Source organism: Mucilaginibacter sp. GW821-FHT07G05 (assembly GCF_059418565.1).
Window position 1 is genome coordinate 57,672 of sequence record NZ_JBWKQC010000004.1, and the last position, 56,563, is coordinate 114,234.

Consider the following 56,563-nt stretch of genomic DNA (forward strand, 5'->3'; position numbering starts at 1 on the left):
TTCAGAAATACCTTACCAAAACCACCGTATGGAAAGGCAGGCGGATATGAACGGGCAACGCCTGGTAAGCAACAAGATATTGATCATCATAGTGGCATTGTTCCACTTTGTGGGCTTGATCGGCTTTGCCATGCCTGCTTTGGTACCCTTGTTTTTGCAGCTGGTGCCCTTTCATTTGCTGTTGATGCTGGTTGTGCTGCTCTACAGTCATGAGAGTTTTAGCGGGAAGTTTTTGTTATTCGCCCTGCTCATTTTCATAGCCGGTTTTACTGCGGAATGGATAGGCGTACATACCGGCCTGCTGTTTGGCAGTTACGCCTACGGTAAAACGCTGGGCACAAAATTGTTTAATATCCCGCTGATGATAGGCGTAAACTGGTTCTTGCTGGTTTTTGCTGCCGGCACTGCATTGCAACATTCGGGCATCAAACAACCTGTAATTCGTATTGCCCTTGGCGCGGTTGTATTGGTGTTGCTGGATTATTTGATTGAACCCGTAGCTATCCGATTTGATTACTGGCACTGGCAATCGGCCAATATTCCGCTCAAAAATTATATCTGCTGGTTTTTAGTAAGCGCGCTGATGTTGGCTGTATTTGAGCTGTTCCGCTTTAAAAAACAAGGACTTATTGGTTTAGCCTTATTGATCGCGCAGTTTGTGTTTTTTATTGTTTTGCGTTGGGTGTAGTTAATTTAGCAAACCATCATTGCATCACCTCATCAAGCTTTTTTTCCACCATATCTTCGTTTCCCGTGGCAAGCAATACCTTTCCGGTTTTATCAAGCAATATGTAAAATGGGATATAGTCAACATTATATAAAGTGCTTACTTTTCCCGGAGTGCCTGAAGGGCGCTCGTCTATTACCTGTATCCAGGGCATTTGCTCCTTATCAAGCGCTTTTTCCCAATCATTTGTAAGTCTATCACCAGATACACTCACAATATTAAAGCCTTTCGCATGGTATTTTGTGTATAGTTTTTTCCAATTAGGTATAGCTTCCCGGCATGGTACACACCAGCTGGCCCAAAAATCAATCAGTGTAAAATTGCCTCTTGTTGCTGAAAGACTGAATTTGCTTTTATCCCTTTGAAGTAAAGTAAATTCGGGCGCGGTTGCATTTACTTCTCTGTTTTTCTGAGTGGCTACTTGTGATGTTAAAACTTTGTAATAAACAGATTCTTTTGCCGCGCCGGAAAATTGATCGAGCATAAATTGCAAATCAGACGGTGGCGTGCGATTGAGTTCGGTAAAAAGGCGATAAAATTCAGAATACACATAAACACCCGGCACTGATGAAGGATACTGATGAATATAGTTTTTGATCCACTTTCTTTGCCCGGCTACTAATATCTGCCCTACCGAATCAATTTTTTCCTTGGTATGCGGAGTATTGTTGCTTCGCATTTCCTGGTATAAGGCCATTAATATTGGAAAGTATTTATCCTGATTGGTTTCCCTTTTAAACTGATTGTAGATATCACTCGTTTTTGAACCGCTTTCTTTTATCTCCCATATTAAAGCATGATGCTCTTTGCCCGCATATTGATGTTGTGCTCCGGTAGTATCTATATTATAAGTGATATTGGCATTTTCTACAAATGCCTGAAATGACCAATTTCCGGGTGTAATGATAAACACGCGCCTTTCAGGCAGGCTAATCTTTCCTTTCATAGTAAATTTGCCGTTTACAAGCTTTGCACTGTCGACAACGGTTGTTTTATCAAACGACAACATTTTTATTTTGCCCGTCTGAATCCCGTTTACAGTTCCGTTGATTTGGTAACCGGTTTGGGCATTTACATGTACCGTAAAAAGGATGAGTAAAAAACTGAATATCAGGATGTGTTTTTTCATAAGAAAGGTTATTAGGTTGATTGCCATTGCAGACAGTTAAAAATAGTAAATTATCGGCAAATCACTCCTAATAAATTGGTATAACCTCACCTGCTTCTCAAAACTATATCCCTTACTTGGGGTTGTATAACAAACGTTTTATTATGAATAACTTTTTCAGAGGAATTATAGCTGCCTGGGGCGCTAAAAAACTGGGTGGCGGCTGCTTTTCAACAATTGTTATCTTTATTATTATTTACGTGGCGCTGGGCCAATGCAACCGCTCACATGCAACAACCCCGTCGCACAAAAGCGTGGCTGTAGAAAGATCACGTTAAGATTTCTTTTTTAGGGTATTCCGCAAATTACATAGCTATGCGGTATTAAATTAAAAACTATATACCTTTGCCGCACTAATGCTGCAACGCTTACTTACCATATGCCTCATTTTTACGCTGATCGGTTCAAACTTTTCGCGTTTTTTTGTTTGTGCGGGTTACGAGGTAAATAAGCAATACATTATCAATAACCTGTGTATAAATAAGGCCCGCCCCGAGTTGCATTGTAACGGCCGGTGCTACCTTGCCAAAAAGCTTAAACAAGCCGAAGAAAAAGAGAAAAAGCAGGAACGCGAAGATCAAAAGAACCGTTATCAGGAAGCGCTTACCACACGTAAGCTGAGCATTAGCTTCAAAACGCCTGTTTATAAAATAACATATCCGCAAAGCCCCATCAAAAGCCCGGTTAACAGGGCATCGGGCATATTCCATCCGCCACAGGTAGGCTGATTTCTTCAAATATTTATTGTCGATGATATGCGGATGTTTGCACTTGCATTTTTGCATGCGTCATCCCGTGTCCTTTAAGTTAAGGCAGCTTGCATAGGCAACTCACCCCGACTACGCTACGCTGGTCGACCCTCTCTGCGCGGGCGCAAAGAGGGTGAAAATAAGAAAACCCTTCTTTGCGCAGCAGAGAAGGTGGTCGGGCGCAGCCAAAGCCGGATGAGTGAAATTAACCGGGGGATGCTCCATCATTATTCTATTTCTAATATTAACAAACAACCATGAAACTATTTAAAAACCATATAATAGCCACTCTAATTTTAGCCGCAGCGCTATTACAAGCCTGTACCAACGAACCCGATTACAAGGAAAGTCGCCAAAAGGTGCTCGACCTGCACGATAAGATCATGATAGACGGCGAACGGGCCATGAATAACAAAATGAAGCTGGATACTTTGGCTCAAACCGGTTTGTTGGCTTTGAAAAAAGCACATCCCGCTACAGATACCATCGCCATAAAACAACAAATAACAGTGCTGGTAAAAGACCTTGATGCTGCCGACGATGAAATGAACAATTGGATGCATGCCTTTAATGCCGATGTGCAAGGTAAAAGCAACGCCGAAGCCGCCAAATATTTTGATGCGGAAATGCTGAAGGTAAAAAAGGTAGACAGCCTGTACAAAAAAGCCATTGCTGCATCTGCCGGTTATTTGAAGCAGTATAATATTAAGGCCGATACCACTGCCGGTACGGGTATGGCTCATCATCATGATATGAAAATGTAAGGATGATGAAACAACTGATATGTTTATGCATGGCGGTAACAATTTTTGCCGCCTGCAAACCTAAGCAAGCCAAACTGCCCATTTATGGCAGCCGCGAAGCTGTAGAGAAAGTAATAGATGGCAAAACGGTTACCGATACCGTGTACAAAACCATCCCGGCCTTCAGGTTTTTAAACCAGGATAGCACCATGATAGATAATCATTTGTTTGATGGTAAAATTTACGTGGCCGATTTCTTTTTTACCTCATGCCCTTCTATTTGCCCCATTATGCACCGTAACCTGTTAAAGGTGTACGAAAAATATAAGGATAATAAAAACGTAATGCTGCTATCGCACAGTATCGATTTTAAGTACGATGTGCCGCATGTGCTAAAAGCTTACGCCACCAAATTAGGCATAAGCGGACAGCAATGGCAGTTTGTGCATGGCAGCAAGGAAGAAATTTACGGACTGGCACAACGCGACTACCTTGTAAGTGTAAGTGCTGATGCTAAAGCGCCCGGTGGCTACGTGCACCAGGGTTATTTGGTATTGGTAGATAAGCAGAAAAGAGTACGCGGCGCTTATGATGGCACCAAAGAGGAGCAAACCGAACAGTTGATGAAGGATATGGATATCCTTTTGCAGGAAGAATAGTATAAACGCACATAGCACAGTTAGGCTTTAGGGCCGCTGTGCTCATGGTGATGCAGGGTTAGGAGGTTAACTTTTAAATATCTTCATCAGCCATTTTGCAAACGGACTGAATTTTTTAATTCGGCAATTGTGGAACGAGGCCAGGCGCCATTGATCGTCATCTTCACGCACAAATATTGAGGTGGTGATTGACCGGCGACTTGCGGGCGCTTCTTTTTGCCAGCGTAGCTTAATGGCCCCGGTAGCTATAACAACGGCGGTATCGTCATTTAAAAAACGGGCTTCTGTTACCTGTACTTCAAGCCTTGCCCCCCTGAAAAAGAAACTGTTCATCAGTTCCTCATGGGTTTTAACATAGGCATAGCGGCCTTTTAAATGATCGCCGTTAAAGGTGATGTAATTGCAATCGGGTGTTAAATATGCAGCGGCGCCTCTAAAGTCGACGGTTTCAAAGGCTTTGCAAATGCGGCTATTTATTTTTAGCACAGCTTTTATATCCTGTTCCATATCGGTGCTTATCATGTTTTTCATGATGTAAAACTATATCAAGCGGGCTTCGGCATGAAAAACAAAACGGTAAGCGAGGGCTAATTATCGGTGAACGAGGGGTGCTGTCGGTACTTCGGCGAAATTATCGCACAAAAAAAGCCGTTTTGCGGCTGCAAAACGGCTTTTTGTATAGAATGACGTTCTTGTAATTATTGTTTTTGCTGATCTTGCTGAACCGGCTGCGCTGGTTGAGCAGGCTGTGCCGATTGATCGGTTGATTTACCTATCAGGTCCATAAACTGATCAAGCTTAGGCGTAATAATAATTTGTGTACGGCGGTTCTTAGCTTTACCGGCTTCGCTGCTGTTATCAGCAATTGGGTTATACTCGCCGCGGCCACCTGCTGTTAAACGTTTAGGATCAACAGCATAATTGGTTTGCAACGCGTTAACTACTGATGCAGCCCTTAACGAACTCAAATCCCAGTTATTACGGATATTGGTTTGTTTGATTGGCACGTTATCGGTATTACCCTCTATCAGTACATCATAACCTGAATAGTCTTTGATGATTTTGGCAATTTTTGATAAGGTAGCACCGGCCTTGTCAGATATTTCATAACTGCCCGATTTGTAAAGCATGTTATCGGCAAGCGAAATATAAACCACGCCTTTTAATACCTGCACGTCAACATCCTTCATCTCGTCGCGACTTAACGAGCGGGTAAGGTTGTTGGTTAGCACCATATTAAGCGAGTCGCTTTTGTTTTTGGTATCAACCAGTTGTTTAATGTATTTGTTGGATGCATTTATTTCGTCAACCAGTTTGGCTATGTTGATACTGCCCTGGTTATTACCCGATAAACATTTGTTTAAGGCAGATTGCAAACCGGCCGAATTGGCTTTTTCAGAAGCTATTTGTTCTTCGAGACTGCTTATCCTGCTATTGGCCGCTGCCAGCGATTTTTCGCTTAGCAGGTATTTCAGGTTAAGGTCGCGGGTTTTATCCTGCAACTGCGTGTAATTGCCCTGTAGTTCATTGTATTTTTTACTACTAACGCAGCTTGATGTTGCCACTGCCACAATCAGCATCAGGGGTAACGATAAGTGAATTTTCATAATCTGTTTAGTTGTTGAATAATTGATTATAATCCATTTATAATCAGCAACGATTATAACAAAGTAAAACCGATAATGTTTAAACTATATTAATGTGTGACAAATAAGCGACTATTGAGCCGGTTCTGTTGGCAATAAACGACAATCGGAGAGAGAAATTTTACTCCACCCCTATAAAAATATCAACCTGCACCTCGCCGTCGGCAGTATTTTCACCGTAAACTTCAAAATCGGCTATGTAGTTTCGGGGAATGTCCGATTCCCATATGCGGGTCCACATGGCGAAAACCACGCCGTCTTCAAATTTTCCTTTCGCATTAAAATTGGTGTATTTACCCACGTCAAATGCCTTACCGGTAAGTCCCGGTGGGATGTTGTCCAGGTTATCTACCTTAAAACCTAATAAGGTGGTATAAGGCTTGGTATAATCGCCCTCATAATCGGTATAGATGCAGTATATAGCGCTATCTACCTTTCCCGGTACGCGGGCAATAATGTTCTCTCTCATAAAACGGCTCCATAATTTGGGGATGTCGATGCCTGATTGTCCGTTCTGGTTAGTGGTACGAATAGCGAGCCCGATTATGTTAAATTTTTCTAATTGTGTGGTTTCCATATTTGTGATGTGTATTAGGCGGGCAAAGGTCGCGCGGGTAGTGACAACCCTGTGTCAGCAGTCTGCATATATTCTATCCAATAGGAAAAAAAGATAGGTCAGTTATAGATCCACATTAACATGCGCTTCTTTTGCTTGCGCAGCAAAGCGTCGGTCAGCTTCATTACACTGTTTGATACTGCGGGCCAGCCCCAGCCTTCGGGTGTGCCACCCGGATATACTTCCTGCTCGGGCACCTGCTCCCAGGAGTGGAAAACGATTTGCCGGCCAAGGGCATTGCTGTTGCTGTTTTCCAAACCAGCTAAAAAATATTTTACATGGATCCCCCAGGCACTGTAGGCCCGCCCGTCTATCCGGTACTTACCCAGGGCCGTGCAATGGCTGCCATCCAGATTACTGAACTCCGGCCTGTCTTTAGACCATATCCCCGACCACGGACTACTCCCGCAGCCATGGCTTACCATGCCCGACAAGTGGATCCTATCGGCACGAAAATCCCATACCACAAAGCGCTTTACGCCCGATGGCAGGTTCATATCAATCAAAATACAATAACGGGTATTATAGCCCTTGCGCTTACAAAAAGCGAGTGCCTCCTTTGCCTTTTGACGAGTACGGGCTGTATCAATATGTGGTGTAGCAGCATCTGTTTTTATCCACGACAGGCAGCATACAAATAATAAAAGCAGGATGAGGTGATGTGTTTTCAAGTATTTAGGTTATTGAGCCCCGCATTAAAAATAGTCAATTTGGGCAATTAGTTGATCATCGTAATTTGTTATAAATAAAAAGCGGGCTGATAATTTGAGATTATCAACCCGCTTTTATTGTTTCTTGCGATGTGCTTATTCGGCATCGTAAATAACTACCTTTTCAAAGTACACGCGAAACTCATCCAAAAATGCTTTGTGCAATGGGTGTACCTGGTAAACATCGTGTGCGGCAAGGTCTTCAAAAAATAAGGTAAGACTGAATGTGTAAGTAATATCAACAACCGCGCGCTCAATAGCGGCAGGTGTACCTACGTGGAACGCTTTAGCTACTTCAATAGCTTGCAGCGATTCTAACCCTTTACGAAATGCTTGTTTCTGATCTTCAGTGGTATCGGCTTTAAGCCAGAATAAAACGTGGTGTACTATCATTATGTTTGTTTTTCCAAATGTAGTAATTCGGCATTTATGGCTTTTACATGTATTGAAATTTTACCCGTTTATTGATAGTACAACGGCTTAGGCCTGCTTATTTTTCGCGAAGCGTTTGCCAATTAAGGTAAGCTGATCTTTAGAAAGCTTTGAGGTTGATTGAAGGATATTCAGCAGAAAGGCCACCTCGCTATCGGCGGCAGGACAGCCGATATTTTGCCCGTAACTATTTACAGAAGCACCTTTAGAACGGATTTGGCTATCGGCCAGTTTAGTGCCTTTGGCATCTGCAACTACCCAAAATGGCAGGCCTGCTTTTTCGCCCTGGTATTTGGTAAGTATGTCTATCGCACCCGGGTTTTCAAGTTCTTTTTTGTTGGGATCTTCCATCAGGTCGAGGTATACCACTACATAATTATCATCAATCAGTTTCTTAACCGATTCATCATTGATTGATGCCTCGAACTTTTTGCACCACTCGCGGGTTGATGACTGAAAAACAATGATTACGTTTTTGTTCTCTTTGGTCGCCTGCGCGTAAGCCTGCTTCATTACATCATTTGCCGATGGTTTAGCGGGTTTTGTTGTACAAGCGGCTATGCATAAGCTTAAAACCAGCATTATGCTTAAAAATAAGGTTCTCTTCATGTTTGCGATTGTTTTTCGCAAGCTACTAAAATGCAAGCGCCTTTGAATGAGTAGCTGTTATACAAAAACCGAACAAAAAAAGGGAACAGCCTAAGCCATTCCCTCACCTCTTAACATGAAAACAATATATTTAAACAGCAATGCTGTCAATAGCTTTATCTAAAGCGGTAGCCTGAAAATCGGCTACTGAAAAACCTTCAGCGGTAACGAAGGTAACATCCGTCATACCCAAAAAGCCTAACATAAATTTAAGGTACGGGCTAATGAAATCGGCAGTTTTGTAAGCGCCTTCGCTGTATACACCTCCTGTAGTTACTGCAACGTATACTTTTTTGCCTGTCAATAAACCTTGCGGACCGTTTTCGGTATACTTAAAGGTAACACCTGCACGGGCAATATGGTCTATCCATGCTTTCAGGGTTGATGATACACCGAAGTTGTACATTGGCGCGCCAATTACTATGATATCGGCATCCATAATTTCCTGGATTGATTCGTTTGAATGTTTGATGGCTGCTTTGTTAGCATCCGTATGTTTTTCGGCAGGAGTGAAAAACGCTGCAAGATGCGCTTCTTCCAGATGCGGGAAAGGATTTTTAGTAAGATCTTTTACCTGTACAACCGCTGCCGGATCTTTCTCTCTCAATTTATCTACAATAGCATTACCCAGTTTAATACTGTTTGATGCTTCGCCGCGAGGGCTTGAAATGATATTTAAAATCTTTGCCATTTTAAGTCGTGTTTGTTTAGTTATAAATAACAGTACAAACATACATGTTTAAACATCTAATTTGTCATCTATTATTTTAGATGACGATTACATGATATGGCAACTTTTTAATGACAATTTGAAAGCTGATTATTATCCCTGCGAAGAGCCGATAAAACAGGTTCTCATTCAGTTTTTCGAGTGAAATTGAAAGTGTATTTTCGTTAAATGAAAAAATAATAAGCAGATTATCAGGAAGAAACAAAATGAACGATGCAAATGTATACTATATCTATAGAATTTATATACATTTGCATTGTGATTATGAAGAACAACGCTTTTACAGCAGAAAGCTACGATATGAAAACCAGGTTTGCAAATTACGCCTCATTTATGTTTAACAACGCCGCTCATTATTGTTGTTGCTGAAACCGGTTGGTAATTAACCCTTCGCATACCATTCCCGGTATGCTTACGCATCCACATCGTTTTATTCACACAGTTTTTTATGAAAAGAAGCATCATTACAGCCCTCTTGCTATCACCTGCAGCATTAATGGCACAAAACATAACTTATAACATTAACGGCAGCATCGGCAAACTAAACGCGCCGGCAAAAGCATTTTTAAGCTACCGCAACGATGCCGGTAACGTAACCGATTCGGCCATTATACAACAAGGCGCATTCAGCTTTAAGGGCACTTTGCCGGAAGCCGTTAAAGCCAACCTGATCATCGCCCATGAGGGCGAAAGTTTAAGGCAGCTGAAAAAAGCCGACTACTTACCGGTATACCTCGAAAACGGGAATATAAAGATCAGCAGTAGCGATTCGGCAGCCAAAGCAACAATTATCGGCGGAACGCTAAACAAGGACAACCAGCAACTGGCAAAAGTATTAAAACCTTACAGCGACAAGTTAAAGGCCGAAGCCACCGCTTTTTACGGATTGCCTAAAGAACAGCAGACTGCCGAAGCAGAAACCGCCTTTGATAAACGTACCGAAGAGATAGAAGCCCAACAAAAAAGCGTACTGGTGCCATTTATTAAAAGTCACCCTAACTCGCTTATCAGCCTCGATGCCTTGAAAACACTGGGTGGCTATTTTCCTGAAGCATCAGAAGTTGAGCCATTGTATAGCGCTTTATCGGCAACAGTAAAAAAATCTAAAGCAGGCGAACAATACAATAAATGGCTGCAAGGCTGGAAACAAACGGCGATAGGTGTACAGGCCCCGGCGTTTACACAAAACGATAAAGATGGCAATGCCGTAACCCTGGCATCATTTAAAGGCAAATATGTATTGGTTGATTTTTGGGCATCGTGGTGCGGCCCTTGCCGTCGCGAAAACCCCAACGTGGTAAAAGCCTACAACCAATTTAAGGATAAAAACTTCACTATACTGGGCGTATCGTTGGATAGCAAACGCGAAGCATGGCTGAAAGCGGTGGAAGACGATCAGTTGAACTGGACACAGGTTTCAGACCTTAAATACTGGAAGAATGAAGTGGCCGAACTGTACGGTGTAAGGGCCATACCGCAAAACTTTTTGCTCGATCCTGATGGTAAGATCATAGCCAAAAACCTTACCGGCGATAAATTAAACGAGAAACTACAACAACTGTATAATACCAACACAAATACCGCGGCCAAAACAGGCAGCAGGTAATTGTAAACAAAAGGTCGGGTGGCCGAGGGGTTAGGCAGAGGTCTGCAAAACCTTGCACGACGGTTCGAATCCGTTCCCAACCTCACCATTTAATAAATGGTGGTAGTATCATATTGCACAAGTGGTGGTTCTTTGTGCAACCAGAAGTTAATCCGGCTTGCAGCCGGGTTACTTCTTTCTTTGAAAAAAATCAGAAACTATTAACTGACCTCAATAGTGCCGGTATGCCTGCAAAGGCTGCCGGCTTAATTTAAATGGCAGGGTGGCCGAGCGGCTCAGGCAGAGGTCTGCAAAACCTTTTACAACGGTTCGAATCCGTTCCCATGCCTCACAACAGTAAATGCGTTAACAATGGCATTAACAGAAATAACCGACGAAAACTTCACCTCGTTAACCGGTTCCGGAAAATTAGCGTTAATTAGCTTTTGCGCCGGCTGGTGCAATTCGAGCAAGATGATTGGCCCGGTACTGAATGATCTGGCCAACGAAGTAAAAGAGAATATACTGATAGGCCGGGTGAATGTGGATGCCAGTCCCGGCATTTCAAAGCAGTTTGGTATTAGCAGCGTACCCGCTTTGTTATTCTTTAAAAACGGGGTGGAGATTTACAGGCAAATAGGAGCCGCGCCCAAAGATGTTATAAACGCCAAACTGATCAGCTTATCAAAGTCTTAAGAGCTATTAATTCGAACCTTTAGCAGGCACAGGAGTGGGCTTATTTAGCGCGAAACGCTTACCTATTATGGCAAGTTGTTCAGCATTCAGGCTTGAGGTTGCTTTTAGTATTTCTAAAAAACGGGCCACTTCGCTTTCTTCTGCCGGGCAACCAATATTTTCACCATAAGTATCTAAGGCGGCACCACTTGGCCTGATTTGACTATCAGCCAGCTTATTGCCTTTGTCATCGGCAATGAACCAAAACGGAAGTCCTGATTTTTCTCCTTTATATTTAGTCATTAATGCCAGTGAGTTCGGGGTTTCCAGGTCTTTTTTATCAGGCTGTTCCATCACATCAATATATGCAATCACATAATTATCATCGAACATCTTTTTTATCGCCGGATCATTAATTGAAGCTTCCATTTTTTTACACCAGCCGCACCATGAGGCATGAAAAATAACTAATACTTTTTTATTCTCCTTCTGTGCTTTTTCACCAACATATTGCATTATGCCTTCGGCAGATCGTTTTCCAATTGATTGCCCTTTTTTTGCCTGGCCAAAACCGGTCATGTTAATTGCAAAAAATAATAGGGAAACTAAAATGAGTTGCTTTTTCATATAGAATAGGTGATTTTAATGCAAGCTAACAAATTATTGGCAGATAACTCATGCGCACAAATATCACTCACTATTTATACAAAATGTAAAGGTTAATAAAGTAGCGTTTATCTAAAAATCAACCTTAATGCGTAACCCGCCTTGTACCAGGTTGAGCTTTTGCTCGGAGTAACCGCTTACGGGCACTTTAACATAAGGCTCAAACGATAAGGTATTGCGGTTATTGATCTTCTGCTGAAAACCTACCGACAGATTGTAAAGGCCTACATATTTGTTTTGCTTCAACTTTTCATCGGGCACCGACTCGGTTGATACCTCGGTACGGCTAACGGTTTCAACGCGTTGTTGTCCGGCTGCGTCGAAGTAAGTATTAAGCACCGACAGTTGCTGACTGTATTTTAACGATTGCTGCTGCGATAATATAGAGTATGCCGATACCCCAACCCGCGCGTAGATCTTTTTATTCACCTTGTATTGCAGCTCAAGCGGAATATCGATACCGGCCATGCTGGCTTCGGCGCCGTCAAGCATTCTCGCATTTTTATCCATTATGCCTGCCGCCGGTGATATCTTTTTGGCACCGCCAAGTTCATTGTAGTTGATACCTGTACTAATGGCCAGTTTATTGTTGATGGCATATGATACCTGCGTACCTAAATTTAAGTTTGCTTTTGAACGGGTATCTAATGCCTGGCCAACCATCAGCCCGAAGCTCCATTTCTTTTCTCCTGCTGTTACAGGTTGTTGCTTACGGGTTAACTGAGCTTCTTTCTCCAGGTATTCTTCCATGCTCATTTTTTTACGGGCAGGTGTTTTCACTACCGATGGGGTGTTGCTGCCGCTATTTGCAGCCACCGGTACCGTAGCTATATATTGTTGCGTATCTGCCGTTGATGGCGTAACGCTTGCGTTATCTTCAATGTTAATTACCTGCGCTTTAACCACAGGATTTGTATGGCGAACAAACTGAGGCCTGGTAACTACCGGGGGTTCGGCGCGTTTGATTGTTTGCTGAGGCTCCACCTTTGTTGCCTGGGGAACAATAACTTGTGAAGGCTGCTTGTTTGTTTTTTGTATTACAGCAGCTACCTGAGCATTGTTCTTATCATCTTGTTTGGCTATTTTATCGGGCAGCAGTAAAAAGGCTATTGCTAATATAGCAGCCGCGCTTAATACCCTTCTCCACAGTATTATTTTGTTGCGCTTGTTTTTGCGTTCCTGAAACTCTTCCCATGCGCCGGGCCTGTAATCAAAATCCAGATCACTCAGTTCGGCTTTTATATGTTCTATCAATTCGTCTTTCATGCTCCTGATCTGTTAAGTGTTTGCTGATAAAGCGCGCGCAAACGCTCTTTGGCACGGGCCAGGTAAACGCGGCTGTTCTTTACCGGTATGTTAAGTTCGGTAGCGATCTCCTCATGTTTAAATCCTTCAATTTCGTACATGTTAAATATTACTCTTTGTATTTGCGGCAGGTTATTCAATAGTTTGAGTATATCCTGCGCGTTCATTTTATCAACCACGGTAACGTGGTCGGTAAGGGTATGCATCTCGGTCAGCTCGTCGGTAGCCTGGTTGTTTTTGGCTATCCGTAAAAAATCTATCGCCGTTCGCGAGCCTATTCTTGCTATCCAACCCTTAAAAGCCTTCAGCAGGTTTTCGGGGTCTTCGGGATGAATGAACATCCTTATATTTTTAAAGATCTTTATAAAACTATCGTTCACCAGTTCTTCGGCCTGGCTCACATCATTATTATACCTGATCACCACCCCCATCAGGTAGCCGTAAAATGATTTATATACCCACTCGCGGCATTGCTCATCATCGCTCAAACATCCAATAAGAATATCGTCAAGCTTTTTTATGGGCTTCACCTTGGCCTGGCTTTTAAACTTGAACAACAGCGCTGCGGATTTCATTTAAAGATCAAAAGCCACCCTTAATTTATTTAAGGGTGGCGGGGTACTAAAAGGGGTATTTGCTTATTTGTTTGTAATTACTTTTACAGCCAGTTTAGTGCTGTCGGTAGCGGCTTTAAGGCCTTTTGCCCAAATAGTGTAGATCTTACCTTTTTCAATTTTTACTTTCTCTACTTTGGCAATTACCTCAGTTTTGGTGTTTTCTTTGATCTCGAAAGTAAGCTCGGCACCAGGAGTAACACCAGTAAACGCGGTTGACTCTTTAAACGCTGTTTTAGTGAACACGTTAGTTTCTACGCCTTTGATACCTAAATCTAAAGAACCGGCATCAGGGCTTAAGTTTACAAAACGTACATTGGCTTTGTCAGCAGCAGGAGCGGTAAGGTTGTCTTCGGTTAATACGAATACCGGTTTTGTAGGCACATCAGCAATGTATAATGAGTAGTATTTGTTGGCTTTCAACTCCAGGTTTGATTTTACCATTACACGGCTCGAATCTTTTTTAGTAATGCTGAACTCGTAAGTGTTGGCAATAATTGCACTGTAAGGAAATGCAGTACCGAAAGTAAGCGCCCTTGCATTCGCTTTGGTTCCGTTGATTTTTAAAGTAAGTTCAGGGCTGCCCGGTGACGCGTGAACCACGGTTAAAGCAGCTTCGCTTGGTGCAGGCAAATCATTCTTATCATCGCTGCAAGCGGTAACAGTTAAAGCAATAGCAAACAGGGCAGCAGCCGGTTTCAAAAAGTGTTTGAATTTTTTCATGTGTATTTATTAGTCTTGTTTGTTTACCTGATAAAACGGGAGCTACAGGCAAAGAGCAACAGCACTAATTAAATTTTTTAATTTAATGTTATCCGGGCAGGATGAAGAGGGAGGAACAACCAGCGGAATATCGTTTAAAAACATACAGGCACTTTAACCGAAAATGGATTCCTTTTATTGCAGGTACTTAGCTGATGTCCGTCAATGTGGCAAACGCGTGACAAGTAACTTACCGGTGTTAAGTAAGACGCATACTGCGTTTTCGAAAAAGTATTTTATAAATTTAAACCTGTTAAAACAACCTTATGAGAAACGCTTTCCGGATTATCATCTTTAATTTGATGCTATTGCTTTTTTCGGGGAATCTGTACGCACGCACCGGCACCGATAGCCTGGAGGCATTATTAAAGAATTTTGAATACTATTCGTTAAAAAAATCGGCGTCTTTATTGTTCGTTCATTTTGATAAAACGGTGTATACTAAAAATGAGCAGGTATGGTTTTCGGGTTATATGTTATCACCAAACCAGGAGGGTGTTAACCATGAGGCACTTTCGGTAGTATTAATACGCGATGCCAATCATCAAATAATAATGCAGGATAAGTTTGCCATGGCAAGCGGGCTCGCTTTTGGCAACATTTTGCTTAGCGATAGTATTGCGCCGGGCAATTATCACTTTATTGCTTATACCAATGTGCTTAATAAAGAGGGTAAACCGTTAGATGTTTTTTCGCAGGCCATTACGATTAAAGCCCCTACAGAACAAACTTTTAATGCCACTATGCGAGTGCTTGATACTGCAAACCGCTTTGTGGGCCCGTTATCGGTACTGGTTAATGTACGTTATAAAGATGACAGGCCAATAACTAACGCCCGCTTAACATATACGCTGGGTAATGAGAAAAAGGTGCGGGTTAAAACCGATGATATGGGCCAGTGTATTATCAGCATACCGCGCGAAAAACTGGGGGCTGATACCAGTAGCCTGTTACAGGCTAATATTAAGGTAGATAAGGAAAGTCAGAATATAAGTTTGGGTTTGCCGGTTGTTAAGAGCGCGATTAAAATAGGCTTTTACCCTGAAGGGGGGAATTTGGCGGCGGGTTTAACCAACACCATAGGCTGGGAGGCCAAAACAATTTTAGGGCAACCGCTGAAGCTAACCGCTGTTATATACAAGGATGATAAACCCATTGAAACCATTAATACGAGCGCTTATGGTATTGGCCGGTTTAAACTATTGCCGCTTACGGGCAGTAAGTATTATATAAAATTAAAAACCAATATCCCGGGAGCCGATTCTGTTTATGCCCTGCCACAGGCATTGCCGGGTAAAATACAGCTTAGTGTAGTTAATGCGCTGTGTACCGATTCTGTAAGGGTTTTGCTGAGTAGCGCGCTAATGCAAAGTATTTCAGTTATTGTACATAATTATACCGAAGTGTTTGGCCGTACCGTGCAGAGGGTATCAAAGAAACCTACATTACTCAAAATAGCGTTAACTGATCTGCCTAAAGGTTTATCGACCATAACGGTGCTTGATTCATTGGAGAGGCCTTTGGCCGAGCGGATCTTCTTCGCCCATTATGGCCCATCGCCGGGTGTTAGCATCACATCTGAACGGCAGCAATACAATACCCGCGAAAAGGTAAATTTGAAGTTTAAGCTTAAAAGGGATACCTCGGGCAATCCGGTCAGCGGCTTTGTCTCTATTGCCTGCGTGCAGGAAAACCGTATTGAAAAGGCTAAACAAACAGATATTGAAAGCTATATTTATTTTAACCATAACCTGGAGGTCTTACCACCCAGCCCGCAAGGCCGTGCGTATAATGACAAGGCTTATCTTGAAGATATTTTACTGGTTAAAGGCTGGCGCAAATATAAATGGGACGAGCTCCTGCAAACCACTGCCGCCGATACCGCGCAGGCTAATAAAACCCTTAATTTTACCGGGGCCGTTACCTACTACAGCAAGCCCTTAAAAAAGCCACTATCGTTAACCATATTACGAGATAGCATTGCCGGTTTGGTATTTACTGACAGCACCGGAAAATTTGAGTTACCCCCCCGGGAATTGTTTGTACAGCAGGACCATAAGGTAATGATGATAACTAATGGCAAAGCGATGGAGAATTACGCGATATCTTTAAACGACCCATACCTACCCGTAAACAGGGAATTATCGCAGCAGCAAAAATTTGTTACCGTTGCCTATAGCTCAACCGAGCAAAGTACCGAAGCATTAAAGCTGAATGGGTTTGAAAATGCCATTAACCTCAAAGGTGTAGAAATAAGAGGGGCAAGCACATTGAATGGATTGAATAGCGCATTGAAAAACACCTGCGGCGATTATGTATGCTCTTTCGGTATCTTAAACTGCCCTAACCACCCCTTTGGCGGTACTATACCCGAAAAGAACAAACAATACAGAACGGTCATCGCGGGCAGATTAGAAACCATAATTTACACCGGATGCAAGGAGGTTGAAAACAAACACATGCAAATTTTGAAAGGCATTTATATGGCCAAAGAGTTTTACGGGTCAGACTATGCACAATACAGCCCTGCCGAACCGGAGTACTTTTCAACCATCTACTGGAATCATGGTGTAGCGATCAACTCCGAAGAAGAAACCGCTATCTCTTTTTACGCCAGCGACGTAACCGGGTCATTCAGGGTAATTGTGCAGGGTTTTTCAGATAAAGACCTGGTATACGGTGAACATTCTTTTAGCATAAAAAAGCCCTGAATATATGGAAGAACCGCCTATTTGTTGCAGAACTCAATCAGTTTTATCAAATCGTCGGCTTTATTAAGGCTGATGCTATTATCCTTCGCAAAGGTTTCAATTTGCGCCTCTTTACCCGGAAATTGATCTGCTATCTTTTTTACGGAAGTAAGCGGGATAAATTCCATGCCTTTTTGCAGCCAATATTTATTATCGGGTTGAAGCACATAACCTTCGGGGATTTGCAAAGCGTAGGGATCAACCTTTGGCTGTTCTTTTTTCTTAAGGTTCTGACCTACTATTTGCCCGTTTTCGTTGGCTTTCGCACCCTTTACAGCACGGTTCTTATATTCTACAAATAGTGCCACCGGAGTATTGGTCAGTTTTTCAAAATAAACCTGCCTGGCCGGTATGAACTTTCGTTTGTTCAGGTAAATAGTATCGATAATACCAGCCTGATCAAGCACCAGCTTTTGTCCGTCTTTTTCAAACATCATTTCCTCAGTGATAGTATTATAGTTGAGCGATGCTTCAAGCGATGCCCCTCCCTTTTGCAACACGGTACCGGTTACAAATTCAGGAAAAACGTAGGGTGATAGCTTGCCGCTCTGGGTATCTTGTGCCAACGCGGTAACGCTTATAAATAAAGAGGCTATGCCAGCTACACAGTTTTTGTTAAATTTCATATACAATGCCGTTTAGGGGTATAACAAATATATAACCTCTGAGTTATCACGCAATAGATGGTATTATTTTGTTACGCTGTAATGTCTTTATCCCGATACTAATCTTAAATAAATTCTGCTTTTATCCAGGCTCACCTGATACCAACTAAAAAGGGCCATGTAAAAACACGGCCCTTTCAATAAATTTTACCCGGCTGTTTATATAGCCGTTGGTCTTCTGATAACGCCCAGTAACAGTGCTATAATAGCGATTACCAATAAGGCATGTATCAAACCAACTGCCGAATATGCAAATACTCCGATTGCCCATCCAATTATCAGGATCACAGCAATAATATACAATAGAGATCTCATAGCTTTTTAATTTTAGTTAACGATTTTCATAAATAGATATTAAGCTATATCCCATTATCGTGCCGAAACATTTTGTATGTATAAAAAGAAAGCCGCCTTATTGCTAAAGCGGCTTTTTGTGTAGTTTTTTTAAGAGTTATATCTGCAAATGTGTACAAATTACTGGCGCAGCCATCTTTTACGCACTTCCAGTTGTTTGGCATTGGCATCGGCAATAGCCTCAATTTTGTATTTAACGCGGGTGCTTTTCAGCAGGGTTACCGGCAATACCAATTGTTTGCCGTCGCGGTTTACGGTAACATTAATTTTATCGCCAACGTTTTTACCGTTCAGTATAGCGGTTGGGTCGGTTACCGGGGTGCCGTCAATGGCGGCAATTTCATCGGTAACGTTAATGCCATCAACCCAGGCCGCGCTGTTGCGTGCTACAGCGCTTACAATTATCTTTCCGCTTATGTTACTGCTTGATATACCTAACGACGGCGTATTTGAATTAGCCAGTTCATTATTCAGTTTATAGCCTGCATAGCCTAAAAACTTGTCATAGTCAACCTGGTCAACACCGTTAATGTATTTCTTATAGAAATCGTCCAGTTTTTTGCCCGCGAATTTTTCAAGCCCCAGTTTAAATTCAGCATCGGTATAACCACGCTTGCGGTTTTTGTAATACTCGGTATACATGTATTTCATTACATCATCTAAAGAGTACTTGCCATCGCTGTCGTTAATAATTTCCAGATCGAGCAGGGTACCTATTACCGCGCCTTTGTTGTAGTAAGATATGGTAGTGTTTGCCGAATTTTCGTTAGGGCGGTAAAATTTGATCCACGCGTCGAAACTCGATTCTGATGCCGATTGTATTTTGGCACCTGGCTGGTTATCCAGCATGTTGAAGTTCCCAACCACATCATCCAGGTAGTTATCTACCGAATAAAGGTTGGTACGACGCACAATGTTATCCTGGTAATAAGCGGTAAAGCCTTCGGCTATCCACAGGTTGGTAGTATAGTTTTCGGTTTCGTAATCAAACGGACCTAAAGCTATCGGGCGCAGGCGTTTAACGTTCCATAGGTGAAAGTGCTCGTGTGATGCCAGTCCTAAAAATCCTTCGTAACCGCGCTCGGTACCATAAGCATCGCGCGAAGCGCCCAATACTGTTGAGCTTAAGTGCTCTAAACCACCGCCGCCGCGCTGGTAGTTATGCACAATAAATACATAACGCTTGTTAGGATTTTCGCCGAATACTGCGGTTTGCTGCTCAATGATCTTGGTGAGGTCGGTTTTAAGGCGTTCTTTATCATAGTTACCACCGCCATACATACATACCTCGTACTTAACGCCGGCCACGTCGAAGCCGAAAACATCCTGGTTACCTACTTCAATAGGCGAATCGAACAGGATATCGTAATTAGGCGCTTTCACCGTGAACGGATCATTGCCTACCTGCTCTAAACTGGTTGATACCTTATCCCAGTTTTTGTACGGTACAATATTGATGGTTGATGGCTGGTTCAGCATGCCTTCAGGATATAGGAAAATGCCCGAAGTTGACAGGAAACCATGTGATGCATCTATCACGCTGGTACGTACTGATATTTCAAAAGCGTAAACCCGATACTTAACGGTAAGCTCGCTAACACCTGCGGTACCAATGTGCCAGGTATTCTTATTGATCTTTACGGCAGATAGGGCATCGCCTTTGTATGACGCGCTAAAGCCTTCTATACTCTTGGCAAACTCGCGGATAAGGTATGAGCCGGGAGTCCACACGGGCATTTTAAGATTGGTGGCTTTTTGGTTTAAGCCGCTTATTTTCATCTCAATATCGGCATAATGTGCCTGTGCTTCAGGAAAAGTAACTTTATATGAAATTTGTGCGCCTTTGGCCTGGCCGGCAATACTCCCCATAGAAAAAGCTATTAAAAAAATAAATGTTGTCAGTCGAAATTTTTTCATCCGGCAATTTATAAATTTTTACAATTCGGCTAAACTTTTATGTAACACAAATAAGATGTAAAATGGTTGATACATAAAAACTTTTGTAAACTATAAGCGATTATTTTGCAGACTGAAAAAGCGCAAATTAATCACTCAGCCACCAACTTAAATTGCCATCAAAATTTCGTTTACTATAATTATTTATGAGAACCAGGTATATCATATACATTGTACTGGCCCTGCTTGTTGGGTTTTTGGTGTATAACAAATTTTTTAGCGGCAAAGACGACCGGATAGCTCCCGGCGATAAGGGTAAAGGCGGCAAACGCGGCGGGCCGGTACCAGTAAGCGTATTGATTGTGCGCGATACCACTGTAAACAATGCCATTGATATAACCGGCACCATCAGCGCTAACGAGCAGGTGAACCTGGTAAGCCAGGCATCGGGCAGTATCACCAATATTTATTTTGATGAGGGCAGCCGGGTAAAGAAAGGCCAGTTACTGGTTAAAATTTACAATCAGGATCTTAAAGCTTCTTTAGCACAAAACGATTACCAGGTAGCCCTGGCCAAGGAGAACGAATACCGTAACCGCGTATTACTGGAGAAAGAGGCGGTAAGCAAGCAGGAGTATGATACCTCGCTGGCCTCATTAAACTCGTTAAAGGCGCAAAGCGAAGCCGTAAAAGCACAAATAGCCCGTACCGAGATCCGTGCGCCATTTTCGGGCGTTATCGGTTTGCGTAATGTTAGTCCGGGTGGGTATTTATCGCCATCAACGCCTATTGCGCTGCTGGTGAATATCGATCCGGCTAAGGTAACCTTCTCGGTGCCGGAGAAATACCTGTCGCTGGTAAAACCGGGCGGTAAAATTGGCTTTACGGTAGAGAGCTCACAAAAGAAATTCAACGCCACAATTTACGCGGTCGATCCGTCTATAGATCAAAACTCGCGTACCATCAACGTAAGGGCAAAAGCGCCAAACGCCGAAGGTTTATTAACCGCGGGCAGTTTCGCCAAGATCAATTTCTCGTTAGACCAGATCCCGAAAACCATTATGGTGCCAACGCAAAGCGTTATCCCCGATTTAAAAAGCAGCAAGGTATACATCGCCAAAAATGGCCTGGCTACCGAGCGGCCCGTTAAAACAGGGATACGTACCGATACCCAAATTGAGATTGTCGACGGCCTGCAACAGGGCGACAGCGTTATTGTATCAGGCATTATACAGTTAAGACCAAAAGCTCAGGTAAACATTTTAAAAGTTATCAAATAATGAGCTTATCCTCAGTCAGTATAAAACGGCCGGTACTGGCCACGGTACTATCGGTAACCATAGTAGTATTTGGCGTTATAGGCTACAAGTACCTTGGTATCCGCGATTTTCCTTCGGTAGATCCGCCTATTATCACCGTGAGTACCTCTTACTCGGGCGCCAACTCTGATGTTATTGAATCGCAAATTACCGAGCCGCTCGAAAAAGCGATCAACGGTGTGCCGGGTATCCGTAATATATCGTCAACCAGTTCGGTAGGGAGCAGTAACATTACGGTTGAGTTTAATTTGGATGCCGATCTGGAAACCGCCGCTAACGATGTGCGCGATAAGGTATCGCAGGCCCAGCGCCAGCTGCCGCAGGATATTAACGCCCCGCCGGTAGTAACCAAGGCCGATGCCAACGCCGATAACATTATTACCCTTACGGTAAGCAGTACTACCCGTAACATCACCCAGATTAACGACTACGCCGAGAACGTGTTACAGGAGGGCCTGCAAACCATCCCGGGTGTAAGCCAGATCAATATACAAGGGCAGCGGCAATACGCTATGCGCCTGTGGATTGACCCAAACAAACTTTCTGCATTAAACTTAGCGGCCAGCGATATCAGCGCGGCCTTAGCGCAGGAAAACGTGGAGCTGCCCGCTGGTAAGATACAGGGTAACAGCACCGAGGTAACCATACGTGCATTGGGTAAGCTCACCACCGAAAAAGATTTTAACGACATGATCATCCGCGCGGATAGCAACAGGGTGATCCGCCTGCGCGATATTGGTTACGCCGTATTGGGTTCGGCCAATGAGGAAACATCATTAAAAGAATCAGGCGTACCCGAAGTTGGTTTGGCCATAGTGCCGCAGCCGGGTGCCAACTACGTGCAGATAGCCAAAGATTTTTACATCCGGTTAGATCAGATCAAGAAAGATCTGCCAAAAGATATACAGGTAAAAGTAGCTTTAGATAATACCAAATTCATCAACCAATCTATCACCGAGGTTGAAGAAACCTTGCTCATCTCTTTTGTGCTGGTGGTAATTATCATTTACCTCTTCTTCCGCGATTGGCTGATCGCTTTCCGCCCGCTGATAGATATCCCGGTTTCGCTTATCGGGGCTTTCTTTTTGATGTATATTTTCGGCTATTCCATCAACATCCTTACCCTATTGGGTATAGTACTGGCCACCGGTTTGGTGGTGGATGACGGTATAGTAGTAACCGAAAATATCTATAAAAAGGTAGAAGAAGGGATGGACATCCGCAAGGCCGCTTTTGAAGGTTCGGCCGAGATCTTCTTCGCGGTGGTATCTACCTCGGTAACACTGGCGGCGGTGTTTTTACCCATTATGTTTTTACAGGGTTTCACCGGCCGCTTGTTCCGCGAGTTCGCGGTGGTGGTTTCGGGGGCGGTGTTGATATCGGCATTCGTATCCCTGTCGTTAACGCCAATGCTTAACGTAAAGCTGATCCGCAAAAACCAAAAGAAATCGAAGTTTTATGAAGATACCGAACCGTTCTTCGTAAACATGACTAATTCTTATACCGATACGCTCATCAAATTCATGAAGCGTAAGTGGGTTTCATTTGTGATACTGGGCGCATCACTGATCATTATAGGTGTACTGGTAAACGTATTGCCGTCAGAGTTGGCTCCCCTTGATGATAAAAGCTTACTGCGTTACAGCGTAACCGGATCAGAAGGTGCTACTTATGAGTACATGACCAAATATATGGATAAGGTGGCCACCCTGGTTGACGATTCCATTCCCGAAGCTAATGTAAACATCGAAGTAGTATCGGGCGGTGGCGGCGGTGGCGGTTCAACCAATAACGGTTTTGGCCGTATTGGTTTGGTAGCGCCCGATAAGCGTGTTCGCAGTCAGCAGGAAATTGCCGACTGGCTCAACAAAAAACTAAGCCGCATGCCCGATGCCCGTGCCATTGTGGTGCAGGAACAAACCATTAGCGGTGGCGGTAGCGGCGCGCGTACCTCTTTGCCGGTACAGTTCGTTATACAAAACCAAGATTTTGAAAAGATCCGTAAGGTACTGCCCGACTTTTTCGCAGAGGTAAATAAAAGCCCCGTTTTCCAGGGAACGGATGTGAACCTTAAATTTACCAAGCCCGAAATACGGGTAATTACCGATCGCGACCGTGCCCGTGACCTGGGCGTATCGGTTGCCGACATAGCCCAAACTTTGCAGCTTTACTACAGCGCGGGCCGTTTAGATTACTTTTTGATGAACGGCAAGCAATACCAGGTAATAGCACAGGTTGACCGTGCCAACCGCGATCAACCGCTCGACCTTAAATCGGTATATGTACGTGGTACACGTGGCAACCTGGTACAGCTGGATAACGTGGTAAAGGTGGATGAAGGCGCTACACCACCATCTATATATCACTTTAACCGCTATAAATCGGCCACCATACAAGCCGGACTTGCGCCGGGGAATACCGTAGGCGATGGTATTGCCGAAATGAACCGCATTGCCAAGCAACTGCTCGATCCTACATTCAGCACAGCCCTAAGCGGTTCATCCCGCGACGCGGCAGAGAGTGCGTCTAACCTCGTGTTTGCGTTCGCGTTCGCGCTGGTGCTTATCTATCTGGTACTGGCCGCGCAGTTCGAAAGCTTTGTTGATCCGTTCATTGTAATGCTTACCGTTCCGCTGGCTATTGCCGGGGCGTTCCTGTCGTTATGGTTATTTAACCAAACCCTCAATATTTTCGGGCAGATAGGTATTATCACCCTCGTTGGTTTGGTTACCAAAAATGGTATCCTTATCGTAGAGTTTGCCAATCAGCGCATGGAGCATGGCCTGTCGAAATACGAGGCAGTGGTTGAGGCGGCTACAGCACGCCTTCGCCCTATATTAATGACCAGTTTGGCCGTGGTGCTGGGCGCGGTGCCAATAGCGTTCGCGCTGGGTGCAGGTGCCAAAAGCCGGGTATCGTTGGGTATTGTAATTATGGGCGGGATGATCTTCTCGCTGGTGCTTACCCTGTATGTGATCCCTACCATGTACCTCGTATTCGCCTCAAAAACACGCCGCGACCCCGATGCTGAATTGCCGGAAGATAACGAACCTGTAAAAACACAAAAATTGATTGAAAAGCTGTAGTACGATGAACATGAAAAAGACACTTTTCCTGATATTAAGCCTTGGCGTTTTTACCATAACGGCGCATGCGCAAAACCCGCAGCGGCTTACCCTGCGCGAGGCAATTGAAATTGCCTTGAAGAACAACTACAACATACAGCTGTCGCAAAACCGTTCAACCATTTCAAAAAACAATGTTACGCTGGGTAACGCGGGTATTTTGCCGGTGGTAAGTGCCGATGTTACATCAAGCAATAGTATACAAACTACCAACCAAACCCGTGCCGACGGTACTACCAACAATATTACCAACGCCAAAAATACAGGCATTACCTACGGCGCCAATCTCAACTGGACCATATTTGACGGCTTTGCCATGTTTGCCAATTATGATCAGCTGAAAGAACTGGAAAAACTGGGGCAGATAGGTTTGCAGGATACCATACAAAGCACCGTAGCCAATGTGATCAATACCTATTATAGCCTCATCAGCCAAAACGACCAGATAAAGGCGCTTAACGGCGTGCTGGCCATATCACGTACGCAGGCCAAATACGCTAATGATAAATACAGCGTAGGCCGGGCATCAAAGCTGGAAGTAAATACCGCGCTGGTGAATGCCAATATCGATACCGCTAACCTCATCAACCAGATACAGCAGTTCAAAACCACCAAAATTCAGCTGAACCAGTTACTGGTGCGCGACCTGCAAACAGATTTTGTAGTGGCCGATACCATCATCGTTGACGAAAGCCTCAAACTTGGCGATATTATTAACGACGCGCAAAGCAAAAACCCATCGGTGCTGGCATCGCAAATAAACAAACGCCTGGCCGAAATCAATTTGAGGCAGGTGAAAGCGACCCGTTACCCGCAAATTTCGGTAACATCGGGCTATACCATCAGCGACAGCAAGAACCCATCAGGCTTTGCGCGGGTGCAAAATTCAAAAGGCTTTAATTATGGCCTAACGGCATCTATCAACATATTTGATGGCTTTAACCAATGGCGGCGCGAGCGCAATGCTAAGCTGCAAATAAATAATGCAGAGTTGAGCTACAAGCAAACACAACAAAACATTGAAGCTACCGTTAGTAACTTTTATATAAGTTATTCGTCTGGGCTTGACTTGATTAAGTTAGGGCAAACCAACGTAACTCTTGCCAAGCATAATCTTGATCTTTCTTTAGAGAAATACCGGTTGGGGAACATTACGCCGCTTGAAATACGCGAAGCGCAAAGGAATTACCTTGATGCTCAATCGCGGTTCTCGGCAGCGCAGTATCAGTCGAAAATGGCGGAAGTTACTTTAAAACAGATAACTAACAGTATAAATATTCAATAAATATTGAAAAGTTATTGTTTAAAAAGCTAATTTTGAACTTATATGGTGCCCTATAAATTTTGCCTGCTGATTGATGACAATTACATTGATAATTTTGTCACGAGCAGAATTTTGGAAACGGCCCATTTTGCCGAGAAGATAGTTGTATTTCAATCTGCCGGCGAAGCCATTGAAGCTCTGCGCAGTACGGAGATAAAACCCGATGTGATCTTCCTGGATATCCGTATGCCGCTAATGAGTGGCTTTGAGTTTTTGCAGGAGTATGATAAGCTGGAAATTGATAAAAACGATATCAAGATCTTCATGCTGTCATCATCGCTTGACCCTAATGATCTGCGCCGGAGTTCAAATAACAAGTATATTACCCAATTTATTCATAAGCCGCTCACCTTTCAGGTGCTCGAGGAACTTAGTGCATGATATTAGTTGCTGATAGCGGTTCTTCAAAAACGGATTGGCTGTTGACATTACCACAACAGGAACCGAAAGCTTTTAGAACCGACGGATTAAACCCTTACTTTTTATCGGAAAAGGAGATCGTTAAAATATTGCAGGCCCAGGCCGCCGATATGATCGCCTTTAATACCGAAGTTACCGAGATCTATTTTTTTGGCGCGGGTTGTTCAAGTCCGGACAGGCACGAGATCGTATCAAATGCGTTGAGCCAGCTTTTCCCTACGGCATTTGTTAGTGTGGATAGCGACCTGTTGGGTTCGGCCTACGCTACCTGCGGTCACGAGAAAGGCTTATGCTGCGTGTTGGGTACCGGCTCAAATATTTCTTTTTTTGATGGCGAGGATATCCACGAGGGCGAACATGGTTTAGGTTATGTATTAGGCGATGAAGGTTCGGGCACGTGGTTTGGCAAAGCGCTGATCACCGATTTTTTATACGGCAAAATGCCTGATGCCATCAACAAGCAGTTTAACGAGGCCTACCATATTAACCGCGAAACGGTGATCAAGAATGTGTACCAGGCACCCAAGGCTAACTCTTACCTGGCATCGTTCACTAAATTTTTATACAACATCAGGGAAACTCCTTACGCGCAGCAACTGTTGCGAAAAGGCTTTCAGGAGTTTATTGATACCAACGTAAAGCCCTATCCGCAGCACCATAAATACAAATGTAATTTTGTGGGCTCTATAGCCTATGTATTTGCCGATGAGCTTAGCCTTATGCTAAACGAAAATGGCATGAGGCCGGGCAAAATATTGCGCCAGCCTATTACCGATCTGTTGGCCTTTATTTTAAGCCGCGACAGTTAGTTTCTTTTTCCCGAATTTTAATCTGAATACTATCCAAAGGATACCGGCTAAGGCTAACAAGCTTGCCGTTTTGGGGATGTAATCGCCGTATTGCACGTAAAAGGTAATATCCGAGTTAAGGTTGATATCTTGCTTAATAGCTGTTCTCTCCCACCATTCGGTATGCTTAACTACATCGCCGCGCTGATTGATAAATGCCGATATCCCGGTATTGGCCGAGCGGCATACCCAACGACGGGTTTCTATGGCACGCAGTTTGGCATAATCTAAATGCTGATCTTTACCCGATGTGTTTTCCCACCAGCCGTCGTTAGTAATTATGGCGATGAATTGCGCGCCGTTCTTCACTGATTTAGCCACCCAATCGCCCCAGATAGATTCATAACAAATCACCGGATCAACCCCGATACCGCTTTGCGAATAAAAAACACCGGGTTTCTCCTGGCTGCCATAGCTGCCGGTAGCGCCACCTAAATGTTCAAAAACCGGTTTCAAAAAAGATAAAGCTTCGCCGAAAGGCAACTCTTCGGCCCCCGGTACCAGGCGCGATTTATGGTAAAATTGTACTTCGGGCGAGTTTTCGATATTTACTGCCGCGTTAAACCTGTCGTAAAACTGACGGCCTTTATCATCGTAAGGGTTAGATGTAGGAGTAAGGCGACTGTTGTATACCTTGTAAGTTTCGGCTCCGGTAAGTACGTTGCCGTTTTTATACTTGCTCAAAAAGTTCTTTACCTCCATAAAAGCCATATCGCCGCGGATATCCTCCTCATTCTTATAATCGGGGATAGCGGTTTCAGGCCATATAAAAAATTCGGTATTAGGCTGGGCCAATGAGTCGGACAGGTGAGTAAGCGCAGCCAGTTGCACCGGCACAGGGATGCCTCCACTTTTTTGGTATGGATCTATATTAGGCTGGGCCACCACAATGTTAGATGGATTAGGTATTTCACGATAGCCATAATACGTAACCAGCGAAAACCCAAGCGGCAATACCAGTGTAAATGCAGCCGCTATGATCAATCTTAACCTGCGTTGTTTGGCGGCGTTCTCCTTCAACCCAAGATATAAAAGAAATAACAGGATATTAAGCGCCAATACCCAGATCGTACCGCCATACACGCCCGTATACTCATACCACTGCACCCATTTATGCGATACCGCGAACCCATTACCCAGCGTCATCCAGGGGAAATTAAGATCCCAGTTTTGGTGCAGGTATTCGTAACCGATCCAAAATATTACCAGGCCTATCAACGAGTAACCCCGGTTGGTGATGAGCCTCAACCTGTAATACAGCCAGCAAGCCGACGACATGAGCAGCGGCCCCAGCGAGTAAGGGATCAAACTGATGGGGATGGCCACAATAGTGCCTGCCTCTTTAAGCGAGTTATACACCCAGTAGATACACAGCGTGTTCCAGATGAAAAAGCCGATAAAGGTAGTCCAGAAGATCTTTTTACCCGTATGCCTGGTTGACGAGGCCATGATGTTCTCCATCGCCATCAGCATGGGTACAAAACCCACAAAAAGTAAAAAGGTAGTATACGAAGTTGGCGGCCAGGCTATCCAAAGCAGCAACCCCGAAAATACGGATAGAAGTATGTTTTTTTTCATTAGTATGTTCTCTCTCGTTAAAGAGACTTATAAGTCAATCAGATCAAACGTTTCATATTCAACAACTATGTTACCTGAATTTAATACGATATTTATTTTGTTCTGAACAATAGTAAGCTGCTCTGTTCCAAATTCAAGTTGAGTTGTGCTTACCTTTCGTTCTTCTATTTCTAAAATAGTTGGAAAGCCATCAAACGGTATTGTTTTAACTGAATAGGCATACACCTTATTAAAACGCAGTATTTTGCGTTGAAACACATTATTGGGCCAATCCACAGGAAAATCAATAAGCAACTCCAATGTTTGAGTTTCCGTGAGCTGTTTTATCTCTAATAATGCAGCATCATGAAAAGAAAAATCTCCAATATTCATTTAAAGCGCGCCTATTTTCAAGTCTAACCTTATTAAGTTCATTTGTCATTGCGAGGCACGAAGCAATCTCGTAGCTGTGCGTTCGACGGGATTGCTTCGTACCTCGCAATGACACTCTGTTTTTTTAAGCCAGGGAACGATGTGTTTTCAGGAAGACCACATGTCATCTCGACCGTAGGGAGAGATCTTCTTCGCCCTGTAAGTCTGCTACTTGCCTGGAGTAGAAGATTTTTCGCTACCGCTCAAGAGAATAGTTTCTCCTCGTTCCTCGTTCGAAATGACAAAACTTGGTGATCCCAATGCCTGCCATAGACCAAACAACATTTATTCCTGCTCTTCCCGCAACCTTGCTTTCAAGGCCTTCGCGTCCTCTTTACCCTGTACACAAATTACAAACTCCCCTTTTACCGGGTGCGTTTCAAAATATGTTTTTACTTCGGTTACGGTACCCCGCACGGTTTCCTCAAACATTTTGGTGAGCTCGCGCGATACTGATACCGGTCTGTCGGCACCAAAATAGGTAGCCATCTCTTCCAGCGTTTTTAATAAACGGTGCGGCGACTCATACAGTATCAAGGTTCGCTCTTCTTCGGCTAATATTTTATAGCGGGTTTGCCTGCCTTTTTTCAGCGGCAAAAATCCTTCAAAACAAAACTTATCAGTAGGGAAACCCGAGTTTACCAGCGCCGGTACAAATGCCGTAGCGCCGGGCAGGCACTCAACCGCCAGCTCATGCTTTAAAGCCTCACGCACGAGGTAAAAACCAGGGTCGGATATGGCAGGTGTGCCCGCATCAGAGATAAGGGCAATGTTTTTGCCTTCCTTTAAAAAACGGATGATCTCGCCCGATGACTGGTGTTCGTTATGCTGATGGTGCGAAAATACCTTTTGATGAATATCAAAATGCTTCAGCATGGGTGCCGATGTGCGGGTATCTTCGGCAAGTATCAGGTCGGCTTCCTTTAAAATGCGGATAGCCCTGTAGGTCATGTCCTCCAGGTTGCCAATTGGGGTGGGTACTAAATAAAGTTTACCGGCCATTTTTTAGTTTGCAGTTAAACGTTCGCAGTAAGCATTGCCTTGCAGGTTAATAAAAAACTGCAAACTTCACACTGCAAACCGCCAACTGATTATATCTTTGCCTTTTAAAAATAAAATAATGCTGCAAGTTAGTTATATCCGCGAGAACAGGGAACAGGTATTAGAACGTTTGGCTGTAAAAAATTTTAAACAACCCGAGCTGGTTGATGAAATTATTCAATTAGATGAAAAACGCAGACAAACCCAAAACCTGTCGGATTCGGTAGCTGCCGAAGCTAACGCCGCCGCCAAAAAAATTGGCGAACTGATGCGCAGCGGTAATAAGGAAGAAGCCGAGGGTCTGAAAGCCAATACCGGCAAATGGAAAGAAGATATTAAAACATATACCGAGCAATTAGCCGCTGTAGAAGAAGAACTATACCAAAAGCTGGTGCTGTTGCCCAACCTGCCACATTCATCAGTACCCAAAGGCTTAACGCCCGAAGAAAACGAAGTAGTTTTGGAGAACGGTACTATCCCCGAACTGCCTGCCGGTGCCTTGCCGCACTGGGAGCTGGCCGCCAAATACGGACTGATAGATTTTGAACTGGGTGTTAAAATAACCGGGGCAGGTTTCCCGGTGTACAAGGGCAAAGGTGCCAAATTGCAACGCGCGCTAATCAACTTCTTTTTAGATGAAGCCGAAAAAGCAGGGTACAGCGAGGTAATGGTTCCGCTATTGGTTAACGAGGCATCTGGCTTTGGTACCGGGCAACTGCCGGATAAGGAAGGGCAGATGTACCACGTGGGTATAGATAACTTATACCTGATACCTACTGCCGAAGTACCGGTAACCAACTTATATCGTGATGTTATTTTAAAGGCCGATGAACTGCCGGTGAAGAACTGCGGCTACACGCCATGTTTCCGTAGGGAAGCAGGCTCTTACGGCGCGCACGTACGCGGACTGAACCGTTTACACCAGTTTGATAAAATTGAGATCGTTCAAATTGTAAACCCGGAAGAATCATACAAAGCGCACGAAGATATGAGCGCGCATGTGCAAAGCCTGCTGCAAAAGCTTGGCCTGCCATACCGTGTATTACGTTTATGTGGTGGCGACATGGGCTTCGCGGCAGCACTTACCCACGATATGGAAACCTGGAGCGCGGCGCAACAACGCTGGCTGGAGGTATCATCAGTATCAAACTTTGAAACTTTTCAGAGCACTCGCCTTAAACTACGTTTCCGTAATGCCGAAGGTAAAACCCAACTGGCCCACACCCTAAACGGCAGCGCCCTGGCCTTACCGCGTATCGTAGCCACCCTGCTGGAAAATAACCAAACCGAGAATGGCATTAAAATACCGGAAGCATTAGTGCCGTATACTAAGTTTGAGTGGATTGATTAAGACGCCGCCAGGCTTTTCACGCTGTCATGCTGAGGAACGAAGCATCTATTAGCCGACTTAAATAGCGAAGAAGATTCTTCGTTCCTCAGAATGACAGTTTGTTTACTGGATTAGCGTTTAAACACACTATGATAAATATATCAGGTTATGTACGCGGCTTATCAACAACCAAAGCCGCGGCCATCTTATTTTGGATTAACCTGATACCCGCGGGCATATGTTTACTGCTGTCTTTATATACATTAGATCAGGAAGGGCCGCTGGATCTGGGTACCGGAGAAATTGCCACACTGGTATTCACCGCGATCTCTTTAAGTGCCGAAGCTGTTTACTTTTGCCAGTTTAACTTTAGTAAACATGCCAATAATAAGGGGCTGTGGGTATATTCTATGGTTGTTAGCAGCGTATTTATTGCCTTTGTTGTTTACACCGCCGCAACGGTGAAAGTTTTGAGTGCTTTGATTTTTTTGGTGTACCCGAATTGCTTCTTCTATTTGAGTTACGAAATGTTCAGAAAATTGAATGTTACTTCAATAGAACAGGGGATCCTGCCTGTTATCCCAAAAGAAAACTAAAGCAATATGATCATCATGGATTTCATAAAATAAAGAAGATTGTTTGGTGATAACTGCTTTACGGATGTTAGGAATCACGGTCTCGGGGAATAAAAGGGATGACCCGAAATATTGTCTAATAGCGATAACACTCTGCCCTTGAATTTATTAGCTGTGGCTGTGCTCCAGCGGTTCTCTATAGAAACATAGATACTATCGAAAGTAAATTCTGCTTCTTCAGTCCATCGGATGTCGAGAATCATGCATTTTTATCGTATTTGCGCATAACTTCGGCAGTCGATTTTGTACGGCCATCACGTGCTTGCTGTCTGCCCCTTTCAATACCTTCTTTTACATACTCGGGCAGTTCGTTTGCCTTTTCAAGTAATTTAAGATAATCATCAATTGAAAGCTGCACATCAGTTGTTTTGCCGTGCTGATCTGTCAAATATTTAACTGTCATACACAAATTTAATAAAACGGATGCAAACAATTGCTATGTAATAATCAAGCTTAGTTAGCCACCTTCGCCAATACCCTCATCAGCGAAGCATCCAGTATGGCGGTGAAAATATTCACTTTTTCTTCGGCAGGGTTGTTCAGCAGGTCTTCGGGGTATACGAAATTGTTTACGCCAATGGCTTTCAGCAATTCATCGGTACCGGTATGGGCCTTTAATTTATAGCAGCAAATTTTGGTTTTTTTGTAGAAGGCATTCATCCTGATGCGGCGCACAATGCGTTCCAGATCGTTCTTTACGTGCTCGTAATCAAACAAGATCATATCAGGCTTTACTTCAAACATGGTGGGGAATACCCTATCGAGTGAGGATACGTGTTTAACGTTTTGGTACTCTGCTGCAAGTCGCCTCGGGCAGTTATCGGGAGCTATTAATAATACCGTCTTGAATCTCTGTCGAATCATGCTCAGTTTGTTAGGGGTGCGTAAAAATATATGGTAATATTCACATTGTCAAGCACTTGTTTTAAATAAAGTGTAATGCATTATATTAACATACAGTTAATTTCTCCTAAATATCCTATAACGTAACTTTTGGTAGATATGTGATAAATTATTTTCACAAAGTTAACGACTGGCTAAACTGCATAAAAAAACCAGGCCTTTAGGGGCCTGGTTTTCAACTATTAATAAAATGTGGTTAGCCTTATTTTATTTCGAAAATAGCGTTGATTTGAAAGCTCAGCTTTATTTTCTTAAAATCGATGTCCGATTCCGGTACTGCGCTATCTGCCGCGGCGCCTTTAAACATCATATTAGCATACATGCGCGGTGATGGGAAGCTGCTGTTATCAGTTTCGGTGATGTTAATAGCACCGCCCAGTTTGTCGCCAAGGGCTGCAACCAGGTAGCTGGCTTTATCGCGGGCGGCCAGTAAGGCTTGCACCTTTAGTTCTTTTTTCAGGTCGTTTACCTTTGAGTAATCGTAACTGTCGATATTGGTCGACTGTATCCCTTTCGGATCGATCTTGCTCAATACCTGGTTAAACTTATTCAGGTCGCGGAATTTGATACCGTACTGTTTGCTGGCCAAAAAGTCGGGGTTCTTTTTCTTTTCAATAGTATAGTTCCAGCTTGATACATTGTTCACTGTAAAGTCCTCCTTGGCTATACCGGCTTCGGCAACGGCTTTTTCCAGTTGCTGCTCCAGCTGACTAATGGTGGTTTTCTTTTTACCGTCAAGATATTCTTTAAGGGAGATGGATACGTTGATAATATCAGGGGTAACCTCTTTTTCGGCAATGCCGGTAACTTCAATTTTTCTGCGCAGATCGGCAGTTTGTGCAAATGCTCCGATAGTTGAGGCAAGCAGTGCCGCCATTATAATGATCTTCTTCATATTCGTATTATTAGTTTGTATATATAGCTATAGACGGAGAAATACCCCGAAGTGCAACATGCAACAAAAACATTACAATTAATGTGTAGCAACAGGACGTGGCAGGAAATGTTTTGGGGATGGGGGAGACTTGGTTTAACAAAAAAACATTGTCAATTACGGGCTACGAAGCAATCACGTCGTATACAGCGCAAACATGAATGGCTAAGAGATTGCTTCGTACCTTACAGTAATGACAGGAAATACGTTTTCCTTACGCTCCCCTCAATCTTTCTATAGCCCTGTTAGCATTAATATCGGCTTGTTTAATTTTATAGGCCAGCCATTTATCTTTAAACAAGCGGCGCATGGTGTTATCCACACGGCGTGTTAATAGTATGTTTTTTAGTCCGCGGAGGCGTTCAATGGGTCTTTCGTTAAGCATGCGCATACTTACCGAATAACCCTCGGTTGCGTATTTTATGTAGTGCCAGTAGCCCGATGGTATGTACAGCGTTTCGCCGGGTTGCAGCTCACATTCGTAGCCGTTCAGGTATTTCAGGCCGGGGTGCTTATCATAATCAGGATTGTTAAGATTGGCCATGCCATGAAAGTTATATGGTAACTTATACAGCAGCGGCGATTGATCTAAAGGGAAAAGCCAGATCTTTTTCACACCCTTAAACTGCGTCAGAAATATGTGCGACATATCAATATCGTAATGATAACGCACGCTTGAGCCCTCGCCGCCAAAAAACATATAAGGCAACCACGATACTATTTTACCGCCTGTTGGGTCGTTATAAACAAGGTCTTTCTTCAGCTCCGGGTTATGCTGTAACAAGTTGAATAAAAACAGCCTTAACTCCGCAGGACCGGAAGCGATAATATCCAGGTATTCGCCAAAAGTAGCTTTCATTACCGGCGGACTGGTAACATGATCGTTAAACTCATCCTCACGGCCATAAAGGTTTACTTTATAGTCGCCCGCTATTTCTTTAAAATAATCATACGTCCATTTATGGAGTGCCGGGCTATCCTTAACAAATCCGGTGAGTATTACCGGCTTTTTAGGTTGAAGATGTTGTTTGTAAAATTCGTCTTTCTCAATAAGGCCAACACGGCTAATGGGCTTCAATAACATGAACCAAAAATAAAATAATTATATAATTACTATAAAGCTTTGCTACAACTATTGAGCGTACATGGCGGTAAGCGCCTGCATAAACCATGCCGAATGCGGTATCCATTGTTCGGTCCAGCGCCATTCGTTGCCTTCGGCCTCTGTTTTGTAATCTATGCCGCTGCCATCAGCGTTGCCATCTTTACCGGTAATACCGTTTGAAATACCACCCCGTTCTGATCCGTGGCCAAAGTTGGAGTGCATATAGGGCACATTATTCTTCCCGAATTTATACATAAAACAAGCCTGGTAGGGGTTGCAGCCCAGTATCCAGGCTATCTGTTGCGATGCAAAGACTTCCAGCGAATCTTTAACGGCTTTGTTCCCGGCATAGGCCACCTTCGCGCCCGCCAGGGCTGCGGTAGCCAGTGAGCCTAAGCGCGCGTTTTCGCCTTGCCACCACCAGCCGGTTTCGTTTTCGTGCGGTATAAAAAAGCCGTCTTTAATTTCGCCTTTGTATTTAAATGTTTGCCGGGCATAACCAAATGGATTGCTCACCTCGTTAGTTACCCTCAAATTATACGCCAGCGCTTTGCGAATAGTACTTAGTGCAGCTTCGCGATGCGGAGCATCGTTCTCCTTTTGCAGATATCGACAAAGGGCAATTACCGGCATACCGGCATCAGATGCATGCCAAAACGGACGGCCTTTATCATCGGCCCTGAAATAACCTGCTTTAGTAATACGGGCATTAAGGTTAGCTGCGCGTTTACGGGCTTCATTACGATATAATACATTGTTGGTGGCGGCCCAAAGCTCGGTAGCGGCCATCAGGGCGCAGTAATCGTCGATGATGTTTTCTTTACCATCGTCATCGTACTTTTTATTGTAGATGAGCAAATGGGCAAAGCCTTTTTTTGCTGCCGCGAGATATTGTGCCGACGTATATTCGCCATGCTTTTTCCAGCGCGATGCACGGGCCAGTGCCGCTATAGCCATACCACCGCCCTCGCGAAATGCTGCCTGGTATTGATTGGTAGTTACGCTGTTAGCCAGTAAGCCAACTACCCGCCTCGCATGCGGATCTTTATTAAAATAGCTGAACACGATCATGTAAAAATAGCCATCCTTTGATAGCGACCTTGCCAGATAATCGGCTCCCCAAAGCGCTTCGTTCTCTATAGAATCTTTTATTTTAAGCTGACCGAGCAAACCGGGCATATTATCGCGAGCGTTAATGAGCGACCAGGTAACCAGCGGGATCTGCTGCGGCGACATGAAATTGGCATAGGCCAAATGCGAAAAGTACTTGCTTACATCGCCCGATGCATCGCACCAGCCGCCATGCAGGTCGACCGTTTTGTTACTGCCGAATAAACGCACTTTTTTATCGGCCTCCAGCTCGGCCGGTGTATTGGCACGTTGCTTATTATAATAGTGTACTATGCTTGGCAGGGTGAGTTTAGCCAAAGCATTATCACCAATGGCAAAACTATCCGATTGGTATGTTTTATCATTAATGCTGATGGCTACATGGTAAGTACCCGATTTATCGAACGTTGAAAAATCGGCCGAATAAAACACCTTACCCGGCAGCCATTCTTCTATTGCCTGCGGACCGCTTAACACGCCTGTAAACACTTCCCCGCCGGTAGTATTATTCACCAAATGGAACACCGTTTTACGGGTAAGTTTTTCATTCATACCAACCAAAGCCGTTTTGGGGCTATGGCTGTTATAGGCCACCTGGTTAACATAAATACTGGGCTGGCCGCTGCAATATCCGCAGGCGAAAAGAAACATCAGGCAGGCTAAAAGTTGTTTCATTATATTGCTGTAAGATAGGTTTAATGTTTACCCGCCGCCCAAAATATGGCATTGGTAAATAGTTTGGTGTAAGCCGTGTTGCTAAATAATTCCGACGAATGCCCCATAAAAATATAGATGTTACGGGCCTTGTATTTAGGGTTGGTCCACACTACGGGATGGTCGCCCATTTTTATATCTGTAGCAGGCTGATAGGTTGATTCATCGGCCGAGGCCAGCACCTGTACATTAGCCCGCGGACTTTTATCGTAAGTGTACCATTCATCCTTATCTACCACAAATGTACCGGGCACACCTTTCATAACCGGATGCGCGGGCTGCTCAACCTTTATCCTTGCCGATGCAAACGTGGCTATATAGTTTTTAAAGCGGATGCCACCCATAAACCGGTAGAACCACAGCCACATCGGTTGCCCGTCGAACTCGCCCAGTAAACTGGCATGGTGAAAGCCTATCCACCCGCCGCGGCCTTCGTTGATGTATTTTATAAAAGCATCTTCAGCCGGTTTACCCCAGCCATAAGGCGCGTAATCAAGTTGAATAAATAGCCGGTAACGTTTCAACAGGTCATCTGTAATCAATTTAGGGGCCTGTATATAATCAACAGTAAAGTTGCTATCCGTAGCCAGCTTATCAAGCCATACCCTTGCCGCTTTTGAGTACGCAACATGGTGCCCGCCGTTTTCGTAAATAGCCAGCACTTTAAACCGGGGCGTTTTTTGCTCTGCCCATGCAATAGTTGTGCAAAACAGGATGAGTAGCGTAAGTAAATAACGGGGAATGTTCTTCATTTATTTAGCAAGTTGACTATTGGTTTTTAAAAATACATATTATCGTTTAAAATGCTAATTGTTTAGCAATCAGCAGATGCAATAAATAATTATAGGCATCGGCAGGTATAAAGCCTAAACTTTTTATCCGCTTGCTTGTAATAAAGGCATCAACCCATTAAATAGCAGGCATGGCTAAAAATTACAAATCAATATACAGTGCATTGGCGGCCAACCTGCTTATAGCGGTAACCAAGTTTGTTGCCGGTGGCTTCAGCGGCAGTTCGTCCATGATATCTGAAGGGGTGCACTCGCTGGTTGATACCATTAACCAGGTGCTGATATTGTATGGCCTTAAACGCAGCCGCAAACCACCCGATGCTACACACCCGTTTGGCTATGGTAAGGAGATCTACTTTTGGTCGTTCATTGTATCGATACTCATTTTTGGTTTGGGCGGCGGCATTTCTATTTACCAGGGCGTGCACCATATAATGGAACCCGAGCCATTCGGCAACCCAACATGGAACTACGTGGTACTGGTGCTATCAATGATATTTGAGGGCAGTTCGCTCGTTATCGCCATAACAGAATTTAACAAGGTTAGAGGCGAGTTAAGCTGGTGGGATGCCATTGTAAAAAGTAAAGACCCAACCAGCTTTTTGGTGCTGTTTGAAGATAGCGCCGCCGTAATTGGCCTGATGATCGTGTTGGTGTTTATGCTGATCGGTCATGGTTACAACCTGCCTTATATGGATGGGTTGGCATCGGTAATGGTGGGCTTGCTGTTGGTATTCGTATCGGCCATACTGGCGCGCGAAAGTCGCAGCCTGCTGATGGGCGAGGGTATAGCCCCCGAAACAAAGACCAAAATAAAGGCCATTGCCGAGCAGGATGGTTCGGTAATAAAAGTGCTTAATATTTTATCGAACTACCAATCGCCGGAGGAGGTTATACTGATGCTGATCGTGGCTTTTAAGCCCGACCTGGATACGGAAGACATCACCGATACCATCGAAAGGCTGCGCAAACGCATTATGGACGAATACCAGCTTGTCCGCTTCGTGATCATACAGCCGCAAACCTATCCGCCAACAGGCGATACAGGTGTAAAAGCCAATGCCGAAAATATTAATTAGCCAGCACCATACGCTCCAGCGCGTCGATAAAGGTGGGTGAGTCGTTAAGGCTTTCCACCAGTTGCACCTCTTCGCCGCCTAAATGTTTGAACTCGGCGCCGTACTCTTCGGTAACCTCAAAAACGGTTTCCAAGCAATCGGCAACAAAGGCCGGGCAAAATACCAACAAGCGCTTTTTACCTTCTTTGGCCAGTTGTGCAATTACCTCGCTGGTGTAGGGCTGTACCCATGGGTCGCTGCCCAGGCGCGATTGAAAGCAAACGGTGTAATCCTCTTTTGAAATATTCAGTTCGGCCGCGATGAGCCTGGCCGTATGGTATGATTGCGCCGAATAGCAAAACTTATTTTTATCGGTAAGCGTTTGGCAGCAATCGTTCACTTTTAAACAGTGACTGTGGGTATGATCGGCTTTAATAAGCTGCCTTTGCGGCAAGCCATGAAAGCTGAACAGGATATGATCGTATTTTTCGGGCTGATATTTACGGCCGTTATCGGCAAAGGTTTTGATCATCAAATCATCATCGTGAAACGAATTGATGAACGATATAGGCGGCGGGGTAGGCCAATCTTTAACCAAACGCATTACCTTTTCATATACCGAACCGGTACTTGCCGAAGCGTATTGCGGAAACATCGGGATCACCTGTATGCTATCCACCAGGGCGGCTTTCAGGTTATCAAGTGCCAGTTCTATCGATGGGTTTTGGTAGCGCATAGCCAGCTCAACCATGTAACCATCGCCAAGGCGTTGTTGCAGGGCATCGCGCTGTAATATACTGTAGTGTTTTAATGGCGACCCGGTTTTATCGTCCCAGATAGCCTTATATAATTTGGCCGATTTTGGCGCCCTGAAGGGTACAATAACCGCCTTAACCAAAAAGGTGCGCAAAGCAGCATTTACGTCAATCACCCTCGGATCCATCAAAAACTCATCCAGATAACGGCGCACATCGCCTGTGCTCGGGCTATCCGGCGTACCTAAATTCACTAATAAAATTCCCTTTTTAGCCATAATATTTCGAGGCGCAAATGTAATAAAAAACCCCCTAACCCCCTGAAGGGGGAACTATTATTGCAAATTGATGATTAGCTTATGAATGCCGCCAACTACGTTATATTGCAAAACACGTGTCCATTGAAATTATTGTTAGCTTATTTGTCGTTTTAGGCTGCTCTTCGGCAGGTTACAAATAACTATCAATATTACTCCGACGAGGGCCCCCTGAAGCGGAATGATTAGCAAGGGTGAAAAATTGCCGGCATTATCAGGCACAGCTTCACGCCTTGTAGAAGTAGCCACGATAGTCAATAACTCAAACCACCAACCAAGACTCATTAAACCAGTTATGATTAAAACAAGATAAGCCTTGCTACGAAGCCGCTTTGCAAACAAGCACAAAGGGAGGATATAACCAACCAAAAACATCATCCAATAACTCCACCAGTATGGTCCGACTGCACGATTAATAATATTTATTGTATAATACTCTGCCGATGAAAAATAACCAACAAGGAATTCAATAACAGGGATGATGATGTTGAGCAATGTATAGACCAATACTATCCAGCTGATTATAATAACCGGTCGCTTATAATCTAAATCTCTTTTTAACAGGTTTCTCGCAACTATGATAATAAGTACACTGAAAAAACTGCCTTTTATCAGGTTCACATCAATCAGGTGTGCAAAACGATGTAATATCTCCATTAACGATATGTTTAGGTTGCTGTAAAAATATCCTTTTTATTTACTGCTGACTTAGTAAACAGCCTATTTATTTGCTTGTGGCGGTGGCGTTTGCCAGAGCTTCCACCATGGTGTGCCCGGCGAATCGTGGTGTTCGTAATGATAGCCGAAAAAATAGCAGCTGAAAAAGGCCGCTACGTGGTTTCGGGCCTGGCTACGGGCGTGGTATTGATTATCGTGCTCACCTTTGTGTGGCAAATAAGTGCCAAAGTAAAACAGCTGTAAGGTGCTTAATAAAGATGGCGCTACCCAAAACAGCAGCAGATTAGGCTGCGGAATCCATAGCTTTAATATATTGAACACTACCGCCATAATTACAATTTGCCATACAGACAGATAATTGCGGATAAACCTCACATACCAACTCCAAAAACCACCCTCGTGGTAATCCGGATCGACCTCGGTATGTACATGGCTATGGTGTAAGTGGTGTTTGGTATACAGTTGTGGGTACCAGAACGAGGCGTAAAAAAAGGTACAGATGTATCCTACCGCGTTATTGACCTTACGGTTAGGTGCAATAGTACCGTGCATGGCATCATGGGCTGTAATGAAAAGTCCCGTATACAAATGCATCTGCAATAAAATAAAGAAATAAAGCAGCGGATTAGCAAAGTTCACCTGCCATTGCATCAGCAAAATAATGGACATTAGCCAGCTGCCAATAACCAGTATGGCAACAAATAAACCGGTATATGATGGTGCTTTTTGCATGAATATGCTATAGCGCAAATATCGTGCTGTTAAAATTGCTCAAGAGCTTCTTTCACATCTTTCATCAGCCACATAGGTGTCGATGTAGCGCCTGCAATGCCTACGGTATCACCGGGATTGAACAGGATCTTATCCAGTTCATCAACCGCCGAAATAAAGTAGGTGCTTGGGTTATGTTTTTTGCATACCTCGTACAATACCTTACCGTTTGATGATTTGCGGCCGGATACGAACACGATCTTATCAAATTTGGTAGCAAAAGCAGGCAGATCTTTATCGCGGTTCGATACCTGCCGGCAAATAGTATCATTCGCTTTTACCTCATACCCGCGCGACAGCAACTCATCCTTAATACCATAGAATTTCTCCATGCTTTTGGTGGTTTGGCTGTACAGGGTAAAACTTTGCGGCAACTCCACATTATCCAGCTCGGCAATGTCCTGAAAAACCAGAGCTTCGTTGTTGGTTTGCCCTTGCAATCCAATAACCTCGGCATGGCCGTGTTTACCGAATATGAGGATCTTCTCCTTACTATCGAACGATGTTTTTATCCTGTTTTGCAGTTTCAGCACTACCGGGCACGAAGCATCAATCAGGGTAATGTTGTTCTCTAAAGCGGTGCGATAAGTTTCTGGCGCTTCGCCATGGGCGCGGATGAGCACTTTTTCGTTATGCAACTCGCCCAGTTCGGCGTGTTCAATAATGCGGAGGCCTTTGGCTTTCAGGCGGGCAACCTCTTCATCATTGTGCACAATATCGCCAAGACAATAAAGGTAGCCGTCTTGCTCCAGTATTTCTTCGGCCATGTCAATAGCAAACACTACCCCAAAGCAAAAGCCCGAATCCTGGTCAATGGTAACCTTTAAATTATACTCTCCCATGATGATGCAAATTTACGGTAAAAACATTTAAAATGACATTGTTAAAAGCGCCCGGTAAAAATTTTACAATTATTATCGTTCTTCCATCCGGTTTAAAAAGCTCTGAGGTTTTTCTTTGTTAATGAGCAGCCTCTACTACCTGTCGTACGTAAGTTGCGCAAGGCAAATGCGCTATTTATTTTAATGGCCTTAAAGTTTACCAGGTGTTGTAATTTTCGTACAGCTGCTATACCGCTTATTGTTATAATTTTCAATGCAGAAATTATATTTTTATAACCGATGCCATCCCCACAATCGTTAAAGAAGATCAGGCCTTTACAGCTTATCGCGGTGATATTTTTTACCGTGTCGGGCGGGCCGTATGGCCTGGAGCCCTTGCTGTCTTATGCCGGTGAGCATGCCGCCATCTTACTTTTATTACTTACGCCTTTGCTGTGGGATGTACCCGCCATACTCACCGTAATGGAGCTCAACAGCATGATGCCCGTGGAGGGCGGCTATTACAAATGGGTAAAGAACACGCTGGGCACTCGCTGGGGTTTTTACGAAGGCTGGTGGACCTGGCTCTATACCTTCGTTGATCTGGCTATTTATCCTGTGCTCTTCGTTGAGTCGCGGCGTTTTTCTTCCCGGGATTGGAGGCATATAAGATCCCTGTTTGCTTGCTCATAATATGGTCGTCGGCAGGGCTGAACATATTGGGGATAGTGCCCGTGGGTAAAGTCTCCTTGTTTTTAAGTGCTGCGGTGTTATCGCCATTTATAGTTTTGGTAGCCGTTTTCTTTTATAAGCATACAGGCGGTATCGCGTTGCCACAACCATCATTACATGGCATCAGCTACCCTTCACTGGGTATGGCGTTATACACCGTAATGTGGAACTGTTTAGGCTGGGATAATATAACCACCTACGCCCAGGAGGTGGAGAAGCCCGTAAAGTCGTACTTAAACTCCATCGCTATCGCCTTCGCGCTGGTAATGGTGGTGTACTTTTTTGCGGTATTGGTAGCGCAGCAATCAGGCATTAATAAGGATGTTTTAACCAACGATGGCTTCCCTGCATTGGGTGTACTCATCGGCGGGCAATGGCTGGGCGCGCTCATCGCCATGGGCGGAATGGCCAGCACGTTGGGCATATATGCCGCCGTGCTGCTGTCGGTATCGCGCGTACCCAAGGCCATGGCCGATGACGGCTTACTGCCGAAAGGACTTAACCGTAACCATCCCCGTTTTCAAACACCCTATATTTCCATAGTAATTTGCTCCATAATAGTAAGCCTGATGGTGTTGTGGACATTCGCCGACCTGCTCATTATAGACGTTACCGTATACGGCGCCGGGCTTTCACTCGAATACATTACCCTGCTTACCCTCCGCATAAAACAACCCGGCAGGCACCGGCCTTTCAAGATCCCGTTAAGTACCAAAGGCCTCTACCTCATGATCGTGTTACCGGTATCGGTATATTTCATTGCGCTCGCAGGCGCGTTCGCATCCGAAGAAAAAGGCATCCAGGCAGCCCTGTTCGCCATCATCGCCCTCTCCAGCGCCGAATTGGTATGGCGAATAATTACCTGGCGAAAACCGAATTTACTGAGTGAATAATCCGATCTTAATTTCTTTCTCAAACCTCACAAGATCGGTGAAATCAACTCACCCCGACATCGCTTCGCTTGTCGCCCCTCTCTCCGCAAGCGGAAAGAAAGGTTTCGAAGTTCTTTCCCTCTTTGCGAAGCAGAGAGGGTGGTCCAGCGAAGCGTAGACCGGGTGAGTTGACTATGCGAATTGCTTCTATCCTGCCAACTTCCTACACACATCCCCACCCAAACCCCGCCCCTGAAACCCCGCCCCCACCCCTCCAAACATATTCCCCATCTCAATAGTTATACTTAAGCTAATAAAACAAGCTGACTATGAGATCTATCTGGAAAGGTTCTATCGGGTTCGGACTGGTGAGTATACCGGTTAAACTGTATTCTGCCGTGCAAAGCAGTTCTATTGATCTGGACATGCTCGACGGTCGCGACCATTCGCGCATAAAATATCAACGCGTGAACGAGAAAACGCATAAAGAGGTGCCTTACGACAAGATTGTTAAGGGTTATAAACTCGATGAGGAATACATCATTCTCGAAGAGCGTGATTTTGAAGATGCCGCGCCCGAAAAAAATAAGACCATAGAAATTGAAAGCTTTGTTGACATTGGCGATGTAAACCCCATGTTTTACGAAACATCGTACTATACCGAGCCCGATACCAAAAACAGTAAGGCATACGCCCTGTTGCTGAAAGCGCTCATTAAATCGAAAAAGGCCGGGCTTGCCCGTTTCGTGCTCCGCAATACCGAAAGCCTGTGCATCGTACACCCGGTTAAAAACGTGCTGGTGGTTACCCGTATCCGTTTCGGGCAGGAGATACGGGACACCGACGACCTTAACATTGCCGACGATGTAACCGTGAGCAAAAAAGAACTCGACGTAGGCCTGGCACTCATTAACCAATATGCCGAATATTTTGACGTGTCGAAATTTAAGGATGAGTATAATGATGAGTTGCTGAAGATCATCCGCGCGAAAGCCAAGGGCAAACGGCCGACCATTAAAAAGCTTAAGCCGCATAAAGCAAAAGGAACCGACCTGTACGAGCAATTAATGGAAAGTTTAAATGCTAAAAAAGGAGCCTGACCATGAGCCTTAAGGAGTATGAAAAAAAGCGCGACTTCAGCAAAACCGCCGAACCCAAAAGTGGTAAAAGTAAGGGTAAGGCCTTAACCTTTGTGGTGCAACGCCACCATGCCTCGCACCTGCATTACGATTTCAGGCTGGAACTGGATGGTACGCTAAAAAGCTGGGCCGTGCCGAAAGGGCCATCGCTTAACCCCGAAGACAAGCGCCTCGCCATGATGGTGGAAGATCACCCGATAGATTATCAGAACTTTGAAGGCATTATCCCCAACGGAAATTATGGGGCAGGTGTGGTGTTGATATGGGATCATGGTACTTATGAATCTTTAGCTGATGACCGTAAGGATGATATCAAAACATTACGGGCAGGCTTAAAGGCAGGTAACTTAAAATTCAGGCTGAAGGGCACTATTTTAAAAGGCGAATTCGCGCTGGTAAAACTAAAAACCGGCGAAGATAATTCGTGGCTGCTGATAAAACACAAGGACGATTACGCCGAAAAGAAATTTAACAGCGAAGACCTTGTGCCCGAAAAAATAAAGGCCATGAAGAATAACAAGGACGGCAAAGCGACCGCCCTGCCCGGTGGCAAAAAAGTTAAGGCTGAAAAAAAAACTCCTGACAAAAACGAAGCAGCTGAACCTGTAGAAGAACAGCACACCGGCGGTGCCTACCGCCCGATGATGGCCAAACTGGAAAGTAAGATCTTCGACCATGAAGATTGGATATACGAGCGTAAGCTGGATGGCTACCGCGCGCTTGGTTATACCGGCAAAAACGCCAAACTCATCTCGCGCAATGGTATCGATTTTAGTAAGGATTACAAAAAGGTGGTTGACGAATTAAAGGAGATCACCAAGGATGCCATTATTGACGGTGAGCTGGTGATCGAAGACGATAAAGGCCGGAGCCGCTTTCAGGATATACAGCATTATGATGGGGATAAGGATAATCTCACGCTTAAATATTACGTATTCGATCTGCTCAAACTAAACGGACACGATATCCGTGATCTGGAACTGATCAAACGAAAAAAACTGCTGGAAACGCTAATCGCGCAGCACCCTACGCCTTCTATTATCTATAGCAAACATGTGGAGGGCAAAGGCACCGATTTATTTAACAAGGCTAAAAAAGAGGAATGGGAAGGCGTGATTGCCAAGAATGGGCAAAGCTATTACAACAGTGGCAAACGGAGCGATAGCTGGCTGAAGTTTAAATATCAAAATTCGCAGGAAGCATTGATATGCGGCTATACCGCGCCAACCGGTTCGCGTAAGCATTTCGGGGCTTTGGTGTTGGGGATTAATCAGGGCGATATTATCAAATACATTGGTAATTGCGGTACGGGTTTTAATGAGGCTTCGCTTAAGGAGCTGTTTGCAAAAATGGAACCGCTTGAAACTGATAAGCGCCCGTTCGACGAAAAACCGCATCAGCGCAGTAAGATCACCTGGTTAAAGCCCGAACTGGTTTGTGAGGTTTGGTATACCGAATGGACGGGCGACGGGCTCCTGCGCCACCCGGTTTATAAGGGTTTAAGGATGGATAAAAACAAAGAAAATGTTGTTATGGAAACCCCCGAAAAGCAAATGGCCGACGAGGAGATCATCACCTACGGTCGTAAAAAAGTGAAGGTATCGCATTTGAATAAAGTATTCTGGAAGCAGGAAGGCATCACCAAAGGCGAACTGGTAAAGTACTATCAAAGTATGGCCGACAGGATTTTGCCTTTTTTGAAAGATAAACCCATCTCCATGAAACGGCAGCCCAACGGGATTGATGATCCGGGCTTTTTTCAAAAAGATAATACCGCCAACCTGCCCGACTGGATCAAGACCGAAAAGGTGTACTCTGAAAGTAACGATAAGGATATTAACTACATTGTAGGTACCGATGAAGCCACGCTGATTTATATGGTCAATTTGGGTTGTATCGAAATTAATCCGTGGTTGAGCAGCTATAAAAAGCCGGAGAACCCCGAGTATGTGGTGATCGATATTGATCCGCATGATGTACCTTTTAGCCAGGCGATTGAAGCCGCGCTGAAAACAAAAGAAGTTTTCGACAGGATGAAACTCGAAGTCTTTATAAAAACATCGGGCTCAAAGGGCTTGCATATTTACTGTTACCTGGGTGCTAAGTACGATTATGATTTTGTAAAAGTGTTTGCCGAGTATGTAGCCCATTTGGTACATGATGAACTGCCCGATACTACAAGTATAGAACGGAGTCCGGCTAAGCGACCTAAAAAAGTGTATATCGACTTTTTGCAGAACCGCCGCGGACAAACCATAGCCTGCCCGTATTCGGTACGGCCAAAACCGGGGGCTACGGTATCGGCACCGCTGCACTGGCACGAGGTAAATGATGATTTGAAGCTTTCAGACTATACTATTTACAACATAAAAGAACGCGCCGATAAAATTGATAACCCATGGAAAGACCTTCATAAAACAAAAGCCGATTTGAAAAAGGCATTAAAACTCCTAAAACAAGAGGGCGCAAATATTGAATTATAATTAAATTTATATATAAATAGGTAATTGGCATGGTGTTAGTAATGGCTTATGTACATTAAAAACATAAAAATTATCTGCACTATGGCAACTACAAAAACAAAAGCACCCAAAGCAACAGAAGTTGCTGTTGAGGTGAGCGATTCAGCTTTAAATGAGCTGTTTATTGACGAACTGAAGGACATTTACTGGGCCGAAAAACACCTGGCCAAAGCATTGCCTAAAATGGCAAAAGGCGCTACATCTGATGAGTTGCGCAAAGCTATTGAAACCCACCTTGCCGAAACCGAAAACCACGCGGTAAGATTAGAGCAGGTTTTTGAAGCGATAGGTGAAAAGGCCGCTACCAAAAAATGCGATGCCATGGATGGCTTGCTAAAAGAAGGTGCCGGGATACTGGAAGATACCGAAGAAGGTACCATCACCCGTGATGCGGGAATCATCTCTGCCGCTCAAAAAATTGAGCACTACGAAATTGCCTCTTATGGTACCCTGAAAACCTTAGCCGCTACGTTAGGCTATAACGAAGCTGCTGAACTGCTTGATGCTACCTTGCAGGAAGAAAAAAAGACTGATGACCTGCTTACTAAAATTGCAGAAAGCGGCATTAACAAAAGTGCCAAAGCCGAAAAGAAATAAGTAATTGCCGAACGCTATATGGAAGAGGCCGTCTCATAAGTTACTGTGAGACGGCTTTTTGTTTCAATTTAATCAGGCTGTCCCGTATATTCTTGTCATCCGGCTTTAAGGCCAGCGCTTTTCTATATATCAGAATAGCTTCTTCTTTTTTACCGGCTTTGGTGAGCGCTTTTCCATAGCTGGTATGCATCTCTATATTGTTTGGATTTAAAACTAAATTGATCTTAAAAGCTTCCAGGGCTTTATCAATATAAGAGTCGTCGAGCAATTCGTTGGCAATAAAATCCATCTCACGTACGCCATATCTGTAGTGGGCACTATCTGCCTGCATTTGCACTAAACGGCTTGCAGCCATATCGGCTCCATGCTCAAAAAGTACTTTGGCATACCTGTCTGCAATAGATATTTTAACTTTTTCCTGTGGTGTATTATCTAATATACTGATCACATTAGCTGCAGTAATAAAGTTAGTAAGGCTTTGGGTGTTGTCTAAGATAATGACGGTTTGATTCTTTGACAGGTTCCGCATCATTATACTTTTCAAGCCTTCAATATAGCCGGTATGAAAAACGATTTTTTCTGGTGCCTTTGTTGTTAAAATGAACCAACCCAGTCCGTACGAAACACCGCCACCTGCTACTACCTCTTTTTTATTGTTGAGCACAGCGGGTTTAAATGCCTCATCAAGCAATTGCTTTTTTACCAGCTTGCCGCGATACAACGCCTGATCAAACTTTAAAAGATCATTTGTTGTACTGATGATATTACCCTGTCCCCAAAAAACAGTATAGCTGGTATCAGTCGGGATAGAATCGGCCTGTTTTAAATTAGGATAGTAATGTTTTGGATAGGAATAACGCTTGGTTACATTGGGTTTTTGAACGGCCTGAGGATTGCCCAAATAAGTGCTTGCCATACCTGCCGGTTTGAATATGTATTTTTTAAGATAATCATCAAAAGCCATATGCGACACTTTCTCAACCAATACTGCCAGTAAATTATAGTTAATATTTGAATAGCTGTATTCATCGCCGGGTTTAAAGGCCAGCGGTTTAGGATATTGCTGTAAAACCGGGACGATGTCATGATACCCAAATTTCTTTGTGGGCTGTACCTTCAAAACCGTATCAAATATTTCGGCCTTATCCCTGGGCAACCCCGAGGTATGTGAAAGTAAATTCCTGATGGTTACATCGGGATAAGGAAATTGCGTCAAGTATTTTTTTAACGGACTGTCCAGGTCGATCTTGTTTTTTTGAACCAGTTGCAGCACAGCCGTCGAAGTGATAGTTTTTGTTAAAGAGGCAAGAAAAAAAGCTGAATTATCGGTATTTAATATTTTGTTCGGAACATCTGCATAGCCGAATGACTTCTTATAGATTACCTGCCCATGATCTGCCACCAATACATTACCATTTAGCCAACCAGCATTTAACTGGGTATTAAATAAGCTGTCGAGTCTTTTATAGGTGTCTTGCGCATTTGCTAAGTTACAGATGCAACCCGCGATGATAAGGATAATACGTTTTTTCATGGTGCTTAATAGACTTACCCATTCCGAAAAACGTGACACTAAATAATAAATAAATTTCTACACATCCTAACGCAACCCACAATAGCGGATATTATTCTTGCGGTGGTTTCGGAGGCGTTGTTTTGGCGTTGAACCTTGGTTTAAAGCCTAAGGGCGGTTTGGGGGCGGGAGTCTCTTCCGCAGGTTTCTCTTCGGGTGCAACGTCCGAAGCCGTTGCAGGCTCGGCAGTATCCTTTATCGGTTCCTGAACTTCGGGTACCGGAATCTCTTCTACAGGCTTTGGAGTAGCATTTGCTGCACGGAATTTCGGCTTGAAACCCAGTGGGGCTTTGGTAGCAGGCTTTTCTTCGGGAATTTCCTGTGCCGTTTCCTCCCCGGTGTTTGCCTGTATCGTATTGTCCGGAGCCTCATCCTTGATAACGTTTTCCTTTTCAGGAACAGGTTTTGCTTCAGCAGGCTTTGACGCAGTTGCCGCGCGGAATTTCGGTTTAAAGCCTAATGCGGGTTTTGCTTCAACAGGCGGTTCACGGCTTTCCGTTGGAGGTTTAGCCTTTGAAGTTTCAACTTGTGGCGTATCTTCCACCGGTTTTGGTGCTGCCTTAAATCTTGGAGTAAAACCAACCTTAGCAGGTGGCGGTATTGCAGCAGGCTGCTCTGCCGGGGTTTCGGCTTGTGGTGTTTCTTCCGCCGGTTTTGGCGCCGCTTTAAATCTTGGTGTAAAACCAACCTTTGCAGGTGGCTGTGTTGCAGCGGGTTGCTCTGCCGGAGTTTCGGCTTGTGGTGTTTCTTCTGCCGGTTTCGGTACGGCCTTAAATCTTGGTGTAAAACCAACCTTTGTAGGCGGCGGTGTTGCAGCAGGTTGCTCTGCCGAGGTTTCGGCTTGTGGTGTTTCTTCTGTTGTTTTTGGTGTTGATGGTGCTTTAAAGCGTGGTGTAAAGCCGGTTTTGGGCGCGGATGTTACAGGCTCCGTGAGCGAGTCAACAATGGTTTGCTCGGCGAGACGGTTCTCAATTACTGCCTTCTCAACCTTAATTTCGGGTGCAAGGTGGTATTTTAAGCGGAGTTTGTTGAACCAGTATTTTTTGGTGTGATCGAAGCTTTTTTCACCCATTTGGCCGTAGTGGTTTTCAAATTCGGCAAATAAACCCGGTTCGGCATCTTGCAGCGCGGCCAGGTTTATCTTCTTCTTTTTAAAAAACTCTTCAAACGTTAGCATCGGCTTTACAGCATTATATCCACATCTATCTTATTCCAGCGTATGCCGTTGGCAGTTGGTACCCAGTCTTCACGCTCCTCGTCGGTTGCGTTCATCAGCTTCGGGAACCATTCCAACGGAAAAACCTGTTGTTTGCCATCGCCTTTATCCACATGCAGTAAGCCCGCATTAAAGCTTACCTTAATGTCCTTTTGTTGCTTACGTGATGTGAATAACGCCATGATTTATCGCTTTATTTTTAAGGACTGTCATTCTGAACGTAGTGAAGAATCTTCTTTGCTTTAAAGTTCACTAACAGATGCTTGGTACTTCAGCATGACAGTCCTTTTATTGATCGGAAATGAGAGTGCTGTTACTCTGCCATATTATGGTACACCGCCTGCACATCGTCGTCCTCTTCCAGGCGATCAATGATCTTGAACACCTCTACCGATTGTTCTTCGGTTACGGCGGTGGTTGATTGCGGGATACGCTCTAACTTAGCCGATTTTACTTCAATGCCCAATCCTTCAAGTGCTTTTTGCATACTGCCGAAATGCTCATAACCGGCATGTACAACGGCTACGTCTTGTCCCTCTTCGTTCGCTTCCACAAACAGGTCTTCTAATCCGGCATCAATCAGCTCAAACTCCAGTTCTTCCAGATCACGGTCGCCCGGATCAAACGTAAATACCGATTTGCGGCTGAATATAAAATCGAGCGAACCTGTTTTACCCAGCGTACCGCCATATTTGGTAAAGTAGCTGCGTACGTTGGCAACGGTACGGTTAAGGTTATCGGTAGCGGTTTCTACCAATATGGCTACACCAAATTGCGCGTATCCTTCGTATACTATTTCTTCGTAATCTTTCTCATCGCGACTGGTTGCGCGTTTTATAGCGGCCTCAACCCTGTCTTTAGGCATGTTAACCGCCTTGGCATTTTGTACCGCGGTGCGTAGCCTTGAGTTGTTGTCAACATCACTGCCACCAGCCTTAACAGCCATAACAATTTCCTTACCCAAACGGGTAAACTGAACCGCCATTTTGGCCCAGCGTTTAAATTTTCTTTCCTTACGGAATTCAAATGCTCTTCCCATAGTAATTATAAACCTGTTATTGATCAGGTTTTTGAGGTGCAAATATAATATTATGTTACTTAATCTTTTTCAGATTAGTAAGCATATCCTCTACCATTTTCGGCAGGTCGAACTCCGGCTGCCAGCCCCAGTCGGTGCGGGCCTGGGTGTCGTCTATCGATTTTGGCCAGCTGTCGGCAATGGCCTGGCGCGGGTCGGTATCAACGTAGCTTAATTCAAACCCTGGGATATGCTTCTTAATTTCCTCGCCCAATTGCTCGGGTGTAAAGCTTAAACCGGCCAGGTTATATGATGATCGTATGCTCAGACCTTCTGCCGGGGCATCCATCAGCGCGAGCGTGGCGCGTATGGCATCGTCCATGTGCATCATCGGCAATTCGGTTCCTTCACTTAAAAAGCTGGTGTATTTTCCGTTAGCTAAAGCTTCGTGAAAAATGTGTACCGCGTAATCAGTAGTACCACCGCCCGGCGCCGCTTTCCAGCCGATCAGTCCCGGGTAACGGATGCTGCGTACATCAAGCCCGTATTTTTCAAAATAGTACTCGCACCAGCGCTCACCGGCAAGCTTGCTGAAGCCGTAAACACTGTTCGGATCCATCACACAATACTGCGGCGTGTTCTCTTTTGGCGAGTTAGGCCCGAACACAGCGATGGAACTTGGCCAAAACAATTTAGCCACTTTAAACTCAATAGCGTAATCAAGCACCAGTAAAAGGCCGGTCATGTTGAGGTCCCAGGCCATTTTAGGGTTCTTTTCGCCTACGGCAGATAGTATGGCTGCCAGCAGGTAAACCTGCGTTGGTTTATGGGCTTCAAACACACGGCGAAGGTTGTCGGCATCAGTTACGCTTACCAACTCAAACGGACCTTCATCGCCCTCGCTGTCAGCAGGTTTACGAATGTCGGCGGCTATTACCTGGTTGCTGCCATGTATAGCTCTTAAGGCTTTAACCAACTCTGTGCCTATTTGGCCGTTGGCGCCAATAATTAAAATTTTCTCGGTCATGGGTGTCAATATGCAGCAAAGTTAAAAAATTGCACATAATACAGCCTGTAAAGCTGCATTGTGACAATATTAAAACCTGCGAAAGCCTTAAGTGCAAAATTATTTGCATATTTGGGGTTATTAACTGACACAGGTAATAATTAAACATTAAAAACGAAGCTTTCGTGTGCATCCACGAGGGTATTCACAAAAACAAAAATTTAAAAAAGATGAAAGTCGCAGTAGTAGGTGCCACAGGTTTGGTGGGCACTAAAATGTTGCAGGTTCTGGCAGAACGCAACTTCCCCGTTACAGAATTAATCCCCGTAGCTTCAGAGAAAAGTATTGGTAAAGAAATTACTTTTAAAGGTAAGCAGTATAAGGTGGTTTCTGTTGAGGATGCGATTAAACAGAAGCCCGACCTTGCTTTATTTTCGGCAGGCGGCGGCACATCATTAATACAGGCTCCGTTATTTGCGGCGGCTGGTATCACCGTAGTTGATAATTCATCGGCGTGGCGTATGGACCCAACCAAGAAACTGGTTGTGCCCGAAGTAAATGCAGATGTGCTTACAGCCGATGACAAGATCATCGCTAACCCTAATTGCTCAACCATACAAATGGTAGTGGCCTTAAAACCGCTGCACGATAAATATAAAATTAAACGCGTTGTTGTATCAACCTATCAATCAGTAACCGGTACCGGCGTTAAGGCGGTAGACCAGTTATTTAACGAGCGTAACGGTATAGATGGGCCTAAAGCGTATCCGTACACTATCGACCTGAACGTTATTCCTCAAATTGATGTATTTACCGAAAACGGTTACACCAAAGAGGAAATGAAAATGATACTGGAAACCAAAAAGATAATGGGCGACGACAACATCCGCGTTACGGCTACTACAGTGCGTATCCCGGTAATGGGCGGCCACTCGGAGTCGGTTAACGTAGAATTTGAGAACGATTTTGATTTGGCCGAAGTACGCGAATTGTTAAGCAACGCGCCGGGCATTATCGTTACTGATGATACCGCTAACCTGAAATACCCAATGCCGCTCGACGCGCATGATAAAGATGAGGTATTTGTAGGCCGTATCCGTCGTGATGAAACGCAGGACAATACTTTGAATTGCTGGATAGTATCAGACAACCTGCGTAAAGGTGCTGCTACTAACGCGGTACAAATAGCCGAATACCTGGCTGCTAAAAACCTGATTGGCCAGGCGGTAGAGGCGTAAGCAATAATATTTTTATAATGAAAGGGATAGCCGGTTGGTTATCCCTTTTTTGTTTAATTTGGATTTATGAAACCACCTAAACTGTTATTGATCTTATGGTGCTGCTTTACATCGCTTACCACGTTTGCCCAAACTCCCAAGAGCATCGAGGCTGATTTATACAGCAGTTTTGATAAGATTAAACATGCATTTGATAATAATAATACACGCTCGTATGATAGTTTGCAAATAGCTAATGATCTGTTTCGACAAAGGTTGAATTATTATTCAATCAAATATCCCTTTACTTTTGATTTTGCTTTTAAGAAGTGGACTGCCAATGGTCCAAACGTTATCACTTCTTCAGATGGTTTAATGAAAATATTTTCCTGGGATACTTATCTCGGAGGCACAATGCATCAATATTATAATTTGCTTCAATACAAAAGCGGAAATAAAATAATCACCTCTTACCTTATAGATACTGCTGATGTTAATGATAATAATTCCTATTACGGTTACAATGGTTCTTATTACAAAAAAATATTTGTACTCAAGGCAAATAAACAAACACATTATTTAACAACAGCAACTAACATCAACGATTCTTTTCATCAAAGTGAATCACTAAGAATTTATACTATTAACAATGGAAAGCTTGAAGATAGTGCGCTACCAATTAAAACGGAAGATGGTATTGTTAATGGTTTGTATATTGATTTTAAATGGGATAAAGGCAGTGGGAGTCCTTTAATTGTATATAATGCCAAAACTCAAACTATAAAGGTGCCGGTAGTAGGCAATAATGAAATAGTATTGATCAATAAATATACTATTTACAAGTTTGATGGGAAGTGTTTTAAACAAAAGAGCAGATAGGTTAATTATCTGTTTTCAACCTTTTCGGGATAAAACAAAAGGTACTAATCACCGTAAATATTATACCTGAAAATGTGCTTGAATATAAGGCGTATTTAACTTCAGTTTTCAGCAAAAAAACATTCATCAAGAACAACAAGCCAGTATACAACACAAATTGTATAATATAATATATCGGTGTTTTTAGTTTCATTGTGCTACTTTCTGTCTTTTGTTAGCCATATATATTAAAACAGCCGTACAGCCTATGCCTCCGCAAAGCGAACTAACAAAAGCCGATTTTAAAGGCACGCCAAATAATACGCCTATTCCTAAACTTACACCTACCGTAATAAAAAGACACATAGTGTACAACAAAAATCTGCCCGAATTAAATTTCATTTTTCCTCTAATTATATTGTAAATATAATCATGATTTACAGGATTGCTTTGATTGCCTTAATTTTTCTTTCTATCATGTCAATACCTTTCTGGATTAGTTAACTGAATTGCGCTGATCTGCGATCGTGCTTAATATGGGTTAGCGATTGCATTGCGATAGAAATAAAACATGCGGCTAAATTACGTTGCGGGAGAAGCCTCGGAATTAAACCTATTGGTAATTTTTCAGAGCTGTAAATCAATAGTTTATCATTAAACAGTAAACATAGTTACACTTAAATATACCATAAGGTATTTTGTTATTACCTTTGCCCACCCAAAAACTCCGCGCGATAGCGGAGGGATTAATTTACAGTATATGCTTAACAGAGTTGTTGTAACAGGCATAGGCGCGTTAACGCCTATTGGTAACGAGGTAAAAACCTTTTGGCAAAATGTTGTGGCCGGCAAAAGCGGCGCGGCACGCATCACCCACTTTGATCCTACATTGTTTAAAACGCAGTTTGCCTGCGAATTGAAGGATTATAACCCGGCCACCTATCTTGACCGTAACGATCTTAAACGTACCGATCCCTTTACGCAGTACGCGCTCATCGCGTCGGACGAGGCTATCAAAGATTCGGGCTTCGAGTTCAGCAAGATGGATCCGTTTGATGTTGGTGTAATATGGGGCTCGGCACAAGGCGGTATGGAAACCTTTGAAGAGCAGGTAACCGGTTACGCGCAGGGCGATGGCAACCCAAGGTTCAGCCCTTTCTTTGTACCTAAGCTGCTTACCAATATGGCTTCGGGGATGATATCCCTGCGCAATGGCTATATGGGCGTTAACTATACCGCAGTTTCGGCATGTGCTACATCAAATACGGCTATTATGGATGCCTTTAATTACATCCGTTTAGGTAAAGCGAAAGTGATTATTACCGGTGGTTCCGAAGCGCCTATTACTCCTGCATCTATAGGTGGTTTTAGTTCGATGAAAGCCATGTCGACATTGAATAATGATCCGGAAGGCGCATCTCGTCCGTTTGATGTGAGCCGTGATGGTTTTGTAATGGGCGAAGGCGCGGCAGCATTGGTATTGGAAGATCGTGAACATGCCATTAAACGCGGCGCGCATATCTACGCCGAAGTACGCGGCGCATCCATGACGGCCGATGCTTACCACATGACCTCGACCCATCCCGAAGGACTTGGCGCTACCAGGGCCATGCAACTGGCCTTGAACGAAGCCGGTATAAGCATTGCCGACCTTGATTACCTGAACATGCACGCCACTTCAACCCCAATTGGCGACCTTTCAGAAACCAAAGCGGTATTGAACCT

General features: G+C 44.0%; 58 protein-coding genes and 2 tRNA genes (2 of these 60 only partly in view). 27 read left to right on the top strand and 33 right to left on the bottom strand.

The annotated features are described in order from the left end of the window. Together AC07NA_RS11500 and AC07NA_RS11505 are read left to right on the top strand one after the other, a co-directional pair. Positions 1 to 50: the final stretch of a glycosyltransferase family 2 protein gene (locus AC07NA_RS11500; protein WP_494897712.1), read on the top strand. It extends 1,039 nt beyond the left edge of the window; 50 of the gene's 1,089 nt are visible here — the last part of the coding sequence; its start codon lies beyond the left edge, outside the window; it ends in the stop codon at positions 48 to 50. After that, positions 29 to 688, top strand: a complete 660-nt coding sequence (locus tag AC07NA_RS11505) for a carotenoid biosynthesis protein (RefSeq protein ID WP_494897713.1) — start codon at positions 29 to 31, stop codon at positions 686 to 688. The genes AC07NA_RS11500 and AC07NA_RS11505 overlap by 22 nt, the downstream gene beginning before the upstream one ends. Positions 689 to 704: 16 nt before the next feature. Here AC07NA_RS11505 and AC07NA_RS11510 read toward each other — a convergent pair whose 3' ends face one another. After that, a complete protein-coding gene (locus AC07NA_RS11510; protein ID WP_494897714.1) occupies positions 705 to 1,856 on the bottom strand; it encodes a redoxin family protein in 1,152 nt (383 codons plus the stop codon). 143 nt (positions 1,857 to 1,999) lie between these two features. Between AC07NA_RS11510 and AC07NA_RS11515 the strand changes: the two genes are divergently transcribed. The 4 genes from AC07NA_RS11515 (at position 2,000) to AC07NA_RS11530 (ending at position 4,046) form a co-directional block, all read left to right on the top strand. Continuing rightward, positions 2,000 to 2,173, top strand: coding sequence for a hypothetical protein (locus AC07NA_RS11515; RefSeq protein ID WP_494897715.1), 174 nt, complete (start codon positions 2,000 to 2,002; stop codon positions 2,171 to 2,173). A 78-nt stretch (positions 2,174 to 2,251) separates the two neighbouring features. Continuing rightward, entirely contained in the window at positions 2,252 to 2,623 is a 372-nt protein-coding gene (locus AC07NA_RS11520) for a hypothetical protein (protein WP_494897716.1), read from the top strand. A 278-nt stretch (positions 2,624 to 2,901) separates the two neighbouring features. After that, on the top strand, positions 2,902 to 3,408 hold the full coding sequence (locus tag AC07NA_RS11525; protein WP_494897717.1) for a hypothetical protein: 507 nt from the start codon (positions 2,902 to 2,904) through the stop codon (positions 3,406 to 3,408). A 29-nt stretch (positions 3,409 to 3,437) separates the two neighbouring features. Then, positions 3,438 to 4,046 carry an SCO family protein gene (locus AC07NA_RS11530; RefSeq protein WP_494897718.1) on the top strand — a complete coding sequence of 203 codons (609 nt, stop codon included), beginning with the start codon at positions 3,438 to 3,440 and terminating at the stop codon, positions 4,044 to 4,046. Positions 4,047 to 4,112: 66 nt separating this feature from the next. Here AC07NA_RS11530 and AC07NA_RS11535 read toward each other — a convergent pair whose 3' ends face one another. The 7 genes from AC07NA_RS11535 to AC07NA_RS11565 form a co-directional block, all read right to left on the bottom strand. Further along, the gene (locus AC07NA_RS11535) at positions 4,113 to 4,577 is read right to left on the bottom strand and encodes an SgcJ/EcaC family oxidoreductase (protein ID WP_494897719.1); all 465 of its coding nucleotides are present in this window, start codon (positions 4,575 to 4,577) and stop codon (positions 4,113 to 4,115) included. 167 nt (positions 4,578 to 4,744) lie between these two features. Further along, on the bottom strand, positions 4,745 to 5,653 hold the full coding sequence (locus AC07NA_RS11540) for an OmpA/MotB family protein (protein WP_345213470.1): 909 nt from the start codon (positions 5,651 to 5,653) through the stop codon (positions 4,745 to 4,747). Between the two features lie 160 nt (positions 5,654 to 5,813). Continuing rightward, on the bottom strand, positions 5,814 to 6,269 hold the full coding sequence (locus AC07NA_RS11545; RefSeq protein WP_494897720.1) for a GyrI-like domain-containing protein: 456 nt from the start codon (positions 6,267 to 6,269) through the stop codon (positions 5,814 to 5,816). A gap of 98 nt (positions 6,270 to 6,367) precedes the next feature. Next, positions 6,368 to 6,979, bottom strand: a complete 612-nt coding sequence (locus tag AC07NA_RS11550) for a murein L,D-transpeptidase catalytic domain-containing protein (protein ID WP_494897721.1) — start codon at positions 6,977 to 6,979, stop codon at positions 6,368 to 6,370. Between the two features lie 135 nt (positions 6,980 to 7,114). Continuing rightward, entirely contained in the window at positions 7,115 to 7,411 is a 297-nt protein-coding gene (locus AC07NA_RS11555) for a Dabb family protein (protein ID WP_494897722.1), read from the bottom strand. 87 nt (positions 7,412 to 7,498) lie between these two features. Further along, positions 7,499 to 8,059: a thioredoxin family protein gene (locus tag AC07NA_RS11560; RefSeq protein ID WP_494897723.1), complete on the bottom strand. Its 561-nt coding sequence runs from the start codon at positions 8,057 to 8,059 to the stop codon at positions 7,499 to 7,501. Positions 8,060 to 8,189: 130 nt separating this feature from the next. Beyond that, positions 8,190 to 8,789, bottom strand: a complete 600-nt coding sequence (locus AC07NA_RS11565) for an FMN-dependent NADH-azoreductase (RefSeq protein WP_494897724.1) — start codon at positions 8,787 to 8,789, stop codon at positions 8,190 to 8,192. Between the two features lie 535 nt (positions 8,790 to 9,324). Here AC07NA_RS11565 and AC07NA_RS11570 point away from each other — a divergent pair. From AC07NA_RS11570 to AC07NA_RS11585, 4 genes are all read left to right on the top strand, one after another. Beyond that, positions 9,325 to 10,434, top strand: coding sequence for a redoxin domain-containing protein (locus AC07NA_RS11570; RefSeq protein WP_494897725.1), 1,110 nt, complete (start codon positions 9,325 to 9,327; stop codon positions 10,432 to 10,434). An 11-nt stretch (positions 10,435 to 10,445) separates the two neighbouring features. Then, a tRNA-Cys gene (locus tag AC07NA_RS11575) sits at positions 10,446 to 10,518 on the top strand. A 172-nt stretch (positions 10,519 to 10,690) separates the two neighbouring features. Continuing rightward, positions 10,691 to 10,763 (top strand) — tRNA-Cys (locus AC07NA_RS11580). Positions 10,764 to 10,785: 22 nt separating this feature from the next. Further along, the gene (locus AC07NA_RS11585) at positions 10,786 to 11,109 is read left to right on the top strand and encodes a thioredoxin family protein (protein WP_494897726.1); all 324 of its coding nucleotides are present in this window, start codon (positions 10,786 to 10,788) and stop codon (positions 11,107 to 11,109) included. A 6-nt stretch (positions 11,110 to 11,115) separates the two neighbouring features. On the opposite strand, the gene AC07NA_RS11590 is transcribed toward AC07NA_RS11585, so the two are convergent. From AC07NA_RS11590 to AC07NA_RS11605, 4 genes are all read right to left on the bottom strand, one after another. Further along, positions 11,116 to 11,715, bottom strand: a complete 600-nt coding sequence (locus AC07NA_RS11590) for a thioredoxin family protein (protein ID WP_494897727.1) — start codon at positions 11,713 to 11,715, stop codon at positions 11,116 to 11,118. Positions 11,716 to 11,826: 111 nt separating this feature from the next. Beyond that, entirely contained in the window at positions 11,827 to 13,020 is a 1,194-nt protein-coding gene (locus tag AC07NA_RS11595) for an outer membrane beta-barrel protein (RefSeq protein WP_494897728.1), read from the bottom strand. After that, entirely contained in the window at positions 13,017 to 13,634 is a 618-nt protein-coding gene (locus AC07NA_RS11600) for an RNA polymerase sigma factor (RefSeq protein ID WP_494897729.1), read from the bottom strand. The genes AC07NA_RS11595 and AC07NA_RS11600 overlap by 4 nt, the downstream gene beginning before the upstream one ends. Before the next feature lie 63 nt (positions 13,635 to 13,697). Further along, positions 13,698 to 14,396, bottom strand: coding sequence for a DUF4397 domain-containing protein (locus AC07NA_RS11605; RefSeq protein ID WP_494897730.1), 699 nt, complete (start codon positions 14,394 to 14,396; stop codon positions 13,698 to 13,700). 305 nt (positions 14,397 to 14,701) lie between these two features. Between AC07NA_RS11605 and AC07NA_RS11610 the strand changes: the two genes are divergently transcribed. Next, positions 14,702 to 17,146 (top strand): hypothetical protein, encoded by a 2,445-nt coding sequence (locus AC07NA_RS11610; protein ID WP_494897732.1) that lies wholly within the window; start codon positions 14,702 to 14,704, stop codon positions 17,144 to 17,146. A 17-nt stretch (positions 17,147 to 17,163) separates the two neighbouring features. On the opposite strand, the gene AC07NA_RS11615 is transcribed toward AC07NA_RS11610, so the two are convergent. The 3 genes from AC07NA_RS11615 to AC07NA_RS11625 all read right to left on the bottom strand — a co-directional run bounded on the left by AC07NA_RS11615 (position 17,164) and on the right by AC07NA_RS11625 (position 20,121). Further along, positions 17,164 to 17,811, bottom strand: a complete 648-nt coding sequence (locus tag AC07NA_RS11615) for a hypothetical protein (RefSeq protein ID WP_494897733.1) — start codon at positions 17,809 to 17,811, stop codon at positions 17,164 to 17,166. A gap of 198 nt (positions 17,812 to 18,009) precedes the next feature. After that, a complete protein-coding gene (locus AC07NA_RS11620) occupies positions 18,010 to 18,165 on the bottom strand; it encodes a lmo0937 family membrane protein (protein WP_345213484.1) in 156 nt (51 codons plus the stop codon). Positions 18,166 to 18,324: 159 nt separating this feature from the next. Continuing rightward, on the bottom strand, positions 18,325 to 20,121 hold the full coding sequence (locus tag AC07NA_RS11625; protein ID WP_494897734.1) for a M61 family metallopeptidase: 1,797 nt from the start codon (positions 20,119 to 20,121) through the stop codon (positions 18,325 to 18,327). Between the two features lie 185 nt (positions 20,122 to 20,306). On the opposite strand from AC07NA_RS11625, the gene AC07NA_RS11630 reads away from it, so the two are divergent. The 5 genes from AC07NA_RS11630 to AC07NA_RS11650 are packed head-to-tail and all read left to right on the top strand — an operon-like array spanning position 20,307 to position 27,097. Continuing rightward, entirely contained in the window at positions 20,307 to 21,380 is a 1,074-nt protein-coding gene (locus AC07NA_RS11630; RefSeq protein WP_494897735.1) for an efflux RND transporter periplasmic adaptor subunit, read from the top strand. After that, the gene (locus AC07NA_RS11635) at positions 21,380 to 24,505 is read left to right on the top strand and encodes an efflux RND transporter permease subunit (RefSeq protein ID WP_494897736.1); all 3,126 of its coding nucleotides are present in this window, start codon (positions 21,380 to 21,382) and stop codon (positions 24,503 to 24,505) included. The genes AC07NA_RS11630 and AC07NA_RS11635 overlap by 1 nt, the downstream gene beginning before the upstream one ends. 10 nt (positions 24,506 to 24,515) lie before the next feature. Next, a complete protein-coding gene (locus AC07NA_RS11640) occupies positions 24,516 to 25,829 on the top strand; it encodes a TolC family protein (protein WP_494897737.1) in 1,314 nt (437 codons plus the stop codon). A gap of 42 nt (positions 25,830 to 25,871) precedes the next feature. Continuing rightward, positions 25,872 to 26,249 carry a response regulator gene (locus AC07NA_RS11645; protein WP_345213489.1) on the top strand — a complete coding sequence of 126 codons (378 nt, stop codon included), beginning with the start codon at positions 25,872 to 25,874 and terminating at the stop codon, positions 26,247 to 26,249. After that, positions 26,246 to 27,097: an N-acetylglucosamine kinase gene (locus tag AC07NA_RS11650; protein ID WP_494897739.1), complete on the top strand. Its 852-nt coding sequence runs from the start codon at positions 26,246 to 26,248 to the stop codon at positions 27,095 to 27,097. Before AC07NA_RS11645 ends, AC07NA_RS11650 begins: the two co-directional genes overlap by 4 nt. Here the strand turns inward: AC07NA_RS11650 and lnt are convergent. The 3 genes from lnt to rsmI all read right to left on the bottom strand — a co-directional run bounded on the left by lnt (position 27,080) and on the right by rsmI (position 30,127). Next, positions 27,080 to 28,714, bottom strand: coding sequence for an apolipoprotein N-acyltransferase (gene lnt / locus AC07NA_RS11655; RefSeq protein ID WP_494897741.1), 1,635 nt, complete (start codon positions 28,712 to 28,714; stop codon positions 27,080 to 27,082). The two genes, AC07NA_RS11650 and lnt, sit on opposite strands and share 18 nt — an antisense overlap. Positions 28,715 to 28,741: 27 nt before the next feature. Beyond that, a complete protein-coding gene (locus AC07NA_RS11660) occupies positions 28,742 to 29,086 on the bottom strand; it encodes a hypothetical protein (protein WP_494897742.1) in 345 nt (114 codons plus the stop codon). 324 nt (positions 29,087 to 29,410) lie between these two features. Next, the gene (gene rsmI / locus AC07NA_RS11665) at positions 29,411 to 30,127 is read right to left on the bottom strand and encodes a 16S rRNA (cytidine(1402)-2'-O)-methyltransferase (protein ID WP_494897743.1); all 717 of its coding nucleotides are present in this window, start codon (positions 30,125 to 30,127) and stop codon (positions 29,411 to 29,413) included. 118 nt (positions 30,128 to 30,245) lie between these two features. Here rsmI and serS point away from each other — a divergent pair, with 118 nt between their 5' ends. Both serS and AC07NA_RS11675 read left to right on the top strand, forming a co-directional pair. After that, positions 30,246 to 31,517, top strand: coding sequence for a serine--tRNA ligase (serS, locus tag AC07NA_RS11670; protein WP_494897744.1), 1,272 nt, complete (start codon positions 30,246 to 30,248; stop codon positions 31,515 to 31,517). A gap of 128 nt (positions 31,518 to 31,645) precedes the next feature. Beyond that, on the top strand, positions 31,646 to 32,092 hold the full coding sequence (locus tag AC07NA_RS11675; RefSeq protein ID WP_494897745.1) for a hypothetical protein: 447 nt from the start codon (positions 31,646 to 31,648) through the stop codon (positions 32,090 to 32,092). Positions 32,093 to 32,330: 238 nt separating this feature from the next. Here AC07NA_RS11675 and AC07NA_RS11680 read toward each other — a convergent pair whose 3' ends face one another. The 6 genes from AC07NA_RS11680 to AC07NA_RS11705 all read right to left on the bottom strand — a co-directional run bounded on the left by AC07NA_RS11680 (position 32,331) and on the right by AC07NA_RS11705 (position 37,649). After that, positions 32,331 to 32,534 carry a hypothetical protein gene (locus AC07NA_RS11680; protein ID WP_494897746.1) on the bottom strand — a complete coding sequence of 68 codons (204 nt, stop codon included), beginning with the start codon at positions 32,532 to 32,534 and terminating at the stop codon, positions 32,331 to 32,333. Between the two features lie 50 nt (positions 32,535 to 32,584). After that, positions 32,585 to 32,995 carry a hypothetical protein gene (locus AC07NA_RS11685; protein ID WP_345213496.1) on the bottom strand — a complete coding sequence of 137 codons (411 nt, stop codon included), beginning with the start codon at positions 32,993 to 32,995 and terminating at the stop codon, positions 32,585 to 32,587. A gap of 241 nt (positions 32,996 to 33,236) precedes the next feature. Beyond that, entirely contained in the window at positions 33,237 to 33,929 is a 693-nt protein-coding gene (locus AC07NA_RS11690; protein ID WP_345213497.1) for an SIMPL domain-containing protein, read from the bottom strand. Between the two features lie 253 nt (positions 33,930 to 34,182). Continuing rightward, positions 34,183 to 35,052, bottom strand: coding sequence for a cupin-like domain-containing protein (locus AC07NA_RS11695; protein WP_494897747.1), 870 nt, complete (start codon positions 35,050 to 35,052; stop codon positions 34,183 to 34,185). 48 nt (positions 35,053 to 35,100) lie between these two features. Beyond that, positions 35,101 to 36,858, bottom strand: coding sequence for a glycoside hydrolase family 9 protein (locus AC07NA_RS11700; protein WP_494897748.1), 1,758 nt, complete (start codon positions 36,856 to 36,858; stop codon positions 35,101 to 35,103). Positions 36,859 to 36,878: 20 nt separating this feature from the next. Beyond that, positions 36,879 to 37,649, bottom strand: a complete 771-nt coding sequence (locus AC07NA_RS11705; protein ID WP_494897749.1) for a ThuA domain-containing protein — start codon at positions 37,647 to 37,649, stop codon at positions 36,879 to 36,881. Between the two features lie 170 nt (positions 37,650 to 37,819). Here AC07NA_RS11705 and AC07NA_RS11710 point away from each other — a divergent pair, with 170 nt between their 5' ends. After that, positions 37,820 to 38,767 carry a cation diffusion facilitator family transporter gene (locus AC07NA_RS11710; protein WP_494897750.1) on the top strand — a complete coding sequence of 316 codons (948 nt, stop codon included), beginning with the start codon at positions 37,820 to 37,822 and terminating at the stop codon, positions 38,765 to 38,767. Here AC07NA_RS11710 and hemH read toward each other — a convergent pair. The 4 genes from hemH to AC07NA_RS11730 form a co-directional block, all read right to left on the bottom strand. Next, on the bottom strand, positions 38,760 to 39,779 hold the full coding sequence (hemH, locus tag AC07NA_RS11715) for a ferrochelatase (RefSeq protein ID WP_345213515.1): 1,020 nt from the start codon (positions 39,777 to 39,779) through the stop codon (positions 38,760 to 38,762). The genes AC07NA_RS11710 and hemH overlap by 8 nt on opposite strands. A gap of 135 nt (positions 39,780 to 39,914) precedes the next feature. Then, positions 39,915 to 40,475 (bottom strand): hypothetical protein, encoded by a 561-nt coding sequence (locus AC07NA_RS11720; protein ID WP_494897751.1) that lies wholly within the window; start codon positions 40,473 to 40,475, stop codon positions 39,915 to 39,917. Between the two features lie 63 nt (positions 40,476 to 40,538). Then, positions 40,539 to 41,228: a fatty acid desaturase gene (locus AC07NA_RS11725; RefSeq protein ID WP_494897752.1), complete on the bottom strand. Its 690-nt coding sequence runs from the start codon at positions 41,226 to 41,228 to the stop codon at positions 40,539 to 40,541. Positions 41,229 to 41,257: 29 nt separating this feature from the next. Beyond that, positions 41,258 to 42,109, bottom strand: coding sequence for a 4-hydroxy-3-methylbut-2-enyl diphosphate reductase (locus AC07NA_RS11730; protein ID WP_494897754.1), 852 nt, complete (start codon positions 42,107 to 42,109; stop codon positions 41,258 to 41,260). 279 nt (positions 42,110 to 42,388) lie between these two features. Here AC07NA_RS11730 and AC07NA_RS11735 point away from each other — a divergent pair, with 279 nt between their 5' ends. From AC07NA_RS11735 to AC07NA_RS11755, 5 genes are all read left to right on the top strand, one after another. Next, entirely contained in the window at positions 42,389 to 42,781 is a 393-nt protein-coding gene (locus AC07NA_RS11735) for an amino acid permease (RefSeq protein ID WP_494897755.1), read from the top strand. Next, on the top strand, positions 42,772 to 43,713 hold the full coding sequence (locus AC07NA_RS11740; protein ID WP_494897756.1) for an APC family permease: 942 nt from the start codon (positions 42,772 to 42,774) through the stop codon (positions 43,711 to 43,713). Before AC07NA_RS11735 ends, AC07NA_RS11740 begins: the two co-directional genes overlap by 10 nt. Before the next feature lie 308 nt (positions 43,714 to 44,021). Then, positions 44,022 to 44,792 carry a non-homologous end joining protein Ku gene (gene ku, locus AC07NA_RS11745; protein WP_494897757.1) on the top strand — a complete coding sequence of 257 codons (771 nt, stop codon included), beginning with the start codon at positions 44,022 to 44,024 and terminating at the stop codon, positions 44,790 to 44,792. Between the two features lie 2 nt (positions 44,793 to 44,794). Continuing rightward, a complete protein-coding gene (gene ligD / locus AC07NA_RS11750) occupies positions 44,795 to 47,314 on the top strand; it encodes a DNA ligase D (RefSeq protein ID WP_494897758.1) in 2,520 nt (839 codons plus the stop codon). Positions 47,315 to 47,395: 81 nt separating this feature from the next. Further along, positions 47,396 to 47,950, top strand: coding sequence for a YciE/YciF ferroxidase family protein (locus tag AC07NA_RS11755; protein ID WP_494897760.1), 555 nt, complete (start codon positions 47,396 to 47,398; stop codon positions 47,948 to 47,950). 40 nt (positions 47,951 to 47,990) lie between these two features. Here the strand turns inward: AC07NA_RS11755 and AC07NA_RS11760 are convergent, their stop codons facing one another. From AC07NA_RS11760 to AC07NA_RS11780, 5 genes are all read right to left on the bottom strand, one after another. Then, positions 47,991 to 49,484: a serine hydrolase gene (locus AC07NA_RS11760; RefSeq protein ID WP_494897761.1), complete on the bottom strand. Its 1,494-nt coding sequence runs from the start codon at positions 49,482 to 49,484 to the stop codon at positions 47,991 to 47,993. 91 nt (positions 49,485 to 49,575) lie between these two features. Then, positions 49,576 to 50,700 carry a hypothetical protein gene (locus AC07NA_RS11765; protein ID WP_494897762.1) on the bottom strand — a complete coding sequence of 375 codons (1,125 nt, stop codon included), beginning with the start codon at positions 50,698 to 50,700 and terminating at the stop codon, positions 49,576 to 49,578. A 5-nt stretch (positions 50,701 to 50,705) separates the two neighbouring features. Continuing rightward, positions 50,706 to 50,921 (bottom strand): DUF2442 domain-containing protein, encoded by a 216-nt coding sequence (locus AC07NA_RS11770; RefSeq protein ID WP_494897763.1) that lies wholly within the window; start codon positions 50,919 to 50,921, stop codon positions 50,706 to 50,708. Positions 50,922 to 51,052: 131 nt separating this feature from the next. Then, positions 51,053 to 51,778, bottom strand: coding sequence for a YebC/PmpR family DNA-binding transcriptional regulator (locus tag AC07NA_RS11775; protein WP_345213720.1), 726 nt, complete (start codon positions 51,776 to 51,778; stop codon positions 51,053 to 51,055). Between the two features lie 55 nt (positions 51,779 to 51,833). Then, positions 51,834 to 52,784: an NAD-dependent epimerase/dehydratase family protein gene (locus tag AC07NA_RS11780; protein ID WP_494897764.1), complete on the bottom strand. Its 951-nt coding sequence runs from the start codon at positions 52,782 to 52,784 to the stop codon at positions 51,834 to 51,836. A 209-nt stretch (positions 52,785 to 52,993) separates the two neighbouring features. Here AC07NA_RS11780 and AC07NA_RS11785 point away from each other — a divergent pair, with 209 nt between their 5' ends. The 3 genes from AC07NA_RS11785 to fabF form a co-directional block, all read left to right on the top strand. Further along, a complete protein-coding gene (locus AC07NA_RS11785; protein WP_494897765.1) occupies positions 52,994 to 54,001 on the top strand; it encodes an aspartate-semialdehyde dehydrogenase in 1,008 nt (335 codons plus the stop codon). 66 nt (positions 54,002 to 54,067) lie between these two features. Further along, on the top strand, positions 54,068 to 54,859 hold the full coding sequence (locus AC07NA_RS11790; RefSeq protein WP_494897766.1) for a hypothetical protein: 792 nt from the start codon (positions 54,068 to 54,070) through the stop codon (positions 54,857 to 54,859). A gap of 739 nt (positions 54,860 to 55,598) precedes the next feature. Further along, a protein-coding gene (fabF, locus tag AC07NA_RS11795; RefSeq protein WP_494897767.1) for a beta-ketoacyl-ACP synthase II crosses the window boundary here: on the top strand, positions 55,599 to 56,563 show its 5' portion. 289 nt of this gene lie beyond the right edge of the window; only the first 965 of its 1,254 coding nucleotides appear in the window; it begins with the start codon at positions 55,599 to 55,601; the stop codon falls past the right edge of the window.

Bases quoted from the DNA above. Each gene is read 5' to 3' on its own strand.
- AC07NA_RS11505 (WP_494897713.1), top strand. From the start codon at position 29: ATGGAAAGGCAGGCGGATATGAACGGGCAACGCCTGGTAAGCAACAAG.
- AC07NA_RS11510 (WP_494897714.1), bottom strand. From the start codon at position 1,856: ATGAAAAAACACATCCTGATATTCAGTTTTTTACTCATCCTTTTTACG.
- AC07NA_RS11515 (WP_494897715.1), top strand. From the start codon at position 2,000: ATGAATAACTTTTTCAGAGGAATTATAGCTGCCTGGGGCGCTAAAAAA.
- AC07NA_RS11520 (WP_494897716.1), top strand. From the start codon at position 2,252: ATGCTGCAACGCTTACTTACCATATGCCTCATTTTTACGCTGATCGGT.
- AC07NA_RS11525 (WP_494897717.1), top strand. From the start codon at position 2,902: ATGAAACTATTTAAAAACCATATAATAGCCACTCTAATTTTAGCCGCA.
- AC07NA_RS11530 (WP_494897718.1), top strand. From the start codon at position 3,438: ATGGCGGTAACAATTTTTGCCGCCTGCAAACCTAAGCAAGCCAAACTG.
- AC07NA_RS11535 (WP_494897719.1), bottom strand. From the start codon at position 4,577: ATGAAAAACATGATAAGCACCGATATGGAACAGGATATAAAAGCTGTG.
- AC07NA_RS11540 (WP_345213470.1), bottom strand. From the start codon at position 5,653: ATGAAAATTCACTTATCGTTACCCCTGATGCTGATTGTGGCAGTGGCA.
- AC07NA_RS11545 (WP_494897720.1), bottom strand. From the start codon at position 6,269: ATGGAAACCACACAATTAGAAAAATTTAACATAATCGGGCTCGCTATT.
- AC07NA_RS11555 (WP_494897722.1), bottom strand. From the start codon at position 7,411: ATGATAGTACACCACGTTTTATTCTGGCTTAAAGCCGATACCACTGAA.
- AC07NA_RS11560 (WP_494897723.1), bottom strand. From the start codon at position 8,059: ATGAAGAGAACCTTATTTTTAAGCATAATGCTGGTTTTAAGCTTATGC.
- AC07NA_RS11565 (WP_494897724.1), bottom strand. From the start codon at position 8,789: ATGGCAAAGATTTTAAATATCATTTCAAGCCCTCGCGGCGAAGCATCA.
- AC07NA_RS11570 (WP_494897725.1), top strand. From the start codon at position 9,325: ATGGCACAAAACATAACTTATAACATTAACGGCAGCATCGGCAAACTA.
- AC07NA_RS11585 (WP_494897726.1), top strand. From the start codon at position 10,786: ATGGCATTAACAGAAATAACCGACGAAAACTTCACCTCGTTAACCGGT.
- AC07NA_RS11590 (WP_494897727.1), bottom strand. From the start codon at position 11,715: ATGAAAAAGCAACTCATTTTAGTTTCCCTATTATTTTTTGCAATTAAC.
- AC07NA_RS11595 (WP_494897728.1), bottom strand. From the start codon at position 13,020: ATGAAAGACGAATTGATAGAACATATAAAAGCCGAACTGAGTGATCTG.
- AC07NA_RS11600 (WP_494897729.1), bottom strand. From the start codon at position 13,634: ATGAAATCCGCAGCGCTGTTGTTCAAGTTTAAAAGCCAGGCCAAGGTG.
- AC07NA_RS11605 (WP_494897730.1), bottom strand. From the start codon at position 14,396: ATGAAAAAATTCAAACACTTTTTGAAACCGGCTGCTGCCCTGTTTGCT.
- AC07NA_RS11610 (WP_494897732.1), top strand. From the start codon at position 14,702: ATGAGAAACGCTTTCCGGATTATCATCTTTAATTTGATGCTATTGCTT.
- AC07NA_RS11615 (WP_494897733.1), bottom strand. From the start codon at position 17,811: ATGAAATTTAACAAAAACTGTGTAGCTGGCATAGCCTCTTTATTTATA.
- AC07NA_RS11620 (WP_345213484.1), bottom strand. From the start codon at position 18,165: ATGAGATCTCTATTGTATATTATTGCTGTGATCCTGATAATTGGATGG.
- AC07NA_RS11625 (WP_494897734.1), bottom strand. From the start codon at position 20,121: ATGAAAAAATTTCGACTGACAACATTTATTTTTTTAATAGCTTTTTCT.
- AC07NA_RS11630 (WP_494897735.1), top strand. From the start codon at position 20,307: ATGAGAACCAGGTATATCATATACATTGTACTGGCCCTGCTTGTTGGG.
- AC07NA_RS11635 (WP_494897736.1), top strand. From the start codon at position 21,380: ATGAGCTTATCCTCAGTCAGTATAAAACGGCCGGTACTGGCCACGGTA.
- AC07NA_RS11640 (WP_494897737.1), top strand. From the start codon at position 24,516: ATGAAAAAGACACTTTTCCTGATATTAAGCCTTGGCGTTTTTACCATA.
- AC07NA_RS11645 (WP_345213489.1), top strand. From the start codon at position 25,872: ATGGTGCCCTATAAATTTTGCCTGCTGATTGATGACAATTACATTGAT.
- AC07NA_RS11650 (WP_494897739.1), top strand. From the start codon at position 26,246: ATGATATTAGTTGCTGATAGCGGTTCTTCAAAAACGGATTGGCTGTTG.
- lnt (WP_494897741.1), bottom strand. From the start codon at position 28,714: ATGAAAAAAAACATACTTCTATCCGTATTTTCGGGGTTGCTGCTTTGG.
- AC07NA_RS11660 (WP_494897742.1), bottom strand. From the start codon at position 29,086: ATGAATATTGGAGATTTTTCTTTTCATGATGCTGCATTATTAGAGATA.
- rsmI (WP_494897743.1), bottom strand. From the start codon at position 30,127: ATGGCCGGTAAACTTTATTTAGTACCCACCCCAATTGGCAACCTGGAG.
- serS (WP_494897744.1), top strand. From the start codon at position 30,246: ATGCTGCAAGTTAGTTATATCCGCGAGAACAGGGAACAGGTATTAGAA.
- AC07NA_RS11675 (WP_494897745.1), top strand. From the start codon at position 31,646: ATGATAAATATATCAGGTTATGTACGCGGCTTATCAACAACCAAAGCC.
- AC07NA_RS11680 (WP_494897746.1), bottom strand. From the start codon at position 32,534: ATGACAGTTAAATATTTGACAGATCAGCACGGCAAAACAACTGATGTG.
- AC07NA_RS11685 (WP_345213496.1), bottom strand. From the start codon at position 32,995: ATGATTCGACAGAGATTCAAGACGGTATTATTAATAGCTCCCGATAAC.
- AC07NA_RS11690 (WP_345213497.1), bottom strand. From the start codon at position 33,929: ATGAAGAAGATCATTATAATGGCGGCACTGCTTGCCTCAACTATCGGA.
- AC07NA_RS11695 (WP_494897747.1), bottom strand. From the start codon at position 35,052: ATGTTATTGAAGCCCATTAGCCGTGTTGGCCTTATTGAGAAAGACGAA.
- AC07NA_RS11700 (WP_494897748.1), bottom strand. From the start codon at position 36,858: ATGAAACAACTTTTAGCCTGCCTGATGTTTCTTTTCGCCTGCGGATAT.
- AC07NA_RS11705 (WP_494897749.1), bottom strand. From the start codon at position 37,649: ATGAAGAACATTCCCCGTTATTTACTTACGCTACTCATCCTGTTTTGC.
- AC07NA_RS11710 (WP_494897750.1), top strand. From the start codon at position 37,820: ATGGCTAAAAATTACAAATCAATATACAGTGCATTGGCGGCCAACCTG.
- hemH (WP_345213515.1), bottom strand. From the start codon at position 39,779: ATGGCTAAAAAGGGAATTTTATTAGTGAATTTAGGTACGCCGGATAGC.
- AC07NA_RS11720 (WP_494897751.1), bottom strand. From the start codon at position 40,475: ATGGAGATATTACATCGTTTTGCACACCTGATTGATGTGAACCTGATA.
- AC07NA_RS11725 (WP_494897752.1), bottom strand. From the start codon at position 41,228: ATGCAAAAAGCACCATCATATACCGGTTTATTTGTTGCCATACTGGTT.
- AC07NA_RS11730 (WP_494897754.1), bottom strand. From the start codon at position 42,109: ATGGGAGAGTATAATTTAAAGGTTACCATTGACCAGGATTCGGGCTTT.
- AC07NA_RS11735 (WP_494897755.1), top strand. From the start codon at position 42,389: ATGCCATCCCCACAATCGTTAAAGAAGATCAGGCCTTTACAGCTTATC.
- ku (WP_494897757.1), top strand. From the start codon at position 44,022: ATGAGATCTATCTGGAAAGGTTCTATCGGGTTCGGACTGGTGAGTATA.
- ligD (WP_494897758.1), top strand. From the start codon at position 44,795: ATGAGCCTTAAGGAGTATGAAAAAAAGCGCGACTTCAGCAAAACCGCC.
- AC07NA_RS11755 (WP_494897760.1), top strand. From the start codon at position 47,396: ATGGCAACTACAAAAACAAAAGCACCCAAAGCAACAGAAGTTGCTGTT.
- AC07NA_RS11760 (WP_494897761.1), bottom strand. From the start codon at position 49,484: ATGAAAAAACGTATTATCCTTATCATCGCGGGTTGCATCTGTAACTTA.
- AC07NA_RS11765 (WP_494897762.1), bottom strand. From the start codon at position 50,700: ATGCTAACGTTTGAAGAGTTTTTTAAAAAGAAGAAGATAAACCTGGCC.
- AC07NA_RS11770 (WP_494897763.1), bottom strand. From the start codon at position 50,921: ATGGCGTTATTCACATCACGTAAGCAACAAAAGGACATTAAGGTAAGC.
- AC07NA_RS11775 (WP_345213720.1), bottom strand. From the start codon at position 51,778: ATGGGAAGAGCATTTGAATTCCGTAAGGAAAGAAAATTTAAACGCTGG.
- AC07NA_RS11780 (WP_494897764.1), bottom strand. From the start codon at position 52,784: ATGACCGAGAAAATTTTAATTATTGGCGCCAACGGCCAAATAGGCACA.
- AC07NA_RS11785 (WP_494897765.1), top strand. From the start codon at position 52,994: ATGAAAGTCGCAGTAGTAGGTGCCACAGGTTTGGTGGGCACTAAAATG.
- AC07NA_RS11790 (WP_494897766.1), top strand. From the start codon at position 54,068: ATGAAACCACCTAAACTGTTATTGATCTTATGGTGCTGCTTTACATCG.